The organism is Aphanothece stagnina RSMan2012 (genome assembly GCF_046764815.1).
Taxonomy (GTDB): Bacteria; Cyanobacteriota; Cyanobacteriia; order PCC-6307; family Cyanobiaceae; genus NIES-981.
The window spans coordinates 1-56,475 of record NZ_JBKOUC010000019.1; the positions used below are offsets into that span (position 1 = coordinate 1).

Genomic DNA, 56,475 nt, shown 5'->3' on the forward strand with positions numbered 1-56,475 from the left:
GGACGCCTACGCAATCCGCTTCTCGCGTCACCTTGGTTGACGTCAAGAAGTCGGCCCAATCTCTAACTGCGACAGGCCAGGCTACACGTGCGACAGGACCCCGTTCGTCCGGCCGCCTGAGTGCCGATTCCATCGGCTGGTATCTCAGCAACATCGGCCGTGTGCCACTGCTCACACCGGCCGAAGAGATCGAGCTCGCCCATCACGTTCAGGCCGGAAAACGCCTCCAGTCCGTACCAGTTGATGAGCTGACCCCGAAGCACAAGCGACAGTTACGCATGGCCCAGAGGGCACGCGACCGCATGATGGCCGCCAACCTCCGCCTGGTCGTGAGTGTGGCCAAGAAATATCAGAACCAGGGCCTGGAATTGCTGGACCTGGTGCAGGAAGGGGCGATCGGTCTGGAGCGCGCCGTCGACAAGTTCGATCCGGCGATGGGCTACAAGTTCTCCACCTATGCCTACTGGTGGATCCGCCAGGGGATGACCCGGGCCATCGACAACAGCGCCCGCACCATCCGGCTTCCGATCCACATCAGTGAAAAGCTCTCCAAGATGCGCCGCGTCACGCGGGAGCTCTCCCATCGGCTGGGCCGGCAGCCCAACCGGCTGGAGCTGTCCCATGCCATGGACATGCGCCCGGAGGAACTCGAGGAGCTGATGGCCCAGAGTGCTCCCTGTGCCTCGCTCGATGCCCATGCCCGGGGCGAGGAGGACCGCAGCACCCTGGGAGAGCTGATCGCCGATCCGGCCAGCAACGAGCATTTCGACTCCATGGACCGCCACATCCAGAAGGAACACCTCGGTGCCTGGCTGTCCCAGCTGAACGAGCGTGAGCAGACGATCATCCGGCTGCGTTTCGGGCTGGAAGGATCCGAGCCGCTGACCCTGGCCGAGATCGGTCGGCTGATCAACGTCTCCCGCGAGCGGGTGCGCCAGCTGGAAGCCAAGGCGATCATGAAGCTGCGCCTGATGAGCAACTACCAGCAGGCCGCCTGAGCGGAGGCGCCGGGTGACCGACTGGCAGCATCAGCTGGTCGCCGTGCTGGCGGTGGCCGGATGGCTGGCCGTCCTCAGCGCCGCTGCCGTGCTGGTGCGCCGTCGCTGGAACGGGGAGCTGGCCCAGGCGCAGCGGGAATGGAGTCGCAAACTGGTGCACATCGGCACAGGCCTGGTCATCCCGATGGCCTGGGGCCTGGGCATTGATCGCGGGGTGGCCCTGCCGGCTGCCGCCCTTGTCACGGTGCTGGCTGCCCTGAACCACCGCACCCGGCTGCTGCCGGCGGTGGAGGATGTGGGGCGCCACAGCTACGGCACCGTCGCCTACGGGGCGTCGATCACCCTGTTGCTGTGGTGGTTCTGGCCTGACCAGCCGGCCCCGGTGGCCGCCGGCGTGCTGGTGATGGCCCTGGGGGATGGGCTGGCGGGACTGCTGGGCCCCCTCTGGCCGTCGCCGAGCTGGAAGGTGCTGGGCCAGCGCCGCTCCGTGGCCGGCACGGCTGTGATGGGGCTCGCCAGTGTCACGGTGCTCGGCATCCTGAGCGCGACGGTGGGAGGTCCCGGTCCTGGCGCGGTGGTGGCCATGGCGGCGGCGGCGACCCTGCTGGAGCAGGTCGCGCTGGTGGGCGTGGACAACCTCACGGTCCCCCTCGGGGTGGCCTGGCTGTGGCAGAGGCTGGGTTAGGGCGCCGCGAGGGGTGCCGCTAGGCCTCGAGGAGATCCTCGCAGCGACGCTCCCAGTCCTGGGGCGTCCCCAGACCCGCGACCACCACCCGGTCGCCGGGTTCCTCCCGAAGCCGCAGCTGCCACTGGCGAATCAGCTCCGCCTTCTCCAGCCACGCCTCCATCACCGCGTTGTGGATGGCCACGCCATCCCACTGCCGCTGGCGGCCGATCGCCTGGGACCAACCCAGCAGATCATCCAGCTGGAAGGGCCGGAAACCGGCGAAGGCCGGGCCGCGCGCCTGTTCCAGATAGAACATCTGCAGAGGATCTGTCAGGCCGCAGAACTGAAGGAGGAAGGTCATGACTGCCCCCGAGGAACTGCAGAAACCCTATGCACAGCCGCACGAAATGCTGTTCACGAAGAACAGTCTGTTGCAGAAGTGGGCCCCGACCGGATAGTCAGCACTCTCGATATTCGAGTGCCAGAACATCAGCCTGGCGTCTCACCTGGAGGCGCGCCGCGAGGAGCGGCTGGCCGTTTCAGCCCACACCCACCGGCTGCGGACGGTTGGCGATGCTGCGGACGGCAGCCGCCAGCCGCTCCAGGACATCGGTGGTGGCGCTCAGATCGATGCAGGCGTCCGTGATGCTCTGGCCGTAGGTGAGGGTGGAGAGATCCGCCGCAATCTTCTGGTTCCCGGCCACCAGGTGGCTCTCCAGCATCACCCCCATCACGTGCCGGCTGCCAGCGGCCACCTGGGCGGCCACCTGGTCCGCCACCTCGGCCTGGCGGCGGTAGTCCTTGTTGGAGTTGCCGTGGCTGCAGTCGACCATCAGCCTGGAGGGCAGACCCAGGGCCTCGAGGGCCAGGGCGGCCTCCTCGATCGCCTCGGGGTGGTAGTTCGTGCCGCCCTTGCCGCCCCTGAGCACCAGATGGCCGTCGGGATTGCCCGTGGTCGTGATGATCGAGGCGTAGCCCTCCTGGTTGATGCCCAGAAAATGGTGGGGGCGGGCCGCGGCCTCGACGGCGTTGATGGCGGTGGCGATGCTGCCGTCCGTACCGTTCTTGAAGCCGATCGGCATCGAGAGCCCCGAGGCCATCTCGCGGTGGGTCTGGCTCTCGGTGGTGCGGGCGCCGATGGCGGTCCAGGTGATCAGATCGGCGATGTACTGGGGCACGATCGGATCCAGCAGTTCGGTGGCCGCCGGCAGTCCGAGCTCACCGACGTGGAGAAGCAGTTCCCGCGCGAGGCGCAGACCGGTGTTGATGTCGTAGCTGCCGTCGAGATGGGGGTCGTTGATCAGACCCTTCCAGCCCACCGTCGTGCGGGGCTTCTCGAAATACACCCGCATCACCACCTCCAGTTCACCCCGGTGGCGGTCGCGGGCCGCGGCGATCCGGTCGGCGTAATCCTTGGCGGCGGCCACGTCGTGGACCGAACAGGGCCCGACGATCACCAGAAGCCGGGAGTCTCGGCCGTGGAGGATGGCCTGGATGCGCTCCCGGGCCTGCTGCACGGTGTCCGCGGTGCGCTCCGTGATCGGCAGTTCCCGGTGCAGCAGGGCCGGAGACACCAGCGGGCGGGTTTCCACCACATGGAGATCACTGGTGGTGGCGTGCATGGCTGAAAGGGGCCAGAAGTTGGCGTTGTGCCGGGACTCTCCACCCTAGACAGCCGCCTTTTGCAGCTGTTCACACCAACAGTCGGGATCACGGCCAAGAACAATGGGTTCAGAGATGGACCCCGCTGGGCATGGCTGAAGACACCTTCCTGACCCGCTACCGCTCCGCCGCGGCAGAGCGCGAGGCCCTGGGGGTGCCGGCCCTGCCCCTGACAGCCGAGCAGACCCAGGCCCTGACCGAACTGCTGCAGGCTCCCCCCGCCGGCGAGGAAGCCTTCCTGCTGCACCTGCTCAGCGAGCGCATCCCCCCGGGGGTGGATGAGGCGGCCTACGTGAAGGCCGGCTGGCTCTCCGGCGTGGCCAAGACAACGGCGTCGAGCCCCCTGGTGAGCCCGGTGCAGGCCGTGGAGCTGCTGGCCACCATGATCGGCGGCTACAACGTGGGGGCCCTGATCGAGCTGCTCGGCAGCGACGACGACGTCATCGCCCGGGCCGCCGCCGAGGGACTCAGCCGCACCCTGCTGGTCTACGACGCCTACCACGACGTGCTGGACCTGGCCGAGACCAACCCCTGGGCGAAGCAGGTGGTGGACAGCTGGGCCGCTGCGGCGTGGTTCACCGCCAAGCCCGAACTGCCGGCCGCGATCACCGTGACGGTGTTCAAGGTGGAGGGCGAGACCAACACCGACGACCTCTCCCCCGCCACCCACGCCACCACCCGCCCGGACATCCCCCTGCACGCCACGGCGATGCTGGAGACCCGCATGCCCGGCGGCCTGGAGCTGATCGCCCAGCTGAAAACCAAGGGCCATCCCGTGGCCTACGTGGGCGACGTGGTGGGCACCGGCAGCTCGCGCAAGTCGGCCATCAACTCGGTGCTGTGGCACACCGGCACCGACATCCCCCATGTGCCGAACAAGCGCGGCGGCGGCGTGATCCTGGGGGGGAAGATCGCGCCGATCTTCTTCAACACCGCCGAGGACTCCGGCGCCCTGCCGATCGAGTGCGACGTCACCGCGCTGAACTCCGGCGATGTGATCACGATCCGGCCCTACGCCGGCACGATCGAGCGCGCCGCCGGTGAGCCCGGCGCCGGTGAGATCGTGGCCCGCTTCGAGCTCAAACCCAGCACGATCACCGATGAGGTGCGGGCCGGCGGCCGCATCCCCCTGCTGATCGGCCGCTCGCTCACCGACAAGGTGCGCGCCCAGCTGGGGCTGCCCCCCAGCGAGCTGTTCATCCGCCCGGCGGCCCCGGCCGACACCGGCAAGGGTTTCACCCTGGCCCAGAAGATGGTGGGCAAGGCCTGCGGCCTGCCGGGCCTGCGGCCGGGCACCAGCTGCGAGCCGCTGATGACCACCGTGGGCTCCCAGGACACCACCGGGCCGATGACCCGCGATGAGATGAAGGAGCTCGCCTGCCTGGGCTTCTCGGCGGATCTGGTGATGCAGAGCTTCTGCCACACCGCCGCCTACCCCAAGCCCGTGGATCTCAAGACCCACGCCGAGCTGCCCGACTTCATGGCCTCCCGCGGCGGCGTGGCCCTGCGGCCCGGCGACGGCATCATCCACAGCTGGCTCAACCGCATGCTCCTGCCCGACACCGTGGGCACCGGCGGCGACAGCCACACCCGCTTCCCCCTCGGCATCTCCTTCCCGGCCGGCTCGGGCCTGGTGGCCTTCGCCGCCGCGATCGGCGCCATGCCGCTCGACATGCCCGAATCGGTGCTGGTGAAATTCAGCGGCTCGCTGCAGCCGGGCGTGACCCTGCGCGACGTGGTCAACGCCATCCCCTACGTGGCCATCCAGCAGGGGCTGCTCACCGTGGCCAAGGAGGGCAAGAAGAACGTGTTCAACGGCCGGATCATGGAGATCGAGGGCCTGCCCGATCTCAAGCTGGAGCAGGCTTTCGAACTGACGGATGCGACCGCCGAACGCTCCTGTGCCGGCAGCACGATCAAGCTCTCGGTGGACACGGTGAGCGAATACCTGCGCAGCAACGTGGCGCTGCTCAAGAACATGATCGCCCGCGGCTACGGCGATGCCCGCACCCTGGCGCGCCGCATCAAGGCGATGGAGGCCTGGCTGGCCGATCCGCAGCTGATGGAGGCCGACCCCGACGCCGAGTACGCCGAGATCATCGAGATCGACCTCGATGCGATCACCGAGCCGATCCTGGCCTGCCCCAACGACCCCGACAACGTCAAGACCCTCAGTGACGTGGCGGGCGAGCGGATCGATGAGGTGTTCATCGGCTCCTGCATGACCAACATCGGCCACTACCGCGCCGCTGCCAACGTGCTGCAGGGCCAGGGTGAGAACGCCGCCCGGCTGTGGGTGTGCCCACCGACCCGCATGGACGAGGAGAAGCTCAAGGAGGAGGGCTACTACGCCATCTTCGAAGCTGCCGGATCGCGCATGGAGATGCCCGGCTGCTCGCTCTGCATGGGCAACCAGGCGCGGGTGGAGGACAACACCACGGTGTTCTCCACCAGCACCCGGAACTTCAACAACCGCCTCGGCAACGGCGCCCAGGTGTACCTGGGCAGCGCCGAACTGGCGGCGGTGTGCGCCCAGCTGGGCCGCATCCCCAGCAAGGAGGAGTACCTGGCGATCGCCGCCGAGAAGATTGACCCCTACGGAGCCGAGCTGTACCGCTACCTCAACTTCGATCAGATCGAGGGCTTCGAGGATTCCGGGCGGGTGGTGAGCGCCGAGGCGGAGGCTGAAGTGCTGGCCGGGGTCTGATGGGGACGGCCCGATGCTGGGTCGCCTGCGACTGACACCACGACCCGCAGGCACCACCGCGCTGCGCCTGCCGCGGCTGGAGCCCGTGCGCAGCACGTCCATCCGGCAGCTGCTGGAGCATCGCTGGCTGGTGGTGGTGCTGGCCCTGATCGTCACGGGGCTGGGGGCCGCCACCGCCGCGCTGGTCTTCCGCAGTGGCCTCGATGGGCTGGGACGCTGGCGCATCCACATGCTGGAGCTGGGCCCCCGCTGGCTGGTGCTGCCGGCCATCGGCGGCGGTGGCGGCCTGGTGGCGGGGTTGCTGGTGCAGTTGCTGGCCCCGGCCGCCCAGGGCTCGGGGATTCCGCAGGTGATGCAGTTCCTGCGGCGTCAGCCGATTCCGATGGGGTTCCAGGTGGCGGCCGTGAAGCTGGTGGCCGGGATCGTGGCGATCGGCAGTGGTTTTCCGCTCGGTCCCTCCGGCCCCTCGGTGCAGATGGGCAGCTCGGTGGGCTGGGAGATGGCCCGGCTGCTGCGTGCACCCAACGCCTTCCGCCGGCTGATCGTGGCCGCCGGGGGCGGCGCCGGCATTGCGGCGGTGTTCAGGGCGCCGATCGGCGGCTTCCTCTACGCGCTCGAAGAACTCCTGCAGGGCGCCCGACCGGTGGTGATGCTGCTGGTGCTGGTCACCACCTTCTGGGCCGACACCTGGGCCGACCTGCTCGGGCTGGCCCGGCTGGTCAATCTCGAACCGGAGTCGGGCGTCGGGGCTTCCGACAGCATCTTCCAGCTGCAGCGGCAGGTGATGGCCTTCGTGGTCGTGCGCCCGATCGACCTGCTGTGGCTCTTCCTGCTGGGAGCCCTGGTGGCCATGGCCGCCGAGCTCTACTGCCGCTACGTGATGGGGCTGCAGCGTCTGCGCCAGAGCTGGCGGATTCCCCTGGCCGGGGCGATGACCGCCACCGGCACCCTGCTGGGGCTGGTCGATGCCTGGCTGCCGCCGGACTTTCTCAACCGCGCCGGCATCCGGCAGGCGATCGCCGAAGGCGATGTGGACCTTGCCAAGGCGCTGGCGATCTTTCTGGTGGTGTTCCTCACCACCGGCATGGCAGCAGCGGCGGGCACGCCCGGCGGACTGTTCGCGCCGATGCTCACCCTCGGGGGAGCGCTGGGGCTGGCTGCGGCTGCCGCGCTGGAGCAGCTCGGTCTCGCCGCTCCCAGCACCGCGGTGTTCGCCGGCATGGGGGCCTTCATGGCCGCCTGCGCCCGCGCGCCGATCAGTGCCACCTTCCTGACCTTCGCGGTGACCAAGGAACTGCTGATCCTCAGGCCCGTGCTGGTGGCCTGCCTGGGCAGCCTGGTGATGGCCCGGCTGCTGCACCCCCAGTCGCTGTTCAAGCGGCTGATGCTGCAGACCCCATCCCCCGGAGGCCCCGCTGAGCCGGATGCCGGCAGCAGCCTGCGCCTCAACTCCGTCCCACTGCGGCCCCGGCCCCTGGAGACGGGGCCGGATCACAACCTGCAACGGACACCCGGCGGGGACGGGCAGACCGGCTCGACCTGAATAGGTTCGTGATGAACATTGCAGAGTGGTCATGGTGACGGCCCAACGTGCCGCGGCAGAAGCCGTTGGCTCAACCCCCCGCCATCAGGCCGGCTCCCTGCGCCGGACCCGCCTGCTGGGCATGGGGATGGCCTGGGCGCTGGCGGGCGGTCTGCTGCTCAGCAGCTGTCAGCAGGCCAAGCAGACGGTGCAGGACACGGTGAAGGAGGCCGCCACCACGACCGGGCAGGCCGCGCTGGCCCCGGCCGTGAACCCGGTGCTGGATCTGCTCAGGCAGGGGGATGCCCAGCTCAACGGCGGCAAGCTGCAGGCCGCCCTCACCACCCTGGGGGGCTTCCCGGCGCTGTGGCAGAAGGCCGCACCCGTCATCCAGCCGCTGGCGGGCGACAAGTGGCCGGCCATCGACCAGGCGGCCCAGCTGCTGATCAAGACCGTGGGCGGCAGCCCCAGCGGCGGGGAAGCCTCCTCGGCCGTCACCGGGCTGATAGGTCCGCTCTCAGCCCTCATGGGCCAGTAGCGCCAGGGCATCCGTCCGGGTGAGACCCTGGATGGGTCCGGACGCACCCCGTCGACCCTGCATCAGGAAACGCTGCTGTTCGAACCCGCCCAGCCGGAGGCCGGGGCCCTGCGCGCGGTGCTGGCCTTCCCCAGCACCTACAGCGTCGGCATCACCAGCCTGGGCTATCAGGTGGTGTGGGCCACCCTGGCCAGGCGGCCCGATGTGGACGTGCGGCGCCTGTTCACCGACCGGGGTGACCCCGTCCACCGCCGCTGCGACCTGTTCGGCCTGTCGCTGAGCTGGGAGCTGGATGGCCCGGTGCTGCTCGACCTGCTGGAGCAGCAGCGCATCCCGATCTGGGCCTGCGAGCGGGGCGATGACGACCCGATCGTGTTCGGCGGTGGACCGGTGCTCACCGCCAATCCGGAACCGCTGGCGCCGTTCTTCGATGCCGTGCTGCTCGGCGATGGCGAGCTGCTGCTGCCGGCCTTCATCGAGGCCCTGCAGGCCTGCCGCGATGCCCCCCGGGCTGACCGTCTGGTGCACCTGGCCGGGGTGAGCGGGGTCTATGTGCCCGCGCTCTACGAACCCCGCTACGGGGCGGATGGTGAGCTGCTCGAGGTCGTGCCCCGGCGCAGCGGCATTCCCGCCACAATCTCCAAACAGACCTGGCAGGGCAACACGCTCAGCCACTCCACGGTGGTCACCCCGGAGGCGGCCTGGCCGGACATCCACATGGTGGAGGTGGTGCGCAGCTGCCCGGAGCTGTGCCGCTTCTGCCTGGCCAGCTATCTGACGCTGCCCTTCCGCACCGCCAGCCTCGATGACGGCCTGATCCCGGCGGTGGAGAAGGGGCTGACCGTGACGCGGCGGCTGGGGCTGCTGGGGGCCTCGGTGACGCAGCATCCGCAGTTCGCCGACCTGCTGCAGTGGCTCGACCAGGACCGTTTCGCGGACACCCGGGTGAGCGTGAGCTCAGTGCGGGCCGCCACGGTGACGCCGGAGCTGGGCCGGATCCTGGCCAAACGCGGCAGCAAGTCGCTGACGATCGCGATCGAAAGCGGCAGCGAACGGATGCGCGAGGTGGTGAACAAGAAGCTGGCCACCGAGGAGATCTTCGCCGCCGCCCACTACGCAAAGGAGGGTGGCCTGAGCGGCCTGAAGCTCTACGGCATGGCCGGGCTGCCCACGGAGGAGGAGGCTGACGTCGAAGCGACCGCTTCCCTGCTGCTGGACCTCAAGAAGGCCACCCCCGGCCTGCGGCTCAGCCTGGGCGTGAGCACCTTCGTGCCCAAGGCCCACACCCCCTTCCAATGGCAGGGGGTGCGGCCCGAAGCCGAGAAACGCCTCAAGCTGCTGGCCAAACGGCTCAAGCCCAAGGGGGTCGAGCTGCGCCCCGAGAGCTACGGCTGGAGCGTGATCCAGGCGCTGCTCTCCCGCAGCGACCGACGCCTGGCGCCGGTGATCGCCGCGGCCCGGGGCAGCCACGAGAGCCTGGGGGGCTGGAAGCGGGCCTACCGGGCCGTGCTGGCCGGCGAGGTGGAACGACCGGCGGGGATGCCGCCGCCGCCACCCTGGGAGGAGGTGGTCCACAGCACCTGGAGTCCGGAGCGGGTGCTGCCATGGGAACATTTGCGCGGACCCTTGAGCAAGGAGGTGCTGCAGGGGCACGCGCGGCGGGCCCTCCAACCTGAACCCCACCGCTGAGACCGGGAAGCCGCAGCTCGGACCAACATGAGAGCAACGGCAGCCAATAACTTCAAATCAATTGCGGATCCTTCGATTGCCCGATCGACAAAACCGCGATAGAATTAATATTCTGAGCAGAGATCAGGCAAAGGATCATGGCTTCCTCCATTCTTGAACCCTGGGAGTCTTCCGGCCCAAATCGCCGGAGCAGGAGCGGAGAGGAAGAAATCCTTAAGCTCCAGGGATCAACTTCGCAGGAGGTTGTGGTCAGCAGCGATCCGCTCACCGGAATGAGCGTCACCACAGCAGGCGTTCCCCTCACGACGGCGAACACGCCGCCGAAGGGTCAAGTTTTCCAGACGTCCGTCGATCGCGTCACCGGAGTGCCCGGCACGAGCAAAGCGGCGGCAACCCGACGCCTGTACATCATCACCCTCGAGGATGGTGGCCCTCCTCTCAGTGAGCGGGCTCGCGAGGTCCTTGGGGACGTCCAACCCCAGGCCCTCTTCAAGAACCTCGGCATGCTCACCGCCCGCCTCACCAGCGCCCAGGCCGCGGCGCTTGAGCGCCGCGGCGGGGTCAAGCGCGTGGAAGCCGATCAGGTGGTGAGCCTCAGTCGCCCCGACGCCGCGGCACCACCTCCTGGCAAGGGACCCGGTGGTGGGGGTGACGCTCCAGCGGAGTCCACTTCACAGGTGCTGGACTGGGGGGTGAAATGGGTTTGGGGCAATCAGGACAGAACCTCAACCATTGGATCCTTCGCGAGCAAACGCGCGTTTGTCCTGGATACCGGAATCTCCCCCAACACCGGTGACCTCAACTTCGACAAAAATGATCCGATCAACAAAGATTTCACAGGGAGTCGCAAGAGTGGCTTCTACGACAGAAACGGCCATGGCACCCATGTCGCCGGAACGATTGCGGCCATCAACAACGACCGTGGTGTTGTCGGGGTGGCACCCGGCGCGAAGGTGTTTGCGATCAAGGTATTGAACGATCAGGGCAGTGGCACCTACAGCGGGATCATTGCAGGAATCGATTACATGATGACAGTTGCAGGGACTGGCGACGTTGCCAATCTCAGCCTGGGCGGGGGATATTTTGAATCCCTGAACGATGCGATTCAGCAAGCCGCCACCGAAAAAGGGATTCGCTTTTCCCTGGCAGCCGGCAATTCCTATGCCGATGTGGATTCCTTCAGCCCGGCAAGCGCTGGCAACCCGGCGGCAGGTATCTATACGATCAGTGCTCATGATCGCTACAGCAAAAACGCCTCTTTCACAAATTTTGACAACCTCGTTGGTGCCGGTGATGTTGACAACGTGGCCTATGCCGCTCCTGGCGTGAACATCACATCCCTCCGGATTGACGGCTCCACAGTGGCCTATAGCGGCACATCCATGGCGGCTCCCCACGTGGCCGGCCTGCTGCTGATCGGAGGGTTCAAGGTCAGTACAGACTTGGCCCAGACCTTCGGGGGGGAAAGGACCGATCCCTTGGCGATGACCAACCTCGCCTGACTCACTCTCACCTCCAGCAGAAAGAAGTTGCCCTTGTCCTGGTTTCTGCACCTCGCCAACAGTTTCACCTGGCACGAGGCTCAGTCGAACACCGCCGTGCGCCCCCGGTACACCATCACCTGGCGGCGCAGGTGCAGGCGCACCGCCCGGGAGAGGGCCAGCCGCTCGGTGTCGCGGCCCTTGCGGATCAGGTCCTCCACCTCGTCGCGGTGGCTCACGTGCACCGTGGCCTGCTCGATGATCGGGCCGGCATCGAGGTCCTCGGTCACGTAGTGGGCCGTGGCCCCGATCAGCTTCACCCCCCGCTCCCAGGCCCGGTGGTACGGCTGCGCCCCCTGAAACGCAGGCAGGAAGGAGTGGTGGATGTTGATCACCTGCGCCCCGCCCCCACCCTGGAACGCCGCCAGGAACTCGGCGCTCAGCACCTGCATGTACTTGGCCAGCACCACCAGCTCGATGCCGTGCTCCCGCAGCAGCTCGAGCTGCTGGGCCTCAGCCTCCGGCTTGGTGGCCGCCGTGAGCGGCACCTGCACGAAGCTGGCCCCGAACCCCTCCGCTAGGTCCTGCAGATCGGGGTGGTTCGACACCACCAGCGGTACCTGCATCGGAAGCTCCCCGGCCCGCACCCGCCAGAGCAGATCCACCAGGCAGTGGTCCTGGCGGCTCACGAAGATGGCCGCGCGGGGAAGGACATCGGAGAAGTGGAGCTGACCCTCCCCCCCCAGCCGCGCGGCCAGGGCGGTCGCGGCGGGCTCGATCGCCTCCCGCGGCAGCCCGAAGCCCTCCAGCGCCCACTCGATGCGGCTGAGGAAGAGGCCCGCCCCCAGGTCGGTGTGGTGATCGGCGTGGCGGATGTTGCCGCCGTTCGCCGCCACCCAGCCCGAGAGCTCGCTGACCAGGGCCGGGCGATCCGGGCAGATCACCTGGAGGATGGCGGTCGAGGACGGCATGGTCGCGGCCGGACGGGTGCGTCAGAGCATGTGCATGCGTAGCACCTGGGGTGTGGCCCGCCGGATCCGGGCCTGAATCGTGGGCAGACCCAGACGTTCATGGGCCGCCACCCGGTGGCAGCCGTTGAACCCCCACCACTGGCCGTCGACCTCGAGCACATCGATGGGTTCCCTCTGCCCTTCGGCCGCGATCGAGGCCATCAGCGCCGCCACCTTCGCCTCATCGAGGCTGCGCTCCAGGGGGCGGCGGATGGCGGCCAGGGGGAGGACAGCGAGACGCATGGCACTAACTCATAGTCACTCCGTTTTAGAGCGTTGGGCGTGGATGTGGCGAGGGGCAACAGTGATCCAGGAACGCCCTGCCGGGGCCGATACAGTCAGCTCCACGCCTCGACGACCTCACCGTGATGGCCCCCCTGACCGTGATGGCCCCTGCTTTGCCAGCGCCCTCCCTGATCTCCCGCCTGCGCAGCGCCATCGCCCTGCCGCTCCGCCGGCTGGCCATGCTGGCCCTGGTCGTCGTGCTCGGGGTCGGCCTCACGGCCTGTGACGCCAGCCAGGCCAAGCCGCCCACCCTGAGCACCGACGACATCGCCGCGATCGAGCGCCAGGCCGAGGGGTTCCTCGCCGCCCGTGACCGGCTGCCCGAGCTCGCCGCCCTGGTCAACAGCCGCGACTGGACCTTCACCCGCAACGTGATCCACGGGCCGATGCAGGAGGTGGGGCGCCAGATGCTGTACATCAACCAGCGCCTGCTGCCGGCCGACCAGGCCGAGGCCGACAAGCTCGCCACCCAGCTCAAGAGCGCCCTGGCCCAGCTCGATGAGGCGGCCCGCCTGCAGGACGGCGAGAAGCTGCGCAAGGCCTACATCCAGGTGGCCAGCGGCTTCGGGCGCTACGCCCAGATCCTGCCCCAGCAGGTGCAGGCCGACCTGAAGCAGGTCTGAGGCCTTTCAAGCTCAGCACCTCCCGGCAGAACCCTTGAGGCCCGCGGTGGCCCGCTCCCAGCCCGTGGTGGTGGTCGGGGCGGGCATCGTGGGCCTCTGCTGCGCCTGGCTGCTGCAGCGCCAGGGCCATCCGGTGGCGTTGGTGGATCCGGCCCTGGAGGGCCCTCCGAGCGAAGGGTCCGGCAGTGTGGCCGCTCTCGGGGTGTTGATGGCCCAGGTGTTCCACCGCGGCAGCGGCCGGGCCTGGCGCCTGCGGCAGCGCAGCCTGCAGCTCTGGCAGGACTGGCTGGGCGAGCTGCAGGCCCGCGGCCATCCGGTGAGCCGGCGGGAGGGGCTGCTCCTGCTGGCCACCGACCCCCAGGAACGGGAGCGGCAGGAACGGCTGGTGGCGGAACGCCAGGCCCGGGGCTTCCCGCTGGCGTTCTGGTCCCGCGAGCGCCTGGCAACGCTGCAGCCCGCCGTGCCCGCCGCCGCCCTGGGTGCTCTGCACTCGCCCCACGACGGCCAGCTCGACCCGAGGGCCGCCATGGCGGCCCTGCTGGCGGATGCCCGCGACCGCGGCCTGGTCACCCACGCCACCAAGGCCGCCGCGATCAGCCGTGGACCGGCCGGGCAGTGGATCGTTCACGGCGGCGCGGCCGAGCGCTTCAACGCCGCCTGGCTCGTGCTCAGCGCCGGTGTAGCCAGCGCCGGGCTGCTGGAGGCCCTCGGCCACAGGCTGCCGATGGAACCGGTGCTGGGGCAGGCCCTGGAACTTGAGCTGAGCGCCCCGCCCGGCTGGACCTGGCCCGGGGTGGTGGTGTGGCGCGGCCAGAACGTGGTGCCTCGGCCCGACCTGGCTGGAGGGCGGCGCCTGTGGCTGGGGGCCACCCTGGAGCCTGGCGACCGCGCCGACCCGAGCAGGCTGGCCGAGCTGCGCGGCTGGGCCGGAGCCGAGCTGAGCTGGCTGCAGGACGCCACGGTGCGAGGGCAGTGGCAGGGTGCCCGCTGCCATCCGGTCGGCCGACCGGCCCCCCTGCTGGAGGAGCTGGAACCGGGGTTGCTGCTGGCCAGCGGTCACTACCGCAACGGTGTCCTGCTGGCACCGGCCTCGGCGCAGTGGGTGCTGGAGCAGGTGGAGCACAGGGCGATCGAGCATTAAGAACCGGTTATCGCAACAGGCCGCGCGCTTGCGTACGGTCGAGGTGGTGACGTCGTTACCTCCCTCCACCGCCACCACTTTCATGACGCTGCTCTCCGGCCGACTGCGCCGCACGACCGCCGCCCTCACGCTCTCGGGCCTCACCCTCTCGCTCGCCGCCTGCGGTGGCGGCAGCAGCGGGGATGGCCCGACCGGCACCCTCAGCGGCGCTGGAGCCTCGTTCCCGGCAGCGATCTACCAGCGCTGGTTCAAGGACATGAGCGGGGACGGCATCAATGTGAACTACCAGTCGGTGGGATCCGGCGCCGGCGTGCGTCAGTTCATCGCCGGCACGGTGGACTTCGGTGCCTCGGACAAGCCGATGAAGGACGAGGAGATCGCCAAGGTGGCTCGCGGCGTCCTGCAGATCCCGATGACGGCCGGCGCGATCGCCGTGGCCTACAACAATCCGGGCTGTGAGCTGAAGCTCAGCCAGAAGCAGCTGGCCGATGTCTTCCTCGGCAAGATCACCAACTTCAAGGAGCTGGGCTGCGACGACAAGAAGATCACCATCGTGCACCGCTCCGATGGTTCCGGCACCACCTACAACTTCACCAAGCACCTGGCCGCGATCAGCCCCGAATGGAAATCCGGGCCGGGCGCCGACAAGGCCGTGAACTGGCCCACCGGCATCGGTGCCAAGGGCAATGAGGGTGTGGCGGCCCAGCTCGGCCAGGTGGATGGCGGTCTGGGCTACGTGGAGGTGGCCTATGTGAAGGACCCGCTGCAGGCCGCGGCCCTGGAGAACGCCTCCGGCGAGAGCGTCAAGCCCACGAATGAAAGCGAAAGCGAGGCGCTCGGCGCGATCGATCTCGGGCCGGACCTGATCGGTGGCGACCCCAATCCCGCCAAGGGCTACCCGATCGTCACCTTCACCTGGATCCTGGCCTACCAGAGCGGCAACGGCGAGAAGACCGAGCTGCTGCAGAAGGTCTTCAACACCATGCTCTCCGAACCCAACCAGGCCCTGGCGCCTGAACTCGGCTACGTGACCATGCCCGCGTCGGTGATCGAGAAATCCAAGGCGGCCGTGGCCCAGATCGCCCAGTAGCCCACGGGTCGGCCGGGCCAGCTCAGGTCATTTCGCGTCGGAGCAGGGCATCCCACAGCCGCGTCGGCATCAGCCGATGGGCGACCATCGAGACGGCTGCCTGGTGGCCACAGGCATAACGGGCCTCAGGGGTGGGTTCCTCGAGGGCCCTGCCAATCGTGCGCGCCACCAGCTCCGGTTCCGAGGCCCGGCGGTACACCCGCTCCCAGGCGGCGGCGACCCGCCGCATCATGGGGCCATACACCGCTGATCCCAGATTGGCCTCCATCGAGGGAGCCGTGACCTCGGCGAAGGCGGTGCGGATCAGGCCCGGCTGAATCACGACCACCTGGATCCCGAACGGCTGCAGCTCCAGGCGCAGGGCATCGCTGAGCCCCTCCAGGGCGAACTTGCTGGCGCCATACCAGCCCGCACCCGGCGTCACCACCTCACCGGCCATCGAGGAGACGTTCACGACACGGCCACGGCCACGCTCCCGCATGGAGGGAAGCACCAGCTGGGTCAGGCCCATCAGGCCGAACAGGTTGACCTCGAACATCGCCCGGGCATCGGCGAGGTCCACGGTTTCCATCGGCCCGATATGGCCGTAGCCGGCATTGTTGACCAACGCCTCGATCGGTCCCTCCCGGGCCAGAACCTGCTCCACCAGCGCCTGCCGCGAGGCGGCATCCGCCACATCGAGCGGCATGACGGCGGCCCCCGCAGCCGCCAGGGCCTCCATGGCCTCAACCCGCCGGGCGGCGGCCACAACCCGCCAACCCCCTGCGAGCAGCTGATGAACCGTGGCCGCGCCGATGCCGGAGGAGGCGCCGGTCACCAGAGCCAGACGGGAGCTGGGCGAAGCCATCGGCACGCGGAAAGGGACGGGCGGAGGGTCTCCCGCTGGCCGGACCCTACCGGGAGACCCCATGAAAACGCCCCAGCCGAAGCCGGGGCGATTGGAACGGAGTTCAGGGCCGTCACCGGCCGGGGTTCACTTGCTCTCGGTGAACTCGGCGTCGATCACATCGTCGCTGGCGGCTGAGCCCGCGGAGTCGGGGCCGGCGCCGTTGCCACCGGCCGCTGCGGCCTCGGCACCGGCGGCCTGCTGGTAGACCGCCGCACCGGCGGCATAGAGAGCCTGCTGGAGGGTTTCGAGCTCCGACTTCATCGTGGCGAAGTCCTCCTTCTCAACGGCCTCCTTGAGCTTCTTGCTGGACTCCTCGACCTTCGCCTTGTCCTCGGCGCCCACCTTGTCGCCGAGCTCGCCCAGCTGCTTCTCGGCCTGGTAGATCAGGGTCTCGGCCTGGTTCTTGAGGTCGATGCGCTCCCGCTTCTCCTTGTCGGAGGCGGCATTGCTCTCGGCCTCCTTGACCATCTTCTCCACCTCGTTCTCACTGAGGGTGGAGGCGCCGGTGATCGAGATGCTCTGCTCCTTGCCGCTGCCCTTGTCCTTGGCGGTCACGCTGAGGATGCCGTTGGCGTCGATGTCGAAGGTGACCTCGATCTGGGGCACGCCGCGGGGGGCCGGCGGGATGCCGTCGAGACGGAAGGTGCCCAGCGACTTGTTGTCACTGGCCATCTCACGCTCACCCTGCAGCACGTGGATCTCCACGTTCGTCTGACCATCCACCGCAGTGGAGTACACCTCGGATTTCTTGGTGGGGATGGTGGTGTTGCGGGGGATCATCTTGGTCATCACGCCGCCGAGGGTCTCCACGCCGAGGGAGAGCGGCGTGACGTCGAGCAGGAGGATGTCCTTCACCTCACCGGCGAGCACACCGCCCTGAATCGCGGCACCCACCGCCACCACCTCATCGGGGTTGACGGTCTGGTTCGGATCCTTGCCCGTGACCCGCTTGACCAGCTCGAGAACGGCCGGGATGCGGGTGGAACCACCCACCATCACCACCTCGTCCAGCTCGGCGGCCGACAGCTTGGCGTCCTTGAGGGCCTGCTCCACCGGCACGCGGCAGCGGTCGATCAGCTTGCTGGCCAGCTCCTCGAACTTGGCCCGGGTGAGGGTGAGATCGAGGTGCTTCGGTCCCTCGGGTGTGGCCGTGATGAACGGCAGGTTGATTTCGCTCTGGGTGGCACTGGAGAGCTCGATCTTGGCCTTCTCGGCCGCCTCGGTGAGGCGCTGCAGGGCCTGCTTGTCCTGGCGCAGGTCGATGCCCTCGTTGCCCTTGAAGCTGTCGGCCAGATAGTCGACGATCACCTTGTCGAAGTCATCCCCGCCCAGGTGGGTGTCGCCGGAGGTGGAGAGCACCTCGAACACACCGTCGCCCACCTCGAGCACCGACACGTCGAAGGTGCCGCCGCCCAGGTCGAAGACCAGGATCCGCTCGTTGCTCTTCTTGTCGAGACCGTAGGCCAGGGCCGCGGCGGTCGGCTCGTTGATGATCCGCAGCACCTCGAGGCCGGCGATCTTGCCGGCGTCCTTGGTGGCCTGGCGCTGGGAGTCGTTGAAGTAGGCAGGCACGGTGATCACCGCCTGGGTGACGGTCTCACCGAGGTACTTGCCGGCGTCCTCGGCCAGCTTGCGCAGCACCTGGGCGCTCACCTCCTCGGGGGCGAACTGCTTGTTCAGCACCGGGCACTTCACCTTGACGTTGGCGCCGGCCTTCTCCACGCCGTAGCTGACCTCCTTGGATTCCTCGTTCACCTCATCGACGCGGCGACCGATGAAGCGCTTCACCGAGTAGAAGGTGTTCTCGGGGTTCATGACCGCCTGGCGCTTGGCGATCTGACCCACCAGCTGGTCCTGGTTCTTGGTGTAGGCCACCACCGAGGGAGTCGTGCGGAACCCTTCGGCGTTGGCGATCACCGTGGGCTTGCCGCCCTCCATCACGGCAACGCAGCTGTTCGTGGTGCCGAGGTCAATGCCGACGACCTTTCCCATGGGTTCCCACCTCCTTGGTGGTGAAAGTTGAGTTCCTGCATCTTCATCAGTGAGGCCTTGCCGAGGCGAGGGGTGGTTCCCGAACAGGCGGTTACGGTTCGGATCCGCCGCTGCCCTGATCGCCCGTCATGGCCCTCTCCATCTCCGCTCACACCGCCCTGGTGGGGGTCCTGGGGGATCCGGTGCGGCACTCGCTCTCGCCGGCCATGCACAACGCCGCCCTGCAGGAACTCGGCCTGGACTGGGTCTATCTGGCGCTGCCGGCCCCGGCGGACCAGCTGCCGCAGGTGGTGCAGGCCCTGGAGGCGATGGACTGCCGCGGCCTGAACGTGACCCTCCCTCACAAACAGGCCGTCGCCCCGCTCTGCCGTGAGCTCAGCCCGCTGGCCGCCCGGGTGGGCGCCGTCAACACGCTGCAGCGGCGGGAACGCGAGGGCTGGCTGGGCACCAACACCGATGTGGAGGGCTTCCTGGCCCCCCTCCGCAGCGGGGGACGCGACTGGAGCGGCTGCCGGGCCGTGGTGCTGGGCTGCGGCGGGAGCGCCCGGGCCGTGGTGGCGGGGCTGGTGGAGCTGGGCTGCAGGGCGATCCTGGTGGCCGGGCGCAGCTCCGGATCGCTGCTCTCCTTCGCCGACGGCTGCCGCTCCTGGGCGCCGCAGCTGCAGGTGATCCCCTGGACCCAGCTGCCCGGGGTGCTCCGCGAGAGCGAGCTGGTGGTGAACACCACCCCCGTGGGGATGGCCTCACCCCGGGACCCGGGCGCTGCGCAGGCCTCGCCCCTGGACCCTGAAGCCCTTCGGGCCCTCAGCCCAGGCAGCACGGTCTACGACCTGATCTACACCCCCCGTCCCAGCGCCCTGCTGCGGGCCAGCGCGGCCCAGGGGTGCCGGGTGATCGACGGCCTGGAGATGCTCGTGCAGCAGGGCGCTGCCGCCCTGCGCCTCTGGACCGGGCAGCAGACGGTGCCGGTGGACGCCATGCGCCAGGCGGCGGAGCGCTGCCTGGCCGGCGAGGACGGGCGTGGGGCTGCCTAGCCTTCACGGACCCGTTCCCCATCAGCCATGCAAGGCGCCCCGATCTGGCAACGACTGCTGGCGGCCCTGGCCTACCTCCTGCCGTGGGCGGATGCGGTGAGCTTCGGACGGTCGCTCTTCCAGCTCTTCCCCATGCTGCAGTGGCTGACCCTGCCGGCCCTGCCCGTGGCGCTGGTGCAGCAGGCGGTGCCCTTCGGCGGGTTCCTGCTGTTCCTGGTGCTGTTCCTGGCGGTGGTGCGCAACGCCCGGGTGCCCTACCTGATCCGCTTCAGCGTGCTGCAGGCGATTCTGGTCGACATCGTGCTGGTGCTGCTGGCCCTGGCCTTCAACATCCTGCTGGCTCCCCTGGGGGCAGGCTTCGCCGTGCGAACCCTCAGCAACACGGTCTTCCTCGGGGCCCTGGTGCTGGTGCTGTTCGGGGTGGTGCAGAGCCTGCGGGGCGAGGAGGCCGATCTGCCGGCCATCTCCCAGGCCGTGCGGATGCAGCTGTACTGAGGGTCGACACTGCTGCGATAGGTTGGTCAATCCGTCGCTGATGGTCCCCCGGTCCATCGGCCAACGCCCTCCACCCGGCCCCCGAGGCCTTTTCCGACAGGCGACCCCATGACGCAGCCCTATTACGAGACGATGTACATCCTTCGTCCGGACATTCCGGAAGAAGAGGTGGAGACCCACGTCAACAAGTACCGCGACCTGGTCAGCGAGGCCGGCGGCGACGTGCTGGATTGTCAGATGCGCGGCAAGCGTCGCCTGGCCTACCCCATCGACAAGCACCGCGAAGGCATCTACGTCCAGCTGAACCACAACGGTGACGGCCAGCAGGTGGCCCCCCTGGAGCGGGCCATGCGCCTGTCCGAGGATGTGATCCGCTATCTCACCGTCAAGCAGGACGGCCCCATGCCCGCCCCCCGCGCCGTTCCGGGCGCCGTGAGCGAAGCTCCCGCCGGCGAGCCCGCTGGCGTCTGAGGGCTGAGGCACCAGGCTGCCGGCGCCCAGCCGCCCTGCTTGTCATCCGAGGGGGATCGGCCTAGGTTCCGCCAATGAGCATGGTTCCCCCAGCACAGGGCAGCTTCCCGCTGCACCCCGACAACCTGCCCCCGGCGATGCGGCCCACCGGGATGCCCGCACGGGCGGCCCACGGCACTGTCCCTGACAGTCCCCAGGCTCCGCTTCCAGATCCCGCGAGACGGGTTGCGGGAGCGGAGCCTGGTATCGAGAGGCTCGCCGCCCTGCGGCAGCAGCTGGCCCACACCCATGAGGAACTGGCCTCGCTCCGCTCGCTGATGGAGACCCTGCCCCAGTTGTTCGAGCAGAAGTTCCAGGAGCGCGTCGGGCCCATGCTCCAGCAGCGCCAGCGCCTGCTGGAGCAGAACAGCAGCCTGCGGGACAACCTTCATCAGCTCGCCCCTGCCGGAGCTTCCGCCGATGGGCTGAACGGCCGAGCCGCCCGGCCCAGGCTGGGTGCCGCCCTGCGCCATGCCTTCGGTCTGGAGGACAGCGGCGTCGCCTGAACAGCCTGGCAGCCTGGACCTGACCCTGAGACCTGAGGCGGAGACTCAGCCGCGGCGGCTGGCGGCCCAGAGCCGGGTGGGCAGGCCCCAGACATAGATGAACCCCTCGGCCGCCCGGTGGTCGAACCGGTCCTCGGCGCCATAGGTGGCCATGTCGGGCACGTAGAGGCTGTTGGAGCGGCTGCTTCGACCCACCACCGTGGCGTTGCCCTTGTGCAGCTTGACGCGCACCTCGCCGTTCACCACCGGCTGGGTCCGGTCGATGAAGCCATCGAGGGCATCCTTGAGGGGACCGAACCAGAGGCCCTGGTACACCAGATCGGCCCACTGCTGCTCGAGCTGGCGCTTCGTGCGCAGCACGTCGGCCGCCAGGGTGAGGCTCTCGAGCTCCTGATGGGCCCGGATCAGCATCAGCAGGCCCGGGGTCTCGTAGATCTCGCGGCTCTTGATGCCCACCACCCGGTTCTCGATCATGTCCAGCCGTCCGAACCCATGGCGGCCGGCCAGGCTGTTGGCCGTGCGGATCAGGGTCACCGGATCCAGGCGGACGCCGTCGATGGAGACAGGCCGGCCCTGCTCGAAGCCGATCACAACGGTCTGGGGTTCGGCGGGGGCCTCCGCCACCGAACGGGTCATGGCATAGATCTCCTCCGGGGGCTCCACGTCGGGATCCTCCAGCGGACCGGCCTCGATCGAGCGACCCAGCAGATTCAGATCAATCGAATAGGGGGAGGCCTTGCTGACCGGGGAGGGAATGCCGCAGCGCTCGCCGTAGGCGATGGTCTCCTCCCGGCTCATCCCCCATTCCCGGGCTGGAGTCAGCACCTTGAGCTCCGGTGCCAGGGCACCGATGGCCACGTCGAAACGCACCTGGTCATTGCCCTTGCCGGTGCAGCCATGGGCCACGGCGTCGGCGCCCACCTCCCGGGCGATCTCCACGAGCCTGCGGGCGATCAACGGGCGCGCCAGGGCGGTCGAGAGGGGATAGCGGCCCTCATAGAGGGCGTTGGCCCTGATGGCCGGGAAGGCGAACTCGGTGATGAAGGGTTCGATCAGATCGCCCACCAGCGACTGGGAGGCTCCGGAATCCAGCGCCTTCTGGCGGATCGGCTCGAGTTCATCGCCCTGGCCGAGGTCAGCCGCAAAGGTGATCACCTCCTCCACGCCCCACTCGTTCTTGAGGTAGGGGATGCAGACGCTTGTATCCACCCCGCCGGAATACGCCAGCACTGCCTTCTTGGCCCGGCCCATCAACGCGTCTCCATGCGCTCAGTCGACCGATTCTCCCCTGCGGCCCGCCACCGCCGGTGACCCCGTCGCTGCGGGCAGCGGCCAGCGCCCCAGCAGAGCAAGACCCACCAGCAGGGGGACGCCGAGCACCAGGGCAACGAGCCAGCGGGGGTCGGGCACCAGCGGCTGGGGCCAGCGCTGCCCGGCCGCTGCCAGCGCCATGCTCAGGGCCAGGGCCAGGACCCACAGCCGCAGCACGGCCCGCGGCTTGGCGAAGGGGGGCTGGGGAGGCATGCGGGGGCGGCAGTGTCGCAGCTATGGTGGCGGATTGGCGCCTGTGGGCCCGGCCTCCCGAACCCGCCCGCTCCCAACCCGTGACCCGCGTGGGTTGCGGCCCGTTGCGCCCAGCCTGAACTCCATCGCCAGCCTGAACGGACGTCGGATCGTATGAGCAATCTCTCCCCCTCCAGCCTCAGTCGTCTCGACAGCATCAATCCGTCGCTGACCCGCTACGGCCGCGCGGAGCCCGCTCCGGTGCTGCCCCTGCGGGACGAGCCGGACCTGCTCAGCTGGCTGGAGGCCAGCGGCCGGCTGGTGGCCGATGAGGAGACCGCCGCCACCGAAGTGAGCACGGTCGAAGAGGAGGAGCTCTCCGCCCTGATGGGAGAAAAGGAGGACTACAACCAGGCCGACGAGCAGCAGGAAGAGGACTGGGAGGACTGAGGCAAGGGAAACTGGGCCCACCCCACCGGCCCACCCCCCTGTTGACCCGCTTCCCCTTCCCCTGGCCCAGCAACAGCCGCCAAGCGGCGCTGTTGCTGGGCTTGCTGCTGCTGGCGGCCTGCCTGGCCAGCGATCGGTTCATCGCCAACTCGATGCTCAGCTGGCCGTTCCTGGTCGCCACCCTGGTGGCGACCGCGGTCACCGGCTGGGGCGTGCCGCGGCTGCGTTCGCTCAAGCTCGGCCAGGTGATCCGGGAGGATGGGCCCCAGGCCCACCTCAGCAAGGCCGGTACCCCCACGATGGGCGGCCTGCTGGTGGTTCCGGTCGGCGTGATCGTGGGAGGGCTGGTCAGTCCGGCCGATCCCCGGCTGGTGGCTGTCGCCGCCATCACCCTGGCCTACATGGCGATCGGTGCCATCGACGACTGGCGCAGCCTGAGGCGGCACACCAACACCGGTCTGACTCCCCGGGGCAAGCTGCTGCTGCAGGCGGGTGCCGCCGTGCTGTTCCTGCTCTGGACCCACCAGGCCCAGGTCCTGGGGGTGGAGGAAGCCGGCACCGTGGCCCTGCCCCTGGGCTGGCTGCTGCCCCTGGGCCTGCTGATCTGGCCCCTGGCCCTGTTCGTCTTCCTGGCGGAGAGCAACGCCACCAACCTCACCGATGGCCTCGACGGTCTGGCGGCCGGCTGCGGCGCCGTGGTGTTCACCGGGCTGGGCCTGCAACTGATGCTGCGCGGCAACGAAGGCGACCCGGCCCTGGCCGGCTTCTGCGCGGCCATGGCGGGCTGCTGGCTGGGGTTCCTGGCCCACAACCGCCATCCGGCTCGGCTGTTCATGGGCGACACCGGTTCCCTGGCGATGGGGGCCGCCCTCAGTGCCGTCGCCCTGCTCTCCAACAGTTTCTGGCCCCTGCTGCTGATGGGCGGGGTGTTCCTGGCGGAATCCCTGTCGGTGATCCTGCAGGTGTGGGTGTTCAAGGCGACCAAGGGGAGCGACGGCCAGGGCCGCCGCCTGTTCCGGATGGCCCCGCTGCACCATCACTTCGAACTGGGCGGCCTGGGTGAGGAGCAGGTGGTGATCCGCTTCTGGGGCGTGAGCCTGCTACTGGTGGTGGTGGGGCTGGTGCTGCTCCCCTGATCCACCCACCCCCTCGTCTGCCCGATGGCCTACTTCACCTGGAAGGAAACCGGCCTCACGGCCGACTGCGCCAGCCTGGAGGCCATGGCCGCACGCTTCGAGGAGGCGGCCGCCCTGATGCGCCGCATGGCCGTGGAGGGCTTTGAGCTGGAACTGAGCTCCGAGGGTCAGCGGATCACCCATCCCGATCCGGCCGTCTTCGAGGCCTACGGCTTCGTGAGCGAGGAATCGCCGGTGCGTCAGCTGACCCTGCTGAGCGGCACGGAACCCGGTTGAGGCCCACGGGCGCCAACCCGGGTCAGCGGGCTCAGCGGCGGCGCAGATAACCCACCACCCACACCACCACGAAGGCCAGGGACGAGAGCCCCAGATAGATCAGGGCACCGTTCTGCAGGGTGGCGATGTCCCAGCCGAACAGCAGACCATCGGCGGCATCCCCTGCCGTGCTCCATCCGATCAGGCTGCCCATGGCTCCCGCCGCCGCAGGAGCTTCTCTAGCAGGTGTCCAGGCCGGTGGGGGGTGCGGCAGGATCGACGGCTCTGCCTCCGCCTGCCGATGACCAGCTCGTTTCCCCGCACGGTGATGCTGCTGGGCAGTGGGGAGTTGGGGAAGGAGGTGGCCATTGCGGCCCAGCGCCTGGGTTGCCGTGTGATCGCGGTGGACCGTTACGGCGGTGCTCCGGCGATGCAGGTGGCGGACCGGTCCGAGGTGCTGCCCATGACCGATCCGGAGGCCCTCAAGGCCGTGGTGCGGGCCCATCAGCCGGACCTGGTGATCCCGGAGATCGAGGCCCTGGCCGTCGACGCCCTCGCTGATCTCGAGGCCAAGGGCATCACCGTGATTCCCACGGCCCGGGCCACGGCAGTGACCATGAACCGTGACCGGATCCGGGATCTGGCCGCCACGACGCTCGGCCTGCGCACGGCCCGCTTCGCCTACGCGGAGAGCGCTGAGGCCCTCGCCGAGGCCGCCGCACCGCTGGGCTGGCCGGTGGTGGTCAAACCCGTGATGAGTTCCTCGGGCAAAGGTCAGTCGGTGGTGCGCGGCCCGGAGGACATCCAGGCCGCCTGGGACGCCGCCCAGGCGGGGGCCCGCGGCACCGGCACCCGCGTGATCGTCGAGGAGTTCCTGCACTTCGACCTGGAGATCACGCTCCTGACCGTGAGGCAGTGGGAGGGGCCCACCCTGTTCTGCCCTCCGATCGGCCACATCCAGGAACGGGGGGACTACCAGTGCAGCTGGCAGCCGGCCGCCCTGGACGCTGCCGCCCTGGACCAGGCCCAGGCGATGGCGCGGGCCGTCACCGATGAGCTCGGCGGAGCCGGCCTGTTCGGTGTGGAGTTCTTCCTCTGCCGCCGACCCGAGGGGACGGCAGCCGCCGGCCAGGGCGGCGCGCTGGAGGTGGTGTTCTCGGAGCTGTCGCCCCGCCCCCATGACACCGGGCTGGTCACGCTGATGGGCCAGAACCTGAGTGAATTCGAACTGCACCTCAGGGCCGTGCTCGGCCTGCCGATTCCGGCGATCCGCAGCGTGGGTCCCGCCGCCAGCCGGGTGATCCTGGCCGAGCAGAGCCTCGAGCAGGTGCGCTTCGAGGGGGTGGCCGAGGCCCTGGGCACACCGGACACCCAGGTGCTGCTCTTCGGCAAGCCTGACGCCCGCCCGCACCGGCGCATGGGGGTGGCGCTGGCGCGCGGCGCCGATGAAGCCCAGGCGCGGGCCCGGGCCGACGCGGCAGCCCGCCAGATCCGCGTAGTGGCCGGCTGACCCTGGTGCCGGCCGGGAACGGCCCTTAAGGTGCGCCGGTCAGGAGCCCCCATGACCCAGGCCCAACCGGTTCCGCCCCGTCGCAGCTCCCTGGGCCGTGCCGAACGGACGGCCCTGCGCGCGGCCCAGGCCCGGTCGGTGTCCGTTCTGGGCGGCCGGCACCAGCACCAGCCCGCGGAGCAGGCCCAGCGCACCCAGCGCCACGAGCTGCCGGCGCGCAGCCGCTCACGCGGCCTGCCCTGGCTGCCCTTCGCCCTGGGCATCGCCTGCGGCTATGGCCTGGCGGGGCCCCTCCCCCACCTGGTGGGCCACACCCTGGCGGGGATCGTCCGGGCGCCGCAGGAACGGTTGGCCGCCATCGTGAATCCCTTCGCCATGGGCCAGCGGCGGGTCCTGGTGATGGGCACCGACCGGGTCAGTGACAACACCGACGTGATGTTCACCGTGCAGGTGAAGGATGGCGCCACCCAGCTGCTCCAGGTGCCCCGGGACACCTTCGTGGAATCTGAGCAGCTCGGGGTGCTGAAAGCGAATGCCCTGTATGCCTTCGGCGGCGTGGACGCGGTGAAGGATGAGGTGGGCCGGCTGCTGAACACCCCGGTCGATCGCTACGTGCGGGTGAACCTGAGGGCCGTGGAGCGCCTGGCCGATGCCCTCGGCGGCGTCGAGGTCGACGTGCCCAAGCGGATGTACTACGTCGACAACGCCCAGGGGCTCTACATCGACCTCTACCCCGGCCCCCAGGTTCTCAAGGGTGAGGCCCTGGAAGGTTTCCTGCGCTTCCGCCACGACGAGATGGGTGATCTGGGACGGATGGAGCGCCAGAAACTGGTGCTCGCCCAGGTCTTCCGCAAGCTGATCCAGCCCAGCATGCTGGGCGAACTGCCGGGCCTGCTGAAGATCGCCGGTGATGACGTGCAGACCGACCTCTCACCGATCGAGATGGGCCAGCTGCTCTCGTCCATGGCCAACACCACCCTGAGTTCCTCCCAGGTGCCCGGCCGGCTGTACTGGCATAACGAACTCAGCTACTGGATGCCCGAAAGCAATCCCCACTTCGCCGCTAGCGAGGTTGACGAGGCCGCCGTGTCCAGCGCTCCCTGACGCCTCAGGGAGCTGCCACCAGGGGCAGCTCAGAGCTGCCCCAGCCCTGGGGGGCCAGCAGCGGCGGAGCCTGGAGCGAGGGCCTGCTGCGATCGCCGGCCGCAAAGGCGGTCTGAACCCAGGCCAGCAGCAGAGCCCGCAGGGGGCCGCCGTTCCCCCCCGCCGGACCGCGCAGATTGAAGTGGTCCCCACCCTTGGCCACGACCAGTTGATGACCCTGGGCGCTCGCCACGGTCTGCACCTGCATGGCCTCGGGATCGGGGGTGACCACCCAGTCGCGGCTGCCGCTCACCAGCAGGGCGCGGGCATGCATGGTCTGGAGCGAGCCGTAATCGAACAGGAGCCGCAGGGGGGTGCTGACCGCCGCCACCGCAAGCACCCGCTGATCCGCCAGGCCGGCACGGTCCGCCGAACCAAGGAAACTGCACTGCAACACCCAGCTGAGGTTGCGCTCGGGATCGGTGCGATCCCCACAGCGCTCGATCAGCCTTCGGGAACTCGGGGCGGTGCCGGCCAGCTGCAGGGCTGTCGTGGCTCCCCAGGAATGGCCGATCACCACCACCGAGCGTGCCTTGAGGGCATCGATCACCGCGGAGACATCCAGGGGCCGCAGGCGGAGCTCTTCGGGAGCGGGCGGTGAGGTCTCGCCGGAGAGCATGGCCCGCTGCTGGACGGCGTCGCTGCCGGGATGGAGGGGCAGCGCCACCCGGAAGCCATGGCTGGCCAGATGGGCGGCCCAGCCTTCGAAGCTCTCGGGGCTGTCCCAGAGACCGTGGGAGATGACCACAAGGCGGCCCTCCCCCTCCCCCTCAGGCTCCAGCATCACCACCTCGAGCGGGAGCGGGCGATGGCGGGTGGGCACCTCCATCACCCGCCGCCTGACCGGGCGCGGCCCCGGGGAACTCAGTGAGGGGCTCACCGAAACCGGCGGACGGCTGTCGACCAGGGCGGTGGCCAGCCGCTGTTGGGCGGCGATGCGCTGGAGGTCCATGAGCGCCCGGGGCAGATCGACGGTGACCGACTGGCCCGGGATGGCCCGCAGGACGGTGTAGAGGGTGAGTTCCCCCGTACGGCTGGCCGCATTCAGGACGACGTTGAGGTCCTGGCCGGTGGGATCGGGAGGCAGGCCCTGGACATGACCAAGGGCGGAGACCGCCAGAATCACCTGCTCCAGCAGGGGTGTCCCGACGGCCTGGCTGACCACCTGGCGGGTCTGCACCGGCAAGGGTTTGTCGAAGATCTCGCGCAGGTGCCGCCCCACCACACCGCGGCTGGCACGGTTCAGTTCCGCCAGATCGCTGGAGCCCTGCCAGAGCGTTTCCGGATTCTCCAGCTCACTGAGCCGCACGGTGAAATCGAAATCCAGCAGGGGCACCTGCAGGATGACGTCTTCAATGGCCCGCGCCGGTTTGGCCCCCAACAGCACGGGGAGGCAGACCAGGGAGGCGAGACGACGGCGCACCATCCGATCAGCAGGCGCCGAAGAGAGCAGTCTCGACCCGCTGAAACCAGCGGTAGGTCTCGTCGCAGCGCAGACCGCTGAGGGCAAGGGAAACGGTCTGGCGCACCGGATTGCAATCCACGGTGAGCGCCATGGCCAGTTTCTCGTGATCCACATGATAACTGGCGCTACGGCCGTCCTCCGCATACAGCGTCTCAGGATCGCGATTGAAACCGAGTTCCCGGGTGAGGCAGGCAATGCCGGTGAGGGAAGACACCAGATCAGCCGAGGACTGGATGGCGGTGGTGTAAACCCAGGGTGCGGGCTCCGGTGCATCCAGGGAGTCGAGAATGAAGCTGTTGGCCAGCGTCGTCACCAGGGTGCGCATGGTGGACCTGATCAACCCATCGTCGCCGCCAGGCTAGGTCCCAAGCACTGCCCATGGTGTTCCCAGCAGACAGCACCACTACGGATGGGACCACAGGAGCGCTCAGGGGTCAGCGGCAGCGAGCGGCATCGGCAGGCCCAGCCTCAGACAGCCAGCGGCAGGGGGGGATGCTGAGCCAGCACCTGCCGCAGGTAACGGCCCGTGTGACTGGTGGGATGCTCAGCCACCTCCTCGGGGGTGCCGCACACCACGATCTCGCCGCCCTTGTCTCCTCCTTCGGGGCCGAGGTCGACGATCCAGTCGGCGCAGCGGATCACATCGAGGTTGTGCTCGATCACCAGGATCGAGTTGCCCTTGTCCACAAGCCGCTGCATCACCTCCATGAGCTTGTGCACGTCATAGAAACTCAGACCGGTGGTGGGCTCGTCGATCAGATAGAGGGTCTTGCCGGTGGCCCGCTTGGAGAGTTCGGTGGCCAGCTTCACCCGCTGGGCTTCCCCTCCTGAGAGGGTGGGCGCGGGCTGGCCCAGCTTCACGTAGCCCAGACCCACATCCACCAGCGTGCGCAACCGATCGGCCGCCTGGGGAATCGCACTGAAGACGTCAGCGGCCTGCTCCACCGTCATCTCCAGCACATCGGCAATGGTGTGGCCCTTGTAGGTGACCTGCAGGGTCTCGCGGTTGTAGCGGGCCCCCTTGCAGACATCGCACTGCACATAGACATCGGGCAGGAAATTCATCTCGATGACGTTCACGCCCTGGCCACTGCAGGCCTCGCAGCGGCCACCCTTGACGTTGAAGCTGAACTGGCCCACCTGGTAGCCGCGGGCCTTGGCCTCCACCGTGGCGGCGAACACCTGACGGATGGGATCGAAGGCACCGGTGTAGGTGGCAGGGTTCGAGCGCGGGGTGCGGCCGATCGGGCTCTGGTCGATGACGATCACCTTGTCGATCGCCTTGATGCCCTTGAGTTCGCCCAGGCCGGCCGGGAAGGGGACCTTCATCCCCAGTCTGTGCTCCAGGGCCGGGTGGAGCAGTTCGTTGACCAGGGTGCTCTTGCCGCTGCCGCTCACACCGGTGACACAGACCAGGCGCCCAAGCGGGAAGGAGACATCGAACCCGGCGAGGTTGTTGCGCTCACAGCCCACCAGGCTGATCGCCCGGGAACCACTGGAGCGCCGCTCCGGCGGCGTGGGGATGGCCCGCCGGCCGCTGAGGTAGGCGCCCGTCAGGGACTCGGGCTCATTCAGCAGCGACTGCAGGCCTCCCTCCGCGACGATGTGGCCGCCATGGACACCCGCCCCCGGACCGATGTCGACGATGTGGTCGGCGGCGCGGATCGTGTCCTCGTCGTGCTCCACCACGATCAGCGTGTTGCCCAGATCGCGGAGCTTCAGCAGGGTGGCGAGCAGACGGTCGTTGTCCCGCTGGTGCAGGCCGATGCTGGGCTCATCCAGCACGTACAGCACGCCGGTGAGGCCCGCCCCGATCTGGGTGGCAAGACGGATGCGCTGGGCCTCACCACCGGAGAGAGTCATGGCGGGGCGATCGAGGCTGAGGTAATCGAGCCCCACATCCAGCAGGAATTTCAGCCGCATGCGGATCTCCCGCAGCACCAGTTCGCCGATCTGGATCTGGCGAGGGGTCAGCAGGGGCTCTGCCCCTTCGCTCTCCCCCACCCCCATCAGCTCCTCGATCCGGCGCAGGCTCTCCGCCACGCTGCTGCCGGTCAGCTCATGGATGCGGAAGGGACCCACCCGCACCGCCAGGGCCTCGGGCTTGAGCCGCAGCCCCTGGCAGCTGGAACAGGGCACCAGCTCCAGAAACTTCTCGAGCTTCTGACGCACCGACTCCCCGCTGGCATCGCGCAGCTGCCGCTCCAGGATGGGCAGGATCCCCTCGAAGGGCCGCACGTAGGTCTGGGCCTTGCGGTAGCGGCTGTCGGCCTGGATGGCGATGGGTTCGCTCGAGCCGTTGAGCAGGACCTGCTGCTGCTCGGCCGTGAGCTCCTTCCAGGGCGTCTTGATCTCGAAGCCGAAGGCCTCCCCGACGGAGTACAGCAGGGAGAAGTAATAGGCGTTGTCCTTCTCCGCCCAGGGGGCCACGGCCGCGTAGACGGGCAGGGAGGGATCCGGAACCACCCGCTCGGTGGTGAAGCGGCGCAGATGGCCGATGCCGTGGCAGTCGGCACAGGCGCCGTAGGGGCTGTTGAAGGAGAACAGCCGCGGCGAGAGTTCCTCCATCACGGCCCCGTGGACCGGGCAGGCGAAGTTCTCGGAATAGAGCCGTTCCTGCTCGAGGCCCTCCGGCAGGGCCTCGCCGGTCTTGGGAACCACCTCCACCAGGGCCAGCCCATCCCCCCGTTTGAGGGCGGTCCGGAGCGAATCGGTCAGCCGCTCCTGGATCCCCTCCCGGGCGATCAGCCGGTCCACCACCACTTCGATGTTGTGGGCGTGGTTCTTGTCCAGCTCGATGTTGTCGGCCAGCTCGCGCACCTCGCCGTTGATCCGCACCCGGGCGAAGCCCTCGGCCACCAGGCCGCCCAGCAGCTTCACGTGGGTGCCCTTCTTGCCGCGCACCACCGGGGCCAGCAGCTGGTAGCGGGTACCCTCCGCCAGCTGCATGATCTGGTCGACCATCTCATCGATCGACTGGGGCCTGATCGAGCGGTCGCATTCCGGGCAGTGGGGCTCCCCGGCGCGGCCGAACAGCAGGCGCAGGTAGTCCTGGATCTCCGTGACGGTGCCCACCGTGGAGCGCGGGTTGTGACTGGTGGATTTCTGATCGATCGAGATGGCGGGCGAGAGCCCCTCGATCGCATCCACATCGGGCTTGTCGACCTGGCCGAGGAACTGACGCGCGTAGGCCGACAGACTCTCGACGTAGCGGCGCTGACCCTCGGCGAAGATCGTGTCGAAGGCCAGGGAGCTCTTGCCGCTGCCGCTGACCCCGGTGAACACCACCAGGCGGTTGCGCGGAATGGTGAGATCGATGTTCTTGAGGTTGTGCTGGCGGGCCCCGCGCACCCGGATCACATCCTCGAGCGAACCGCCGTTCAGGGTCTGGAGCGCGGCCCTGTCATGGGCCTTCTCATGGACCGTCCGGGCCAGGGATCCGGCGGCGCCCCCGGTGGCGGCAGGGCTCTTGGCGCGGGGCATCCAGCCGTCACGAGAACGGTGGATTCTAGGGGCGGGGGCTGGGGGCCAGGGACTCCGACCAGCCAGGACAGGCCCGGTCACACAGCTCGGAACTGAGCTGCCAGAGACGCTGCCGCTGGCCAGCCTCCAGGGCTGCCGGAGCCACGCGCACCGGCGTGGGCCAGCCGCGCATGCCCCCCCACTGGTCCGGACCGTAGTGGCCGGCGGGGGTGACCTCAGGTGCCGTCGCCGCAAACAGCTGGGGAAGGGCGCCCATGGCGGCGCTCTGGAAGAGGGGCGCCATCAAGCGGTAGGCAAGCGGCTCGAGCCAGGAGCCGCTGGCGGCCACCGAGGCTGGCTGCAGATTGGTGCGGGCCACCCCCGGATGGGCCGCCAGGGAGAGCACGCTGGCACCGTCCGCTTCGAGCCGCCGCTGCAGCTCGATCGCGAACATCACGTTGGCCAGCTTGCTCTGGCCATAGGCCTTCCAGCGGTCGTAGCGGCGTTCCCCCTGCAGATCGTCGAAGTCGATCCGGCCGAAGTACTGGGCGCCGGAAGTCACCGTGACGATCCGGGCGTCGGGGCGACCCCGCAGCACGGGCAGCAGGGCGAGGGTGAGCGCGAAGTGACCGAGATGGTTGATGCCGAACTGCCGCTCGAACCCCTGGCGCGTCAGGGAGCGGGGGAGCCCCATCACCCCGGCGTTGTTGATCAGCAGATCGAGGCGGCCGTAGCGCTCCGCCACCTGACGGGCCGCCGTGACCACCGTGGTCAGATCGGCAAGGTCGAGGTCGAGAAGATCCAGGGCGCCACCGCAGGCCGCGGCGGGCAGCAGCTCCTCGCGGGCCCGCTCGGCCCTGGGGCGGGAGCGGCAGGCCAGGATCACCGTGGCTCCCCTGGCCACCAGGGCCCGGGCCGTCTCGAGGCCGAGACCACTGCTGGCGCCGGTGACCAGGGCGAGACGACCCGACTGATCGGGGATGGCGGTGGCGGTCCAGGGCATGGCGACCCGACGGTCAGCGGCGCTTCAATGTAACGGTTTATAAATCTATGGGGCTGGATGCGCCTCGGGGCTGGTAGCTCCCCTGCCCAGCAGGCTGGCGGCGTAGCTGCGAGCCTCCTGGTGATCCCCCCCGGCCAGCTCCGCCAGCTCCACCTGGCGGGCGCGGGTGTCCCGCAGTTGGGACACCCGCGTGTGGGTGACCCCCTCCACGACCTGCTTGGCCACCCGGAAGTGGTGGTCGGCGGCGGCCGCCACGAGCGGCTGGTGGGTGATGCAGAACACCTGGCGCTGGCGGGCGAGCCGCTGCAGCAGCGCCGCCATGGCGCCGCTCACCCGGCCACTCACCCCGGCATCGATCTCATCGAACAGCAGGGTCACGTGGGAATCAGCCGCCGCCAGGCAGGTCTTGAAGGCCAGCAGGAAGCGGCTCATCTCCCCCCCGGAGGCCACCTCCGCCAGCGGCGCCAGGGCGTGGCCCGGATTGGCCGAGAACAGGAACTGCACCGCGTCCGCCCCCTCCTCCCCGGGACCGGACGGCTCGATCGCCACCGCGAAGCGCACGTTGGCGAGCCCCATGGGCCGCAGGGCCTCCATCAGCTGCCCCTCCAGCCAGGCGGCGGCTTCGTGGCGGCACTGGCTCAGCTGCGCATTGGCCTGATCGCGGCAGCGGCGGGCCTGGCACTCCCGCTGCTCCAGCACCTCCAGGGAGACCCCTGCGCCACCGCTGTGGAGCTCGTCCCGCAGCCGATCCCGCAGGTCGATGAGGCCAGCCAGATCCTGGCCATGGCGCCGCTGCAGCGCCCTGAGCTGCTGCAGCCGCTCCTGCAGGGCCGCGAGGCTCTCCGGATCGCTCTCCAGGCAGGCGCCATAGCGGTCCAGATCGCGGGCCAGATCCTGCACCAGCTGGTGCACCTCCACCGCCCGGCCGTGCAGCTCGGCCAGGGAACCATCGCACTGCTCCATCGCCTGCCATTCCGCTTCGCAGGCCGCCAGGTGGTCCAGCACCGAGGGAGCACCCTCAGCCCCCTCCACCAGCCGGCCCAGCAAGGTCATCACCCCCTCCTGGAGGCGGACACCGTGGGCCAGCCGATCCTGCTCCTGCTGCAGGTGCAGAGCCTCCTGGGGATCCTCCAGAGCGGCGGAGTCCAGATCGGCGAGCAGGGCCTCCCGGCTGGCGCGTTCGGCCTGAAGCTGCTGCCAAGCCGCCCGGGCCTGGTCCAGCGCCGCGGCGGCCGTCTTCCAGTCGCTCCAGGCCACGCCGACCTGGCCGAGGGCCTGCTGCAACGGCGCCCCCCCACAACGATCCAGCCAGCGGCGCTGCTGGCCGGCCCGGGCGAGTTGCTGGGTCTGACCCTGCACGGTGAGGTCCACCAGCAGAGGGCGCAGCGCCTGCACCTGGGAGCGGTTGATGGTCACCCCGTTGAGACGGTTGCGGCTGGAGAGGCGTCCGTCGCTCCATCGCCACTCACGGGCCAGCACCACCTCGCCCTCCTCGGCCGGCAGCTCCTCGGCCTCCAGCCAGCGGAGCAAGGGTGGGGAGAGGCTGAAGCAGGCCTCGATCACCCCCCGGCTCGCCCCCTGGCGCAGCAGGCGGGAGGCCCCGGCACCCTGGGCCCCGCCCAGCAGGGCATCGAGGGCATCGAGAAGGATGGACTTCCCGGCACCGGTCTCGCCGGTGAGCACCGTGAAGCCTGCGCTGAACGTGAGCTCCAGGCGCTCGATCAGGGCGATGTTCTCCAGGCGCAGGGCCGTGAGCACGCAGCCTCCGGTCATCGCGCCGACCGTAGCGGCTGCGTCTTTGCTTTAGAAGGGGACTCCGACCAACGGCAGAGCGCGGCCATGGTGAGCAGCCGTACCGAGTCAGCACCCCCCACGGCCCTGGAACTGGCCGCGGCGGCCATGCAGCAGGCCGTGCATGGCGATGGGACCCATGACGAAGCGGTTTATGACGAAGCGGTTCCGGACCAGGCGGTGCCGGACCAGCCCGAGCCGGAGCCTGCCTCCGGCCAGCAGGCCGACCTGCAGGCCAGCACCGATCTGAGCGACTTCATCGAGGCGGCCGGCCTGCTGGCGTACGACCCCGTCGCCATCAGCCGGATCTACGCCGGCCATCCCCAGCGGCTGATCCGCCGCCTGTGGCAGACCCTGGTGCCGATCGGCCTCTACCTGACGGGTGTGGGGTTCGACTGGCTGACCGGCCGCCTCAACCTGCGCTCCCGGGTCCAGGCCAGGGCACGGGAGGCCGCCGAGCTCGTCGCCTCGCTGGGACCGGCCTTCATCAAGGCGGGACAGGCGCTCTCCACCCGGCCCGACATCGTGCCTCCCCTGCTGCTCGAGGAACTGGCCCAGCTGCAGGATCAGCTGCCGGGTTTCGATCCAGGCCTGGCGATGGCCTGCATCGAGGAGGACCTCGGAGCACCGGTGAGCACGGTCTACGCCCAGCTCGAACGGAACCCGATCTCGGCCGCCTCGCTGGGCCAGGTGCATCGGGGCGTGCTGCATGGCGGGCAGCGGGTGGCGGTGAAGGTGCAGCGCCCGGGTCTGCGGGAGCAGATCACCCTGGATCTCTACATCGTGCGCAACATCGCGGCCTGGCTCAACCGCAACGTCGGGGTGATCCGCAGCGATCTGGTGGCCCTGATCGATGAGCTGGGCAAACGGGTGTTCGAGGAGATGGATTACTGCAACGAAGCGAGCAACGCCGAACGGTTCGCCGTTCTGCACGGCCACAACCCCCGCATCGCCGTTCCCCGCATCTACCGCGAAGCCACCAGCCGCCGGGTGCTGACGATGGAGTGGATGGAGGGGGTGAAGCTCACCAACCTCGAAGCCGTGCGGTCCATCGGGGTGGATCCGGACGACATGGTGGAGGTGGGCGTGAACTGCAGCCTGCAGCAGCTGCTGGAGCACGGTTTCTTCCACGCCGACCCCCATCCCGGCAACCTGCTGGCCCTGCCGGACGGGCGGCTGGCCTACCTCGATTTCGGCATGATGAGCGAGGTCAGCCGTGAGGCGCGAACCGGGCTGATCCAGGCCGTTGTCCACCTGGTCAACCGCAACTTCGATCAGCTGTCCAAGGACTTCGTCACCCTGGGATTCCTGGCGGAGGACGTGGACCTCAAGCCGATCGTGCCGGCCTTCGAGAGTGTGTTCGGCCAGGCCCTGGAAATGGGGGTGAGCCGGATGGACTTCAAGGCGGTCACCGACGATCTCTCGGGGGTGATGTACCGCTTCCCGTTCCGGGTTCCCCCCTACTACGCCCTGATCATCCGCTCCCTGGTGACCCTGGAGGGCATCGCCCTGAGCGTCGATCCGGACTTCAAGATTCTCGGTGCCGCCTATCCCTACTTCGCCCGGCGGCTGATGGAGGACCCGGATCCCAGCCTGCGCGAAAGCCTCAGGGAGATGCTGTTCGATGGGGAGATCTTCCGCTGGCAGCGGCTGGACAACCTCATCGCCAGTGCCTCGCGGGGAGCCAGCCTCGACCTCGATGGGCTGCTCGATCAGGTGCTGGATTTCCTCTTCTCTCCCCGGGGAGGCCTGCTGCGCCAGCAGCTGGTCGACGCCCTCGTGCAGCAGCTCGACGGTCTGGCCTGGCAGACCACCCTGCGGCTGGGCCAACGCCTGCCCACCAGACTCCAGCCCCCCGGCCTGCGCCGGCGGCGTCCGATCGAGACCGCCGACCCGCTGCTGGATCTCGAACCGGTGCGTGAGCTGATGGCCATCCTCCAGGCCCTGCCGGGCTTTGAGCCCAAGTTGCTGCTCAAGCGGTTGCCCCGGGTGCTGGGCGAGCCGGAGCTGCGTCGGATGGGGCGCGATCTGGCCCGCGGACTCGCCGAACGGGGGGTGGTACGCCTGCTGCGGGATGTGCTGGTCGACCCCGGGCTGCGCCGTTCTCCCCCCCTGGCCTCGGCCTGAAAAACTCCTAGGGTGAGGCGATGCCATCACGCATGAAACGCCTCAGGTTGCTGGCCGCCCTGCTGGGGCTGGGGATGAGCCTGGGATCGCCGGCCGCCTACGCCGCCGAGAACCTGGTCTTCGTGAGCGGAGCGTTCCGCCGGTCGATCACCGTCGCCGATGTCACCCACCTGGCCCAGACCGGCGAATCCCGCGGTCTGCTCACCGACGTGCTCCGCTTCAGCAGTCAGGACCCCGCACAGGTCTCCAAGCTGCTGAACCAGTCCCTGGCCCTCCCGGTGTCCCTGGTCAGCCGGCTGCTCAACACCCGCATCGGCGAGGCCCTGCTGCAGCGCCTGTCCCAGGTGGTCTACCCGCTCAAGGCCCCCAGCCAGGGCATTCCCGCGCTGCGCTCGGCCCTGGTGATGGGTCTGGTCAACGGCAACGGCTCCATTTCCGCCATTTCCTTCCTTGAGGCCTACCCGACCCAGGAGCTCGAAGTGAACATCCCGGCCCTGCTGGGCATCATGCGCAAGGCCGGTTCGATCGTGGAACTGGTGCGCTTCTTCTCCGAATCGCCGCTGGATGGCCTGCGTGGCAATGCCGCGGAGGCCAATCCGACCGCGCCGTCTGCCGAGCCGTAGATTCGGCCGAGACCTCCCCTGACGCCTTGGCCCTGCTCCAATCGCTGCGTCGGCTGGGCCTGGGGCCGACACCCACCCTGCAGGACTGGCCGGGGCTGATCGAGGCCTACCGGGCGTGGCTGCCGGTGAATGAGCGCACGCCGGTGATCACCCTCCGCGAGGGGGCCACCCCACTGATCCCCGCCCCGGCGATCGCCAGCCGGATCGGCAAGGGGGTGAAGGTGCACCTGAAATACGACGGCCTGAACCCCACCGGCTCCTTCAAGGACCGTGGCATGACCATGGCCATCTCCAAGGCCCGTGAAGCGGGCTCGGAGGCCGTGATCTGCGCCAGCACCGGCAACACCTCCGCCGCCGCCGCCGCCTATGCCCGGCGGGGAGGCATGCGGGCCTTCGTGCTGATTCCCGATGGGTACGTGGCCCAGGGAAAGCTGGCCCAGGCCCTGCTCTACGGCGCCGAGGTGATCGCGATCCAGGGCAATTTCGATCGGGCCCTCGCCATCGTCCAGGAGGTCGCCGACCAGTACCCGGTCACCCTGGTCAATTCCGTCAACCCCTACCGGCTGGAGGGTCAGAAGACGGCTGCCTTCGAGGTGGTGGATGCGCTGGGCGTGGCCCCGGACTGGCTCTGCATCCCGGTCGGCAATGCCGGCAACATCAGCGCCTACTGGATGGGGTTCAACGAGTACCGCCAGGCCGGCCACTGCCGCACCGTCCCCCGCATGATGGGCTTTCAGGCCGCTGGATCAGCTCCGCTGGTCCTGGGCCACACGGTGGAGCAGCCGGACACCATCGCCACGGCGATCCGGATCGGCAACCCGGTGAACCGCGACAAAGCCCTGAAGGTGAGGGCCGAGAGTGGCGGCGATTTCATGGCCGTGACCGACGCCGAGATCATCGAGGCCTACAAGCTGCTCGGCAGCGAGGAGGGCGTGTTCTGTGAACCGGCCAGCGCGGCCTCGGTCGCCGGGCTGCTGAAGCGGCGCGACGAGGTGCCGCCGGGTTCCACCGTGGTCTGCGTGCTCACCGGCAACGGCCTGAAGGATCCCACCACCGCCATCGAACACAACGATGCCCGCTTCCACACCGGCCTGGAGGCCGATACGGCCAAGGTCGCCGAGGTGATGGGCTTCTGAGCGCCTCCCCAGGCCTCCGCTCGGGGGGCTTTGTCATGGCCGGCTGAGGGGGCGGTGGGGGTGCCGGCGGGGGTGCCGGCGGGCAGCTGATGCTGCCGCAGGACGGCATCCGCTGCCGGAAGTGTCTGTCCAGGACCTGGGGAAGAAGGCACCGGATGCTGCGGAATGCAGCCGGAGAAGCAACGCCCCGGTCCGCCCTCCTCTTTCCCCAGCGGCGGGAATCTGGGGAGAACGGCGATTCCTCCCCAGCAGGCTGTGGCCGTTCCCCAGGCCTCGATCCGGCGCAGGCCTGCCCCAGAAGGGAAAGCGGGCCTTTTGCCCAGTTTCCCCAGGCCCTAAGGCTACGGGTTTGTTCTTTCTTTTCCAGTTGATTGATGGACTTGCAGAAGGTTCCGGGGATGGCGGATGACCGGCGTTGCGCAATTCACCGGGCTGTGGAAACGTGGTGCTCCCGTCCCACGGACACCGGGTTCAGCCCCGCGACACCATGAAGCTGGTCTGCTCTCAGACGGAACTCAGCGCGAGCCTGCAACTGGTCAGCCGCGCGGTGGCCGCCAGGCCCACCCACCCGGTGCTCGCCAACGTGCTGCTCACGGCTGACGCCGGCACCGGTCGCCTCAGCCTCACGGGGTTCGATCTGAGCCTCGGCATCCAGACCAGCATTTCCGCCGATGTGGAGACCAGCGGTGCCATCACCCTGCCCGCCCGCCTCTTCGGCGAAATCGTCTCCCGTCTCTCGGCCGACGGCCCGATCACGATCCACTGCCGCGAGGGCCATGAGCAGGTGGATCTGATCAGCCTCTCCGGTCAGTACGAGATGCGGGGGATGCCGGCCGAGGATTTCCCCGATCTGCCGCTGGTGCAGACCGGCCATCCCATCCGCCTCCAGGCCGAGGCCCTGGTCAAGGGATTGCGGGCCACCCTCTTCGCCAGCAGCGGTGACGAGGCCAAGCAGCTGCTCACCGGGGTCCATCTCCATCTCGATCCCGAGGGCCTGGAGTGCGCTGCCACCGATGGACACCGGCTCGCTGTGCTGCGCCTGGCCGAGGCGGGTCTGGCTCCGGATCAGGGCGGCGAGCCCTTTGCCGTCACCGTGCCGGCGCGATCCCTGCGGGAACTGGAGCGGTTGCTCTCCGGACGCCAGTCGGAGGAGCCGCTGAGCCTCTTCTGCGATCGGGGCCAGGTGGTCTTCCTGTGGGCCGACCAGGTGCTGACCAGCCGCAGCCTGGATGGCACCTACCCCAACTACCGCCAGCTGATCCCCGAGAGCTTCGGGCGCCGCATCGTCATCGATCGCCGCGGCCTGATCGCGGCCCTGGACCGGGTGGCGGTGCTGGCGGACCAGCACAACAACGTGGTGAAGATCACCGCCGATCCCGACGCCGGCAGGCTCCAGGTGCAGGCCGATGCCCAGGATGTGGGCCGCGGCTCCGAATCCCTGCCGGCCGACATGTCCGGGGAGTCCATCCAGATCGCCTTCAATGTCCGCTACCTGCTCGACGGTCTCAAGGCCATGGTCTCGGAGCAGGTCGTGCTCCAGTGCAATGCCCCGACCACGCCGGCCGTGCTGCAGTCCCTCGATGAGTCCGGTTTCACCTATCTGGTGATGCCCGTTCAGATCCGGGGCTGAACCGCCTTGTCCCTTCCCGAGCAACTCCTGCTCAGCGACCTGCTGCGGCGGCGTGTCCGCTGTGACAGGGGACTGGAACGGGGGGCGGGTCTGCGGGTCTGGATGCATCCGCCGGTGCATCGGGTGCTGGGCTGGGTCACCCGTCCTTCGGCGTTCGGCAATCGCCGCCTGGTGTGGCGGCTGGATCAGCTGCGGGCGCTGCTGGAGCTGGAGGCCCTGGTGAAGGGGGATCCCGCCGAGACCGACCAGGACACGATCGAGCGCCTGCCCACCCTGATCGAGGCCTCCCTGCTCGATGCCCGCCGCGAGCCGATCGGCACCCTGGCCGATGCCGCCATCGAGCTCCGCACCGGCCGGATCCGCCATTACCTCGTGAGTCGCAGCGACCCCCGGCTGCCCGGCAGCAGCCGCTGGCGGCTCAGTCCGGAGCGGATCGTGGATCAGCAGCCCGGCCTGGTGTTCACCGCCCTGCAGGGCCTCGATGATCTCCCCCTTGCCCGCGCCAGCGTCCGCCAGGAGTTCCTGCGTCGCTCGCGTCGCTGGCGTGACCAGGTGCAGGAGGAGACGAGCCGGCTGCGGGACCAGTTCCAGGAGGCGGGTGATCGCCTCGAGGGCCGTGTCGAGGGCTGGCTCGAAGAACCGCCCTGGGAGGCCGCGGCGGAGCCCCGGCGCGACTGGGGGCCTCCCCAGGACCCCCCGCCGGACGACGGCGAGGATCCCGAACCCTGGGACGACCACTGGGGGGTCGAGCCGAGTGAGCAGGAGTCCCCCCCGTCCTGGATGGCTCAGCCCCGCGCCCGCCGCCGCCGCCACCAGCCCGACCCGGATGGTGATCCCTGGATCTGACCCGCCGCCGGGCCCCGGGCTGCTGAACCCCTTCGGCCACACTGGAGCCATCCGACTCCCATGGCTGTGGTTGCTGCTTCCGACCCTGCGGCTCCCGATTACCCGGTGCCCGAAGCCCTCAGGAAGGAGAACCTGAGCCAGGACGACTATGAGGAGATCTGCCGCCGCCTGGGCCGGGCCCCCAACCGGGCCGAACTGGGCATGTTCGGGGTGATGTGGTCGGAGCACTGCTGCTACCGCAATTCACGCCCCCTGCTCAGCCAGTTCCCCACCAGCGGCCCGCGCATCCTGGTGGGTCCCGGCGAGAACGCCGGTGTGGTGGATCTCGGTGAGGGCCAGCGCCTGGCCTTCAAGATCGAGAGCCATAACCACCCCTCGGCGGTGGAGCCGTTCCAGGGGGCGGCCACGGGGGTGGGCGGCATCCTGCGCGACATCTTCACCATGGGTGCCCGGCCGATCGCCCTGCTCAACGCCCTGCGCTTCGGCCCCCTCGAGGACGAGCGCAACGTCGGCCTGATGGAGGGCGTGGTGGCGGGCATCGCCCACTACGGCAACTGTGTGGGCGTGCCCACCGTGGGCGGTGAGGTGGCCTTCGACCCCAGCTACTCCGGCAACCCGCTGGTGAACGCCATGGCCCTCGGCCTGATGGAGACCGAGGAGATCGTCTGCTCCGGCGCCGAGGGCGTGGGCTATCCCGTGGTGTACGTGGGCAGCACCACCGGCCGCGACGGCATGGGCGGCGCCAGCTTTGCGAGCGCCGAGCTCACCGAGGCCTCGCTCGATGACCGGCCCGCCGTGCAGGTGGGCGATCCCTTTCTGGAGAAGGGTCTGATCGAGGCCTGCCTCGAGGCCTTCCAGAGCGGCGATGTGGTGGCGGCCCAGGACATGGGCGCCGCCGGACTCACCTGCAGCTGCTCGGAGATGGCCGCCAAGGGTGGCCTGGGCATCGAGCTCGATCTCGATCGCGTGCCCGCCCGCGAGGCCGGCATGACCGCCTACGAGTTCCTGCTGAGCGAATCCCAGGAGCGGATGCTCTTCGTGGTCAAGCCAGGCCACGAGGAGCCGCTGATGGCGCGCTTCACCCGCTGGGGCCTGCAGGCGGCCGTGGTGGGCCGCGTGCTCGAGCAGAACGTGGTGCGCGTGCTCCAGAACGGCGAAGTGGCCGCCGAGGTGCCCGCCAGTGCCCTGGCCGACGACACCCCGATCAACCATCACGAGCTGCTCAGCGAGCCTCCGGCCGCGATCCAGGCCCACTGGCGCTGGAGTGAGGCCGATCTGCCCGCGGCGGGCCCCACGGGCATCACGCCGGTCGGGGGGGAGCGGGCCGGTCAGCCCACTAGCTGGAACCAGGCCCTGCTGCTGCTGCTCGATGACCCGACGATCGCCTCGAAGCGCTGGGTCTACCGCCAGTACGACCACCAGGTGCAGGCCAACACCGTGGTTCCTCCAGGCGGGGCGGATGCGGCGGTGGTGCGGCTGCGGCCCCAGCAGGGTGCGGGCGCCATGGCGCCCGCCCACCGGGGCGTGGCCGCGGTGGTGGACTGTCCCAACCGCTGGGTGGCTCTCGACCCCGAGCGCGGCGGAATGGCGGCAGTGGCGGAGGCGGCCCGCAACCTCAGCTGCGTGGGGGCCGAGCCCCTGGCCGTGACCGACAACCTCAACTTCCCCTCGCCTGACACCGCCATCGGCTATTGGCAGCTGGCGATGGCCTGCCGCGGCCTCTCTGCCGCCTGCAGCGCCCTGGGGACCCCGGTCACCGGTGGCAACGTCTCCCTCTACAACGAGACCCGCCTCCCCGACGGCACCATGCAGCCGATCCACCCCACTCCGGTGGTGGGAATGGTGGGGCTGGTGCACGACCTGGCTCGGATCTGCGGCCTGGCCTGGCATCAGCCCGGCGATGCCATCTGGCTGCTGGGGGTGCCGCTCGAGCCGCTCGTGGCCCCCGGGCCGCTGGATGAGCGGGTCAGTCTGGCGGGCGGGAGCTATCTGGCCTGCGTCCACGGCCTGGTCACCGGCCGCCCCCCCCGCCCCGACCTCGCCCTGGAGCAGGCCGTGCAGGCGTTTCTGCGTCAGGCGATCGCCGCCGGCCTGGTGACAGCCGCCCACGACCTCAGCGATGGAGGCCTCGCCGTGGCCCTGGCGGAATGCTGCATCGCCTCCGGCCTCGGCGCCGACCTCTGCCTGCCCACCTCGGTCGCCCGCCCCGACCGCCTTCTGTTTGCCGAAGGAGGCGCCCGCATCCTGGTGAGCGTGCCGGCCCAGCAGGCTGCAGGCTGGCAGGAGGCTCTGGCGGCCGTCGCGGGGTCCGTGCCCGCCACCGAGCTGGGCCAGGTCATCGCCAGCCCCAACCTCAGCGTCCGCAGTTCCGGAGCCGCCCTGCTGCAGCTTGGCCTCGACCAGCTGCGCGAGCCGTTCGAGCAGGCGATCCCTCGCCGCATGGGGGTGGATCTCCCCCCCACCGCCTGAGTGAAGCCCTGATGCAGAATGATTTCTTGATGTACTGGGTGTCGGGCTTGTGGCGGTGATGCATCCGGACCCCGCGCCCAGCCCTCCCGTTCCCGACCGCCCCGACAAGCCCGAGGAGGCCTGCGGGGTCTACGGCGTGCTGGCCGCCGGTCAGCAGGTGGCCAACCTCACCTACTTCGGCCTCTATGCCCTGCAGCACCGCGGGCAGGAGTCGGCTGGGATCGCCGTCTTCGATGCCCACCAGCAGGTGCGGCTGCACAAGGACATGGGTCTGGTCAGCCAGGTGTTCGACCAGCAGGTGCTGGAGCGCATGCCCGGCGATCTGGCGATCGGCCACAACCGCTACTCGACCACGGGCAGCAGCAAGGTGTGCAACGCCCAGCCGGTCGTGCTCAACACCCGCCTCGGCCCCTTTGCCCTGGCCCACAACGGCAACCTGGTCAATGCGGCCCAGCTGCGCGAGGAACTCCGGGCCATCGCCAGTGAGCTGACCTCCACCACGGATTCGGAACTGATCGCCTTCGCGCTCCAGCAGGCCGTGAATGACGGCCTCAGCTGGGACCAGGCCATCCGCCGGGCGGCGGCCCGCTGTCGGGGGGCATTCAGCCTGGTGATCGGCACCCCGGAGGGTCTGTTTGCCCTGCGGGATGGCCACGGCATCCGCCCGCTCGTGTTCGGCCATCTCGGTGAACCCCACCAGGGCCACTGGGTGGTGAGCAGCGAGACCTGTGGGCTGGACATCATCGGGGCCGCCTACAACGACGATGTGCAGCCCGGGGAGATCATCCATTTCCTCCAGGGCGATCCCTCGCCGCAGCGCAGCCGCTGGTGCGAGGAGCCCGCCAAGCTGTGCGTGTTCGAGATGATCTATTTCGCTCGGCCCGACAGCCGCTTTTTCGGCGAATCCCTCTACAGCTATCGCGTGCGGATCGGTGAAGTCCTGGCCCGCGAGACCCCCATCGACGCCGACATCGTGATCGGTGTGCCCGATTCAGGCATCCCGGCGGCCATCGGCTATTCCCAGGTCAGTGGCATCCCCTTCGCCGATGGTCTGATCAAGAACCGCTATGTCGGTCGCACCTTCATCCAGCCCACCCAGGCGATGCGGGAGGCCGGGATCCGCGTCAAGCTGAATCCCCTTCCCGATGTGCTGGCCGGCAAGCGGGTGGTGGTGATCGATGACTCGATCGTGCGTGGCACCACCAGCCGCAAGCTGGTCGCGGCCCTCCGCGATGCCGGTGCCACCGAGGTGCACATGCGGATCAGTTCACCCGCCGTGACCCATCCCTGCTTCTACGGCATCGACACCGACACCCAGGACCATCTGATTGCGGCGCGGCTCACCCTGGAGGAGATCACCAGCCACCTGGGTGTCGATTCGCTTGCCTACCTCAGCAAGGAAGGCATGGTGGAGGCTGCCCAGGCCGAGTCTTCCCACTTCTGCACGGCCTGTTTCGACGGCCAGTACCCGATCGAGATGGACGAGTCGGTGCGCTCCAGCAAGCTGATGCTCGAACCCGCCGGCATCGCCGCCACGGTTCACTGAGGGCCATCCTGCCCTGACAGAAAGTCGCCACAGGCGGCGGAAGGGCTCACCCCCAGGTCGGCTCAGGCAAGCAGGGGAATGAGCCGGCGCACCGCTTCGCCCGGGCGCAGGCTGAGCTCAAGGCCGGCGCCGTTCGGATCCTGGAGATCCAGGTTCCCCGGGACGAGTCGACCACTGCGGCTCTCCCCCACCAGCACCCCCACCACCGAGGCGGCGCCATCGCACAGGTCCACCAGCGTGTCGCCGCGGCGGCTGAAGCGCACCCCGATCTGGCCCAGATCGCCCCGTTGGCAGCGACGCAGACCGTCCAGGCTCAGCCGCTTGACCACCCCGCCGCTGCTGGCCAGCAGCACCGAGCCGCCCGCTTCGACGCAGGCCGCTCCGACGACCCGCTCCTCCGGCAGCAGCCGCATCAGCACCGGTCCCTGGGCGGTGCGACCCATCAGGGGCACCTGGCTGTCCTGCAGCGGCAACCGCAGCATCCGACCCGTGCTGCTCCCCACCACCAGATCTTCCCCCTCGCGGCAGAGGACCACCCGCTGCAGGACCACCCCTTCCTTGAGTTTGAGGACCGTGGCCGCCCGGCCTGACAGTTCCTGGAATTCCTCCAGCGGCAGCCGCTTGAAGCGACCGTCGCTGCTGAGCAGGCCGAGGCTCAGGCCTCCGCTCTCGCCGCCCTCCGGCAGGGGCATCACCTGCACCACGGTGGCGCCATCCAGGCTGTCGGGCAGGAAGCGCTCCAGCAGACCGGGCTGCTGACCGGCGAATTCCCAGCGCAGCAGCGCCACGCGGCCGTCGGCGGTGAAGGCCAGCACCTGGGGCTGGCGGGCCACCGGCACCATCACCTGGCCCGGTGCGGGATGGTCGCCCAGATCGACGGGTTCATCGAGGTGCAGCCGGCCCAGCACCTGGGGGCTCACCACCTTCACCGCCCCGTCGGCCTGGATCACCAGCCGGCTGTCCGTCGCGAGGGCCTCGTAGGCCTGCTGACGCTGCAGCTCGGCATTCGGGCGGATGGCGGCCGCCCGCTGGGCCACCAGGTCATCGCCGCCCTCCACCAGGCGGGTGCGGCGCGGGGTGGCAAACCGTTTCCTGAGCGCCTTGAATTCCGCCACCATCGCCTCCAGCAGGCTGCCGCGGTCCTCGAGCAGGTGGCGCAGCCGGGTGCGCTCCTGACGGAGTTCCTCGGATTCCTTGCGCAGGCTTTCCTGCTCCAGACCGGTGAGGCGGCGCAGGGGCATGGCCAGAACGGCATCGGCCTGACGTTCGCTCAGATCGAGATGGACCTGCAGGCTTGCCCTGGCGCTGGCGGCATCGGCGGCCGCGGTGATCATGGCGATCACCTGGGGCAGGGCATCGAGGGCCTTGATCAGGCCCTCCACCACCTCCAGCCGGTCTTCACAGCGCTGGAGCGCATGGCGGGTTCTCCGGACCAGGGTCAGCTCCCGGTAGGCCAGGAACTCCTCCAACATGCGGCGGAGGCTCAGCTGGACAGGCTGCCCGTTGACCAGGGCCAGCAGGATGGCGCCGAAGTTGCTCTGCAGGGCGGTGCGGCGCTGGAGCTCCCCCAGCACGGTCTCAGCGCTGGCGTCGCGGCGGAGCTCCACCACCACCCGCATGCCGTCGCGATCGCTCTCGTCACGGATGTCGGCGATGCCGCCGATCTTGCCGTCGTTCACCTGCTCGGCCAGCTTCTCGATCCAGCCGGCCTTGCTGAGCTGGTAGGGGAGTTCGGTGATCACCACGGCACTGCGGCGGTGCCGGCCCTTGCCGGGCTGCACTTCCTCGATGTGGGCCACGCCCCGCATCGGGATGCTCCCCCGGCCCACCAGGTAGGTGTCGCGCACACCGCTGCCCAGCAGCACCTCCCCGCCGGTGGGGAAATCCGGGCCTGGCACCAGGGCCAGAAGCTTCTCATCGGTCAGGTCGGGCTTGCGGATGAGGGCGATCAGGGCATCCACCACTTCCCCCAGGTTGTGGGGCGGGATGTTCGTGGCCATGCCCACAGCTATGCCTGTGCAGCCGTTCAGCAGCAGGAAGGGCAGCTGGGCCGGCAGCACCGTGGGCTCCTGCTGGGAGCCGTCGAAGTTGGGGGCGAAATCAACCGTGTCGTTGGCGATCTCATCGAGCATCGCCTCGTTGGCGATCGGGGCGAGACGGGTTTCGGTGTACCGCATCGCCGCCGGCGGATCGTCGTCGACCGAGCCGAAGTTGCCGTGGCCGTCGAGGAGCGGGTGGCGGCTGGCGAAGGTCTGCACCAGCCGCACCAGGGCGTCGTAGACCGCCTGGTCGCCGTGGGGGTGGTACTTGCCGAGCACGTCGCCCACCACCCGGGCGCACTTGCGGTAGGGCCGATCCGGGGTCAGCCCCAGCTCGTGCATCGCGTAGAGGATGCGCCGCTGCACCGGTTTGAGTCCGTCCCGTGCGTCGGGCAGGGCCCGGCCCACGATCACGCTCATGGCGTACTCGAGGTAGGAGCGCTGCATCTCCTGATGCAGGGCGATGGGCTCGATCCGCCCCTCGCCGTTCGGAGTGCCGTTCCGTTCGTTGCCGCGCTCCTCGGCCATCCGGTGCTGGGGTGAGGGGGCGAGAGGTGGGGCTCAGCCTACCGATGCCGTTCCAGCTGAGCGGGGTTACTCCTCCGGTTCGGCGCCCAGGTCACCCTCCGGACTGGCGTTGGCCATGGCACGGTCCACGTAGGGCTTGAGTTCGGCCTGCTGCAGCAGGATCTGGGTCGTGCTGCGCAGCCGCGGTCCCCAGAGCTGTTCCTTCTGGTAGCTCTCCAGGACGTAGTTCGGCTCGGCGTTCAGGGCTTTGCCGGCCCGTTCGAGCGCCTCCTGGCGGCCTTCGGCGCCGCTGTTGAACAGGCCTGCGGCCAGGGCCAGATTCGGTTCTGCGGCATCGGGCTTGATGCCCAGCACTTTCCTCCACCGGTCGATCGCGTCGCGGGTCCGGCCCTGTTCGTAGAGGACCAGCGCCTGGTTGTTGATCGCTTCCCAGAAGTCCTTGCGCAGCTGGCTCGCCCGCTCGAAGGCCTTGAGGGCCTGGGCGGGTCGGTCGGTCAGGATGTGGGCATTGCCCAGATCGAAGTAGGCGCTGGCGCTGCGGCCGTCCAGGCGCAGGCCCTGCTCCAGCAGTCCGATGGCCTCCGCCGGTCGGCCATCGCGCAGCGCGAGCGACCCCTCGGCGAACCAGATGCCGGCATTGCGGGGATCGAGTTCCTTGGCCCGGGCGAGAGAGGCGGCCGCCTCCTTGAGCTGGTTGCTGCGCAGCTGGGCTTCCGCCAGCAGCAGCCAGCCCCGCGGGTCGTTCGGCAGCAGCCGCACCGTGAGGGCGGCCAGACGGGCCGCATCCTCCGCCTGGCCGAGTCGCAACAGGCGGGCGGCGGCCTGGGCGATGCCCAGGCCGGCGGCCTCCAGTTCTTGTTGCTGCGGAACGTAGGTGTAGGGGACCAGGGCGTGGGCCGGTGGCGTCTGGCTGAGACTCAGGCCCAGGGCAACAAGCGGAATGGCGCGCAGCCAGCGCGGGGCCATTGAAACGGGTCGGTTGTGGCCAGCCTAGGGAGTGGGCCGGGGGGCAGCCCGGCCCAGCACCGCCCGGATGTTGCGTCGCCACATCCACGGTCTGATCCGCCGCAGCGCCGAGGCCCGCAGGCGCTCGTCCCAGAGTGCGTCGCTCCAGGAGAGCGCCTCCTCCGCCGGCAGCCCCAGCCACCACGGCCGGGGTTGCACGTCGGGATCCTTCGAGCTTTCGAGCGGCTGCTGATTCCAGGGGCAGACCTCCTGACAGATGTCGCATCCCGCGACCCAGCCGCCCAGGGCCGCGGCGATCGGTGCCGGCAGGTCGGGATCGCGGTTCTCGATCGTGTGGAAGGCGATGCAGAGCCGGCTGTCCACCACGAAGGGTTCGCGGATCGCACCGGTGGGGCAGGCGGGCAGGCAGCGGCTGCAGCTGCCGCAGAGGGGGGTCGCCGGCGCATCGGCGGGCAGATCCAGGCTGGTGAGCAGGTGCCCCAGCAGCAGCCACGACCCCCTCCGCCGATCGATCAGGTTGCCGTGCTTGCCGATCCAGCCCAGGCCGGCCTCCTCCGCCCAGGCCTTGTCCATGAGCGGGGCGCTGTCCACGCAGGCTCTCCAGCGGACCCCCGGCACCGTCGCCTCGAGCCAGCGGCCCAGCCGCCGCAGGCGGCCCTCGATCACGCGGTGGTAGTCCCGTCCCCAGCCGTAGCGCGCCACGGCCGGTGTGCCCGGCAGCCGTTCCGCGGCGACGTAATAGTTGAGTCCCACGGCCAGCAGGCTTCGCACGCCGGGCAGCAGGGTCTCGATCCGCTGGCGCCGGGGGTCGGCCATCCAGGCCATACCGGCCTGGTGTCCAGCGGCCAGCCAGCGTTCCAGGGCTGCGCTGCGCAGCTGCCAGCGCTCCCCTGCCGGCACGGCGGCGATGCCCACCGGATCGAACCCAAGCGCCCCGGCCTCCCGTTTCAGCGCCTCGGCCAGCTCGGCTGCCCGGGCCGTTCCGGCCGCGCGGTGCGTCACTCGTACAGTTGCCGCGAATCTTCAGTCTGCAGCGAGCAACCTGTGAGTAGTACAGCCACCTCCGGCCGCCTGGCCCATCTGCTGCGCTGGATCGGCCTCACCCTGGTGGCCCTGACCGGTCTCCAGGTCGCTGCCCTGCTGGCCGCCTGGAACTGGTCGCTCGAGCCCTTCCGCCAGCTGTTCGTCGACCGTCTGGTCGGGGAAACGCCCATGGCCCTGGTGGGGCTGCTGCTGATGCTGATCGCCAGCCGCTTCGAGGCTCCCGCCGGGCGCACCGCGCTCCGCTGGGTCGTGGGTCTGATCGGCATCGTGCTCGCCATCACGATGGTCGTGGCGGTTCCCATCTCGATCGAGGCCGAGACGGCCCTCGCCCAGCAGATGCAGCAGTCCGAAGCCACCATCGCCCAGCAGACCTCCCAGCTGGAGATGCAGAAAAAGCAGCTGCAGGACCCCGGTTTCGTCGACAAGCTGATCGCCGAGGCCGAGAAGGAGGGGCGCATCCCCGCGGGTGCTTCCGCTGAGATGAAGAAGCAGAAAGCCCAGGAGTTCATCGACACCCAGCTCAAGCCCCAGCTCGAGCAGGCCGAGCAGCAGCTGGGCCAGGCCCGCCTGGCCAGGGATGTGGCCCTGCAGCAGCGCCGCTTCAGCGGTACCGCCCGGGCCGGTGTGCTCGCCATCGGCTTTGCCCTGGTGGCCCTGGCGGCCCTGGTCTGAGCGATGGGAAACGTCCGGGGGGCGTGGCTGGCTAAGTTGCCATCTGGTAGCTGACGACCGGATCGCCGGGTCTTCCCTTGGTTCAATCCAGTCCCAGACCTGATCAGCCCCTGGGCGACCGCCTCCAGCAGGATCTCAAGAACGATCTGATCGCCGGCCTGCTGGTGGTCATTCCGCTGGCCACCACGATCTGGCTCGCCACCACGGTGAGCCGGTTCGTGCTCGCCTTTCTCACCTCCATCCCCAAGCAGTTCAACCCCTTCAACACCCTCAATCCGGTGTTGCAGGAACTGATCAATCTGGGCGTCGGCCTGCTGGTTCCCCTGCTGGGGATCCTGTTGATCGGCCTGATGGCCCGCAACATCGTCGGTCGCTGGCTGCTGGAATTCGGGGAGGGGACGCTGCTGAGGATCCCCCTGGCGGGATCGGTCTACAAGACCCTCAAGCAACTGCTCGAGACCTTCCTGCAGGGCAACTCCTCCCGCTTCCGCCGGGTGGTCCTGGTGGAATACCCCCGCGAGGGGCTCTATGCCCTCGGATTCGTCACCGGCGTGCTGGGCACAGCCCTGCAGGCCGGATTCAACGAGCCCATGCTGAGCGTGTTCATTCCCACCGCCCCGAATCCCACCACCGGCTGGTACACGGTGGTGCCGGAGCGTTCCGTCCGGGATCTCGACCTGTCGGTGGAGGATGCCTTCCGCACCATCATCTCCGCCGGCATCGTCAATCCCGACGAACGCGAAACCCCCAACCGCAGTTTCTCCAGCCTGCTGGCCCAGCTGCGAGCTCCCCAGATGTCCTGATGCAGAGCCGCACCCTCTCCCGTGAACTGGCCCTGCTAATGCTTGGCCAGACCAGCGACCGCGCCGATTCTCCAACCTCCTCGTCCGACCCCCCCCTGGATGTGCTGCTGCAGCAGGCCCTGGCCAGCCTCAGCCAGCACGTGCGCGAGGCCCTCGATCGCTCGGCCGAGGATCTGCAGACCGCCCAGCAGCAGCTGCTCGACAGTGAGCTCCAGGAGCAGGGAGTCGAGCAGCTGCCCCGGGTCCGGCAGCATCTCCAGGACGGCCTGGCGGCGGCCGAGCAGGCCCTCAACCGTCTTTCCGCGAGCCTGGAGCTGCCCCGGCTGTTGCTGCTCGCCGACCAGGAGGAGGTGCGCCGCGGGGCCATCGACCGTGCCGCAGCCGTGATCCGCCAGCGCCCGGCCATCGACCGGCGACTCGACGCCGTGATGGAGGGCTGGCGCCTGGGCCGCCTTCCCCGCATCGATCGGGACATCCTTCGCCTGGCTGCGGTGGATCTAAGCGAGTTCGGCACCCCGGCGGCCGTGGCCTGCAGTGAGGCGGTGGAGCTCGCCAACCGCTACAGCGACGAGCAGGGCCGGCGCATGATCAACGGCGTCCTGCGCCGGTATACCGCGGCGGCGGCGGCAGGGGCCTGATGGTGTTCGACTGGTTCCGCAGGAAGGCGGCCCCCGCCGCTGGCCAGGATGTCCCCCCCTCCGAAGCTGAGGTGGTGCCCGGGCCGGCGCCTGAGTTGGCGACCGAGTCGGCGCTCTCCCCTGGCACGGAGAACGATCCCGCTGCCGCCCCCCGGGATCAAGGCGCCCTCCCGGAGCCTGCCTCCTCCCCCTCCCCGGATGGCGCCTCCCGGGATGACCCCTCCCCGGATGGCGATGCCCCACCGGCAGCCGTCCCCCCGCCTGCCTCCGGCGGCGTCGATCAGGACACCCTCGCCTGGGCCCGCGAGGCCTATGCCCGGCTCAAGGCCCAGCAGGAGGCGGCCCGCAGCCAGACCGAGGCCCCGCAGGTCGAGGCCCAGGCCTCCGAGGTTCCAGAACCCGCACGCCGGCCTGCCCCCGAGCCCACCGCCGTTCCCGAGCCGAGCAACGCGGAGTTGGCCCCGCGGCCGTCCCTGCTTGAGCTTGCCGCCGCCCAGCGGGCCGAGCGGCAGCAGGCCCTCACCGCCCCCACGGAGGAGCCGCCTCCTGAAGCTGCCGAACCCGCTGCTGGCCCAGCCCCCGCTCCGGCCGCCTCGGCGGCCCCTCCAGCCGATGCGGCAGAACCCCAGCTCGGGGCCTTCGACGACACCTTCACCTGGTCGGTCGAGGTGCTCGCCGCCCAGGGGAGGGCCGCCGATGAGGTCTCCCTCGAGGAGATCGACTGGTTGGGCCGTCTGCGCCAGGGTCTCGAGAAAACCCGGCGGGGTTTCGTCAGCCAGCTGCTCGAGACCCTCGGGGATGATCCCCTCACGCCCGAACTGCTCGAGGATCTCGAGACCACCCTGCTCCGCGCCGACGTGGGCGTCTCCGCCACCGACCAGGTGCTCGAGGCCCTGCGCCAGCGCCTCAACCAGGAGGTGGTCGATCCGGCCGAGGGGATCCGCTTCCTCAAGGAGCAGCTGCGCGGCATCCTCGAGCGGCCGATTCAGGAGAGTGACCGTCCCCTGCTGGTTCCCGAGCGCGATCGCCTCAATGTCTGGCTGATGGTGGGTGTCAACGGTGTCGGCAAGACGACCACCCTCGGCAAGCTGGCGAACCTGGCGGTGCGCAGTGGTTACAGCTGTCTGATCGCCGCGGCGGACACCTTCCGGGCCGCCGCCGTGGAGCAGGTGCGCGTCTGGGGCGATCGCAGCCACGTGCCGGTGATCGCCAACCCCAGTGCCAATGCCGATCCGGCCGCCGTCGTCTACGACGCCATCGGCGCCGCCAGGGCCCAGGGCACCGAACTGGTCCTGGTGGACACGGCGGGCCGCCTTCAGACCAAGCACAACCTGATGGAGGAACTGGCCAAGGTGCGGCGCATCGTCGACAAGCTCGCCCCCGAGGCGGCGGTGGAATCCCTGCTCGTCCTCGATGCCAGCCAGGGACAGAACGGCCTGCGCCAGGCCATGGCCTTCGCCAGTGCGGCCGGGCTCACCGGCGTGGTGCTGACCAAGCTCGATGGCAGTGCCCGGGGGGGGGTGGCCCTGGCGGTGGCCTCCGAGGCCGGGTTGCCGATCCGCTTCATCGGGGCCGGGGAGGGAATCCGCGATCTGAGGCCGTTCAACAGCTTCGAGTTCGTGGAGGCGCTGCTCTCCGGCTGATCGCGGCTACCCTACGTTCCCCTGCGGCTGCTCGGTGAGTCAGACGCCGCCAGCCCGCACTGATTCGGAGCCTCCCGCCAACTCTGTGTCCGCGTCCGGTTCGCTGCGCCAGCTGCTGGACAGCCTCAGCCGTGAACAGCGCCGCAACCAGGAGCTGCTCGCTTCGCTCGGATTCGCCCTCCGCAGCGTCACCAACCTCAGCCGCCTGCTGGAACTGGTGCCCGTGGTGGCCTCCCGCCTGGTCGAGGCCGATGGGGCCCTGCTGGTCGTGTTCCGCGACGACGGCACGCTCTGGCGGGACCAGCTCCAGGCCACTCCGGCCGACCGATGCGTGGAGCTGCTCCGCCAGCTGGCTGCGCTGGGGGATGGGGAGTTCAGGACGCTGACCGGCGACGAGGCGGTGGCGGCCCTGCTGGACCAGCGGGTGGCGCGGCTGCTGGGAGGTGGCCGGCTGTTTGCCACCTCCGTGGTCTCCCGCAGCCGTCAGAGGGGCCGCCTCTATGTGTTCAGCGACCGCTCCGGATTCAGCTGGAGTGAGGTGCACCGGCGCCATGTGCAACTGGTGGCCGATCTGGTGGGAGTCGCCCTCGAGAACGAGGCCCTGCTGCAGGACATGCGGCGCCATGAGCGGGTGGACCGCCAGCTCAGCATCGGCGCCGAGATCCAGGCCCAGTTGCTGCCGGATCACTGTCCCGTGATCGATGGGATCGAGCTGGCAGCCCGCTGCCGACCGGCCTTCCAGGTGGGTGGTGACTACTACGACTTCATCCCGACGCGCCCCCAGCTCAGCGGTCGCCACCGCGAGCGTGGCCGCTGGGCGCTGGTCATGGGGGACGTGATGGGCAAGGGGGTGCCGGCGGGTCTGCTGATGAGCCTCCTGCGTGGCATGTTGCGGGCGGAGGTGCTCAGCGGCCATCCCCCCGACCGCATCCTCCACGATCTCAACCAGCTGGCCCAGGAAGACCTGGCCCACTCCCACCGCTTCGTCACCCTCTTCTATTCGGATTACGACCCGCGCACCCGCCTGCTGCGCTACGGCAATGCCGCCCACAACCCGTCCCTCCTCTGGCGGCGTTCCACGGACCGGATCGATCGTCTGGATGCCTCCGGGATGCTCATCGGCCTGGAGAGCGAGGCCGAGTACGGCGTGCAGCAGATCGTGCTCGAACCGGGTGATGTGGTCCTGTACTACACCGATGGGGTGACCGAAGCCGCCGGCTTCAGTGGCGATCGCTATGACGAAGAGCGGCTGCTGCAGAGTTTCCGGGCGGCCTGCAGGGCCGGCCTGGGGGCCCAGGAGATTCTCGATCAGCTCTTCGAGCGGCTGGATCGCTTCGTGGGTTCCGAGCGGCACCTCGATGACGATGCCTCGATGGTGGTGCTCAAGGTGCGGGAGGAGGTGGTGCTGCCCCGGCTGCCCGGTTTGCCTGCTCCCAGGCCCCGGATTCCGAGGCCTCGAAGCTGAGTGGCAAGCTGAACGGCAGCCCCGCTTCCGCCGCAATGGCCGCCGCTTCCTCCCCCTCTCCCCAGCCTGGTGTCACCGGGGGTGAGGCCGGCGGCTGGAGCAACCGCTTCGAGCAGGGCCTGCACCCGGCGATCGAGCGGTTCAACGCCTCGATCGGCTTTGACATCCTTCTGCTCCAGCAGGATCTCGACGGGTCCATCGCCCATGCCCGCATGCTCGGCCGCTGCGGCGTGATCAGCCAGGACGAATCCGCGCGGCTGATCGAGGGGCTCGAGACGGTGCGGCAGGAGGCCGCCGCCGGTCAGTTCCGCCCTGGTCTCGAGGCCGAGGACGTGCACTTCGCCGTGGAACGTCGGCTGATTGAACTCCTGGGACCCCTCGGCAAGAAGCTCCACACCGGTCGCTCCCGCAATGACCAGGTGGGCACCGATCTGCGCCTGTGGCTGCGCCAGCAGATCGATCAGATCGATGCGGCCCTGCTGCGGCTGGAGCGGGCCCTGCTGGAGCAGGCCGAGCGCCACGCCGACACCCTGATTCCCGGTTACACCCATCTGCAGCGGGCCCAGCCGGTCTGCCTGGCCCATCACCTGCTCGCCTACATCGAGATGGCGGAACGGGATCGCGCCCGGTTGGCGGATGTGCGTGGTCGGGTCAACATCTGCCCCCTCGGTGCCGCCGCCCTGGCCGGCACCCCCGTTCCCATCGACCGCCGTCAGACGGCCGCGGAGCTGGGCTTCGAGGCGCTCTACGCCAACAGTCTCGACGCCGTCAGTGATCGGGACTTCGCTGTGGAATTCATGGCAGCGGCTTCGCTGGTGCTTGTCCACCTGAGCCGCCTCAGCGAGGAGGTGATCCTGTGGGCGAGCGAGGAGTTCGGCTTCGTCGCTCTCACCGATCGCTGCGCCACGGGCAGCAGCCTGATGCCCCAGAAGAAGAATCCCGATGTGCCCGAACTGGTGCGGGGCAAGAGCGGCCGGGTGTTCGGCCACCTGATGGGGTTGCTCACCATGATCAAGGGGCTTCCGCTGGCCTACAACAAGGACTTTCAGGAAGACAAGGAAGCCCTCTTCGACGGGGTGGCCACGGTGCACGGCTGCCTTGAGGCCATGGCCATCCTGTTCGAGGAAGGCCTCCAGTTCCGCCCGGAGCGCCTGGAGGCGGCCGTGGCCTCGGATTTCTCCAATGCCACCGATGTGGCCGACTACCTCGTGGCCCGCGGTGTGCCCTTCCGGGAGGCCTACCAGCTGGTGGGTGGCCTGGTGAAACGCTGTCTGCAGGAGGGGGTTCTGCTGCGGGATCTCCCGCTGGATCGCTGGCAGGAGCTGCACCCTGCCTTCGACGCCGACATCCATGCGGCGATCCAGCCGCGCCAGGTGGTGGCGGCCCGGCGCAGCGAGGGTGGTACGGGGTTCGACCAGGTGGCCGCCCAGCTGCAGCGCGTGCGCACAAGGCTTGACGCCTGAGGGCGGAGAGCGCGGGTCGGCCTAGGCTGGGAGGGTTAGAGGCCTGAGTGCCTACCCCGGGTTCGTGAGCATTTTTGTTGGCAATCTGCCCTTCCGCGCTGAGCAGGAGGACGTGGCGGAATTGTTTGCACCGTTTGGTGAAGTGGTCAACTGTTCTCTACCCCTCGAGCGCGATACGGGTCGCAAAAGGGGCTTCGCCTTCGTTGAGATGGCCGATGCCGAGATGGAATCCCGGGCCATCGATGCCCTGCAGGGCGCCGAGCTGATGGGGCGGCCCCTG

Annotated in this window: 49 protein-coding genes and 2 pseudogenes (1 of these 51 only partly in view); 34 read left to right on the top strand and 17 right to left on the bottom strand. The window is 69.2% G+C overall.

Going from position 1 to position 56,475, the window contains the following annotated elements; all coding sequences use genetic code 11:
• Window positions 1-32: 32 nt before the first annotated feature.
• The 3 genes and pseudogenes from ACLNEE_RS12550 to ACLNEE_RS12560 form a co-directional block, all read left to right on the top strand.
• Window positions 33-209, top strand: a pseudogene (locus ACLNEE_RS12550) (sigma-70 factor domain-containing protein); the annotation flags it as partial.
• Window positions 210-278: 69 nt separating this feature from the next.
• Entirely contained in the window at window positions 279-998 is a 720-nt protein-coding gene (locus ACLNEE_RS12555; protein ID WP_412007200.1) for a sigma-70 family RNA polymerase sigma factor, read from the top strand.
• A 13-nt stretch (window positions 999-1,011) separates the two neighbouring features.
• A complete protein-coding gene (locus tag ACLNEE_RS12560; RefSeq protein WP_411422992.1) occupies window positions 1,012-1,683 on the top strand; it encodes a phosphatidate cytidylyltransferase in 672 nt (223 codons plus the stop codon).
• Window positions 1,684-1,702: 19 nt separating this feature from the next.
• Here the strand turns inward: ACLNEE_RS12560 and ACLNEE_RS12565 are convergent, their stop codons facing one another.
• Both ACLNEE_RS12565 and ACLNEE_RS12570 read right to left on the bottom strand, forming a co-directional pair.
• Window positions 1,703-2,026, bottom strand: a complete 324-nt coding sequence (locus ACLNEE_RS12565) for a hypothetical protein (RefSeq protein WP_411422991.1) — start codon at window positions 2,024-2,026, stop codon at window positions 1,703-1,705.
• Between the two features lie 178 nt (window positions 2,027-2,204).
• The gene (locus ACLNEE_RS12570; RefSeq protein ID WP_411422990.1) at window positions 2,205-3,287 is read right to left on the bottom strand and encodes a 3-deoxy-7-phosphoheptulonate synthase; all 1,083 of its coding nucleotides are present in this window, start codon (window positions 3,285-3,287) and stop codon (window positions 2,205-2,207) included.
• A 131-nt stretch (window positions 3,288-3,418) separates the two neighbouring features.
• Here ACLNEE_RS12570 and acnB point away from each other — a divergent pair, with 131 nt between their 5' ends.
• The 5 genes from acnB (at window position 3,419) to ACLNEE_RS12595 (ending at window position 11,285) form a co-directional block, all read left to right on the top strand.
• Window positions 3,419-6,034: a bifunctional aconitate hydratase 2/2-methylisocitrate dehydratase gene (gene acnB, locus ACLNEE_RS12575; RefSeq protein WP_411422989.1), complete on the top strand. Its 2,616-nt coding sequence runs from the start codon at window positions 3,419-3,421 to the stop codon at window positions 6,032-6,034.
• A 13-nt stretch (window positions 6,035-6,047) separates the two neighbouring features.
• The gene (locus ACLNEE_RS12580) at window positions 6,048-7,577 is read left to right on the top strand and encodes a chloride channel protein (RefSeq protein WP_411422988.1); all 1,530 of its coding nucleotides are present in this window, start codon (window positions 6,048-6,050) and stop codon (window positions 7,575-7,577) included.
• A 31-nt stretch (window positions 7,578-7,608) separates the two neighbouring features.
• Window positions 7,609-8,094 carry a hypothetical protein gene (locus tag ACLNEE_RS12585; protein ID WP_412007190.1) on the top strand — a complete coding sequence of 162 codons (486 nt, stop codon included), beginning with the start codon at window positions 7,609-7,611 and terminating at the stop codon, window positions 8,092-8,094.
• A gap of 57 nt (window positions 8,095-8,151) precedes the next feature.
• Window positions 8,152-9,783, top strand: a complete 1,632-nt coding sequence (locus ACLNEE_RS12590) for a B12-binding domain-containing radical SAM protein (RefSeq protein WP_411423004.1) — start codon at window positions 8,152-8,154, stop codon at window positions 9,781-9,783.
• Window positions 9,784-9,920: 137 nt separating this feature from the next.
• Complete coding sequence (locus ACLNEE_RS12595) at window positions 9,921-11,285, top strand: S8 family serine peptidase (RefSeq protein WP_411422986.1); 1,365 nt, start codon at window positions 9,921-9,923, stop codon at window positions 11,283-11,285.
• A gap of 80 nt (window positions 11,286-11,365) precedes the next feature.
• On the opposite strand, the gene purU is transcribed toward ACLNEE_RS12595, so the two are convergent.
• Window positions 11,366-12,235, bottom strand: coding sequence for a formyltetrahydrofolate deformylase (gene purU, locus ACLNEE_RS12600; RefSeq protein WP_411422985.1), 870 nt, complete (start codon window positions 12,233-12,235; stop codon window positions 11,366-11,368).
• A 21-nt stretch (window positions 12,236-12,256) separates the two neighbouring features.
• A complete protein-coding gene (locus ACLNEE_RS12605) occupies window positions 12,257-12,517 on the bottom strand; it encodes a sulfiredoxin (protein WP_411422984.1) in 261 nt (86 codons plus the stop codon).
• Between the two features lie 125 nt (window positions 12,518-12,642).
• Between ACLNEE_RS12605 and psbQ the strand changes: the two genes are divergently transcribed.
• The 3 genes from psbQ (at window position 12,643) to pstS (ending at window position 15,413) form a co-directional block, all read left to right on the top strand.
• A complete protein-coding gene (psbQ, locus tag ACLNEE_RS12610) occupies window positions 12,643-13,182 on the top strand; it encodes a photosystem II protein PsbQ (RefSeq protein ID WP_411422983.1) in 540 nt (179 codons plus the stop codon).
• 46 nt (window positions 13,183-13,228) lie between these two features.
• Window positions 13,229-14,323, top strand: coding sequence for an NAD(P)/FAD-dependent oxidoreductase (locus ACLNEE_RS12615; RefSeq protein ID WP_411422982.1), 1,095 nt, complete (start codon window positions 13,229-13,231; stop codon window positions 14,321-14,323).
• Between the two features lie 82 nt (window positions 14,324-14,405).
• On the top strand, window positions 14,406-15,413 hold the full coding sequence (gene pstS / locus ACLNEE_RS12620) for a phosphate ABC transporter substrate-binding protein PstS (RefSeq protein ID WP_412007191.1): 1,008 nt from the start codon (window positions 14,406-14,408) through the stop codon (window positions 15,411-15,413).
• A gap of 22 nt (window positions 15,414-15,435) precedes the next feature.
• Here pstS and ACLNEE_RS12625 read toward each other — a convergent pair whose 3' ends face one another.
• Together ACLNEE_RS12625 and dnaK are read right to left on the bottom strand one after the other, a co-directional pair.
• Entirely contained in the window at window positions 15,436-16,260 is an 825-nt protein-coding gene (locus tag ACLNEE_RS12625) for an oxidoreductase (RefSeq protein ID WP_411422980.1), read from the bottom strand.
• 126 nt (window positions 16,261-16,386) lie between these two features.
• On the bottom strand, window positions 16,387-18,294 hold the full coding sequence (gene dnaK / locus ACLNEE_RS12630) for a molecular chaperone DnaK (RefSeq protein ID WP_411422979.1): 1,908 nt from the start codon (window positions 18,292-18,294) through the stop codon (window positions 16,387-16,389).
• Between the two features lie 128 nt (window positions 18,295-18,422).
• Between dnaK and ACLNEE_RS12635 the strand changes: the two genes are divergently transcribed.
• From ACLNEE_RS12635 to ACLNEE_RS12650, 4 genes and pseudogenes are all read left to right on the top strand, one after another.
• Complete coding sequence (locus ACLNEE_RS12635) at window positions 18,423-19,328, top strand: shikimate dehydrogenase (RefSeq protein ID WP_411422978.1); 906 nt, start codon at window positions 18,423-18,425, stop codon at window positions 19,326-19,328.
• A 21-nt stretch (window positions 19,329-19,349) separates the two neighbouring features.
• Window positions 19,350-19,823, top strand: a pseudogene (locus ACLNEE_RS12640) (Tic20 family protein); the annotation flags it as partial.
• A gap of 108 nt (window positions 19,824-19,931) precedes the next feature.
• Entirely contained in the window at window positions 19,932-20,294 is a 363-nt protein-coding gene (gene rpsF / locus ACLNEE_RS12645) for a 30S ribosomal protein S6 (protein WP_411422977.1), read from the top strand.
• Window positions 20,295-20,374: 80 nt separating this feature from the next.
• Window positions 20,375-20,839: a hypothetical protein gene (locus ACLNEE_RS12650; protein ID WP_411422976.1), complete on the top strand. Its 465-nt coding sequence runs from the start codon at window positions 20,375-20,377 to the stop codon at window positions 20,837-20,839.
• Between the two features lie 45 nt (window positions 20,840-20,884).
• Here ACLNEE_RS12650 and ACLNEE_RS12655 read toward each other — a convergent pair whose 3' ends face one another.
• Together ACLNEE_RS12655 and ACLNEE_RS12660 are read right to left on the bottom strand one after the other, a co-directional pair.
• Window positions 20,885-22,090 carry an argininosuccinate synthase gene (locus tag ACLNEE_RS12655; RefSeq protein WP_411422975.1) on the bottom strand — a complete coding sequence of 402 codons (1,206 nt, stop codon included), beginning with the start codon at window positions 22,088-22,090 and terminating at the stop codon, window positions 20,885-20,887.
• A gap of 18 nt (window positions 22,091-22,108) precedes the next feature.
• Window positions 22,109-22,363 carry a hypothetical protein gene (locus ACLNEE_RS12660; RefSeq protein ID WP_411422974.1) on the bottom strand — a complete coding sequence of 85 codons (255 nt, stop codon included), beginning with the start codon at window positions 22,361-22,363 and terminating at the stop codon, window positions 22,109-22,111.
• Window positions 22,364-22,516: 153 nt separating this feature from the next.
• Between ACLNEE_RS12660 and ACLNEE_RS12665 the strand changes: the two genes are divergently transcribed.
• Genes ACLNEE_RS12665 through ACLNEE_RS12675 form a run of 3 tightly spaced genes read left to right on the top strand, consistent with a single transcriptional unit; the run spans window position 22,517 to window position 24,204 of the window.
• The gene (locus tag ACLNEE_RS12665; protein WP_411422973.1) at window positions 22,517-22,792 is read left to right on the top strand and encodes a DUF3134 family protein; all 276 of its coding nucleotides are present in this window, start codon (window positions 22,517-22,519) and stop codon (window positions 22,790-22,792) included.
• Window positions 22,793-22,833: 41 nt separating this feature from the next.
• Window positions 22,834-23,928 (top strand): phospho-N-acetylmuramoyl-pentapeptide-transferase, encoded by a 1,095-nt coding sequence (mraY, locus tag ACLNEE_RS12670; protein ID WP_411422972.1) that lies wholly within the window; start codon window positions 22,834-22,836, stop codon window positions 23,926-23,928.
• 24 nt (window positions 23,929-23,952) lie between these two features.
• The gene (locus tag ACLNEE_RS12675) at window positions 23,953-24,204 is read left to right on the top strand and encodes a hypothetical protein (RefSeq protein ID WP_411422971.1); all 252 of its coding nucleotides are present in this window, start codon (window positions 23,953-23,955) and stop codon (window positions 24,202-24,204) included.
• A gap of 31 nt (window positions 24,205-24,235) precedes the next feature.
• Here the strand turns inward: ACLNEE_RS12675 and ACLNEE_RS12680 are convergent, their stop codons facing one another.
• Window positions 24,236-24,397, bottom strand: a complete 162-nt coding sequence (locus ACLNEE_RS12680) for a hypothetical protein (RefSeq protein WP_411422970.1) — start codon at window positions 24,395-24,397, stop codon at window positions 24,236-24,238.
• Between the two features lie 87 nt (window positions 24,398-24,484).
• Between ACLNEE_RS12680 and purT the strand changes: the two genes are divergently transcribed.
• On the top strand, window positions 24,485-25,693 hold the full coding sequence (purT, locus tag ACLNEE_RS12685; protein ID WP_411422969.1) for a formate-dependent phosphoribosylglycinamide formyltransferase: 1,209 nt from the start codon (window positions 24,485-24,487) through the stop codon (window positions 25,691-25,693).
• Between the two features lie 51 nt (window positions 25,694-25,744).
• The gene (locus ACLNEE_RS12690) at window positions 25,745-26,797 is read left to right on the top strand and encodes an LCP family protein (protein WP_411422968.1); all 1,053 of its coding nucleotides are present in this window, start codon (window positions 25,745-25,747) and stop codon (window positions 26,795-26,797) included.
• Window positions 26,798-26,801: 4 nt separating this feature from the next.
• Here the strand turns inward: ACLNEE_RS12690 and ACLNEE_RS12695 are convergent, their stop codons facing one another.
• The 5 genes from ACLNEE_RS12695 to recN all read right to left on the bottom strand — a co-directional run bounded on the left by ACLNEE_RS12695 (window position 26,802) and on the right by recN (window position 34,539).
• Window positions 26,802-28,262, bottom strand: coding sequence for an alpha/beta fold hydrolase (locus tag ACLNEE_RS12695; RefSeq protein WP_411422967.1), 1,461 nt, complete (start codon window positions 28,260-28,262; stop codon window positions 26,802-26,804).
• A 4-nt stretch (window positions 28,263-28,266) separates the two neighbouring features.
• Window positions 28,267-28,626, bottom strand: coding sequence for a hypothetical protein (locus tag ACLNEE_RS12700; RefSeq protein WP_412007192.1), 360 nt, complete (start codon window positions 28,624-28,626; stop codon window positions 28,267-28,269).
• A gap of 143 nt (window positions 28,627-28,769) precedes the next feature.
• Complete coding sequence (gene uvrA / locus ACLNEE_RS12705) at window positions 28,770-31,784, bottom strand: excinuclease ABC subunit UvrA (RefSeq protein ID WP_412007193.1); 3,015 nt, start codon at window positions 31,782-31,784, stop codon at window positions 28,770-28,772.
• Window positions 31,785-31,809: 25 nt separating this feature from the next.
• Window positions 31,810-32,766 carry an oxidoreductase gene (locus ACLNEE_RS12710; RefSeq protein ID WP_411424284.1) on the bottom strand — a complete coding sequence of 319 codons (957 nt, stop codon included), beginning with the start codon at window positions 32,764-32,766 and terminating at the stop codon, window positions 31,810-31,812.
• Window positions 32,767-32,811: 45 nt separating this feature from the next.
• Window positions 32,812-34,539, bottom strand: a complete 1,728-nt coding sequence (recN, locus tag ACLNEE_RS12715; RefSeq protein ID WP_411424283.1) for a DNA repair protein RecN — start codon at window positions 34,537-34,539, stop codon at window positions 32,812-32,814.
• Window positions 34,540-34,605: 66 nt separating this feature from the next.
• Here recN and ACLNEE_RS12720 point away from each other — a divergent pair, with 66 nt between their 5' ends.
• From ACLNEE_RS12720 to purF, 7 genes are all read left to right on the top strand, one after another.
• Entirely contained in the window at window positions 34,606-36,684 is a 2,079-nt protein-coding gene (locus tag ACLNEE_RS12720) for an ABC1 kinase family protein (protein WP_411424282.1), read from the top strand.
• Window positions 36,685-36,716: 32 nt separating this feature from the next.
• Window positions 36,717-37,307, top strand: coding sequence for an alpha/beta hydrolase (locus ACLNEE_RS12725; protein WP_411424281.1), 591 nt, complete (start codon window positions 36,717-36,719; stop codon window positions 37,305-37,307).
• A gap of 26 nt (window positions 37,308-37,333) precedes the next feature.
• Window positions 37,334-38,443, top strand: coding sequence for a threonine synthase (gene thrC, locus ACLNEE_RS12730; RefSeq protein ID WP_411424280.1), 1,110 nt, complete (start codon window positions 37,334-37,336; stop codon window positions 38,441-38,443).
• A gap of 487 nt (window positions 38,444-38,930) precedes the next feature.
• Entirely contained in the window at window positions 38,931-40,073 is a 1,143-nt protein-coding gene (gene dnaN / locus ACLNEE_RS12735; protein ID WP_411424285.1) for a DNA polymerase III subunit beta, read from the top strand.
• A 6-nt stretch (window positions 40,074-40,079) separates the two neighbouring features.
• Window positions 40,080-40,919 (top strand): hypothetical protein, encoded by an 840-nt coding sequence (locus ACLNEE_RS12740; RefSeq protein ID WP_411424279.1) that lies wholly within the window; start codon window positions 40,080-40,082, stop codon window positions 40,917-40,919.
• A 60-nt stretch (window positions 40,920-40,979) separates the two neighbouring features.
• Complete coding sequence (gene purL / locus ACLNEE_RS12745) at window positions 40,980-43,388, top strand: phosphoribosylformylglycinamidine synthase subunit PurL (protein WP_411424278.1); 2,409 nt, start codon at window positions 40,980-40,982, stop codon at window positions 43,386-43,388.
• Window positions 43,389-43,446: 58 nt separating this feature from the next.
• Window positions 43,447-44,934, top strand: coding sequence for an amidophosphoribosyltransferase (gene purF / locus ACLNEE_RS12750; protein ID WP_412007194.1), 1,488 nt, complete (start codon window positions 43,447-43,449; stop codon window positions 44,932-44,934).
• A gap of 62 nt (window positions 44,935-44,996) precedes the next feature.
• Here the strand turns inward: purF and ACLNEE_RS12755 are convergent, their stop codons facing one another.
• The 3 genes from ACLNEE_RS12755 to queG form a co-directional block, all read right to left on the bottom strand.
• Window positions 44,997-47,501 carry a DNA gyrase/topoisomerase IV subunit A gene (locus ACLNEE_RS12755; RefSeq protein ID WP_411424426.1) on the bottom strand — a complete coding sequence of 835 codons (2,505 nt, stop codon included), beginning with the start codon at window positions 47,499-47,501 and terminating at the stop codon, window positions 44,997-44,999.
• Window positions 47,502-47,567: 66 nt separating this feature from the next.
• Window positions 47,568-48,467 carry a tetratricopeptide repeat protein gene (locus tag ACLNEE_RS12760; RefSeq protein ID WP_411424427.1) on the bottom strand — a complete coding sequence of 300 codons (900 nt, stop codon included), beginning with the start codon at window positions 48,465-48,467 and terminating at the stop codon, window positions 47,568-47,570.
• A 24-nt stretch (window positions 48,468-48,491) separates the two neighbouring features.
• Window positions 48,492-49,469, bottom strand: a complete 978-nt coding sequence (gene queG / locus ACLNEE_RS12765) for a tRNA epoxyqueuosine(34) reductase QueG (RefSeq protein ID WP_411424428.1) — start codon at window positions 49,467-49,469, stop codon at window positions 48,492-48,494.
• Window positions 49,470-49,511: 42 nt separating this feature from the next.
• On the opposite strand from queG, the gene ACLNEE_RS12770 reads away from it, so the two are divergent.
• From ACLNEE_RS12770 to ACLNEE_RS12800, 7 genes are all read left to right on the top strand, one after another.
• On the top strand, window positions 49,512-50,183 hold the full coding sequence (locus ACLNEE_RS12770) for an HpsJ family protein (protein WP_411424429.1): 672 nt from the start codon (window positions 49,512-49,514) through the stop codon (window positions 50,181-50,183).
• 110 nt (window positions 50,184-50,293) lie between these two features.
• On the top strand, window positions 50,294-50,986 hold the full coding sequence (locus tag ACLNEE_RS12775; protein ID WP_411424433.1) for a DUF502 domain-containing protein: 693 nt from the start codon (window positions 50,294-50,296) through the stop codon (window positions 50,984-50,986).
• The gene (nusB, locus tag ACLNEE_RS12780; RefSeq protein ID WP_411424430.1) at window positions 50,986-51,624 is read left to right on the top strand and encodes a transcription antitermination factor NusB; all 639 of its coding nucleotides are present in this window, start codon (window positions 50,986-50,988) and stop codon (window positions 51,622-51,624) included. The genes ACLNEE_RS12775 and nusB overlap by 1 nt, the downstream gene beginning before the upstream one ends.
• Entirely contained in the window at window positions 51,624-53,267 is a 1,644-nt protein-coding gene (gene ftsY, locus ACLNEE_RS12785) for a signal recognition particle-docking protein FtsY (protein WP_411424431.1), read from the top strand. The genes nusB and ftsY overlap by 1 nt, the downstream gene beginning before the upstream one ends.
• A gap of 85 nt (window positions 53,268-53,352) precedes the next feature.
• Entirely contained in the window at window positions 53,353-54,732 is a 1,380-nt protein-coding gene (locus ACLNEE_RS12790) for a PP2C family protein-serine/threonine phosphatase (RefSeq protein ID WP_411424432.1), read from the top strand.
• A 35-nt stretch (window positions 54,733-54,767) separates the two neighbouring features.
• On the top strand, window positions 54,768-56,195 hold the full coding sequence (argH, locus tag ACLNEE_RS12795) for an argininosuccinate lyase (protein ID WP_411424158.1): 1,428 nt from the start codon (window positions 54,768-54,770) through the stop codon (window positions 56,193-56,195).
• 64 nt (window positions 56,196-56,259) lie between these two features.
• Window positions 56,260-56,475: the start of an RNA recognition motif domain-containing protein gene (locus ACLNEE_RS12800; protein WP_411424157.1), read on the top strand. The gene runs 303 nt beyond the window's last position; the window shows 216 of its 519 coding nt (coding positions 1-216); it begins with the start codon at window positions 56,260-56,262; its stop codon lies beyond the right edge, outside the window.

Excerpts from the sequence above, each read along its gene's own strand:
- ACLNEE_RS12555 (WP_412007200.1), top strand. The coding sequence starts at position 279 with ATGGCCCAGAGGGCACGCGACCGCATGATGGCCGCCAACCTCCGCCTG.
- ACLNEE_RS12565 (WP_411422991.1), bottom strand. The coding sequence starts at position 2,026 with ATGACCTTCCTCCTTCAGTTCTGCGGCCTGACAGATCCTCTGCAGATG.
- ACLNEE_RS12570 (WP_411422990.1), bottom strand. The coding sequence starts at position 3,287 with ATGCACGCCACCACCAGTGATCTCCATGTGGTGGAAACCCGCCCGCTG.
- acnB (WP_411422989.1), top strand. The coding sequence starts at position 3,419 with ATGGCTGAAGACACCTTCCTGACCCGCTACCGCTCCGCCGCGGCAGAG.
- ACLNEE_RS12580 (WP_411422988.1), top strand. The coding sequence starts at position 6,048 with ATGCTGGGTCGCCTGCGACTGACACCACGACCCGCAGGCACCACCGCG.
- ACLNEE_RS12585 (WP_412007190.1), top strand. The coding sequence starts at position 7,609 with ATGGTGACGGCCCAACGTGCCGCGGCAGAAGCCGTTGGCTCAACCCCC.
- ACLNEE_RS12595 (WP_411422986.1), top strand. The coding sequence starts at position 9,921 with ATGGCTTCCTCCATTCTTGAACCCTGGGAGTCTTCCGGCCCAAATCGC.
- purU (WP_411422985.1), bottom strand. The coding sequence starts at position 12,235 with ATGCCGTCCTCGACCGCCATCCTCCAGGTGATCTGCCCGGATCGCCCG.
- ACLNEE_RS12605 (WP_411422984.1), bottom strand. The coding sequence starts at position 12,517 with ATGCGTCTCGCTGTCCTCCCCCTGGCCGCCATCCGCCGCCCCCTGGAG.
- psbQ (WP_411422983.1), top strand. The coding sequence starts at position 12,643 with ATGGCCCCCCTGACCGTGATGGCCCCTGCTTTGCCAGCGCCCTCCCTG.
- pstS (WP_412007191.1), top strand. The coding sequence starts at position 14,406 with ATGACGCTGCTCTCCGGCCGACTGCGCCGCACGACCGCCGCCCTCACG.
- ACLNEE_RS12625 (WP_411422980.1), bottom strand. The coding sequence starts at position 16,260 with ATGGCTTCGCCCAGCTCCCGTCTGGCTCTGGTGACCGGCGCCTCCTCC.
- dnaK (WP_411422979.1), bottom strand. The coding sequence starts at position 18,294 with ATGGGAAAGGTCGTCGGCATTGACCTCGGCACCACGAACAGCTGCGTT.
- ACLNEE_RS12635 (WP_411422978.1), top strand. The coding sequence starts at position 18,423 with ATGGCCCTCTCCATCTCCGCTCACACCGCCCTGGTGGGGGTCCTGGGG.
- rpsF (WP_411422977.1), top strand. The coding sequence starts at position 19,932 with ATGACGCAGCCCTATTACGAGACGATGTACATCCTTCGTCCGGACATT.
- ACLNEE_RS12650 (WP_411422976.1), top strand. The coding sequence starts at position 20,375 with ATGGTTCCCCCAGCACAGGGCAGCTTCCCGCTGCACCCCGACAACCTG.
- ACLNEE_RS12655 (WP_411422975.1), bottom strand. The coding sequence starts at position 22,090 with ATGGGCCGGGCCAAGAAGGCAGTGCTGGCGTATTCCGGCGGGGTGGAT.
- ACLNEE_RS12660 (WP_411422974.1), bottom strand. The coding sequence starts at position 22,363 with ATGCCTCCCCAGCCCCCCTTCGCCAAGCCGCGGGCCGTGCTGCGGCTG.
- ACLNEE_RS12665 (WP_411422973.1), top strand. The coding sequence starts at position 22,517 with ATGAGCAATCTCTCCCCCTCCAGCCTCAGTCGTCTCGACAGCATCAAT.
- ACLNEE_RS12675 (WP_411422971.1), top strand. The coding sequence starts at position 23,953 with ATGGCCTACTTCACCTGGAAGGAAACCGGCCTCACGGCCGACTGCGCC.
- ACLNEE_RS12680 (WP_411422970.1), bottom strand. The coding sequence starts at position 24,397 with ATGGGCAGCCTGATCGGATGGAGCACGGCAGGGGATGCCGCCGATGGT.
- purT (WP_411422969.1), top strand. The coding sequence starts at position 24,485 with ATGACCAGCTCGTTTCCCCGCACGGTGATGCTGCTGGGCAGTGGGGAG.
- ACLNEE_RS12690 (WP_411422968.1), top strand. The coding sequence starts at position 25,745 with ATGACCCAGGCCCAACCGGTTCCGCCCCGTCGCAGCTCCCTGGGCCGT.
- ACLNEE_RS12695 (WP_411422967.1), bottom strand. The coding sequence starts at position 28,262 with ATGGTGCGCCGTCGTCTCGCCTCCCTGGTCTGCCTCCCCGTGCTGTTG.
- ACLNEE_RS12700 (WP_412007192.1), bottom strand. The coding sequence starts at position 28,626 with ATGCGCACCCTGGTGACGACGCTGGCCAACAGCTTCATTCTCGACTCC.
- uvrA (WP_412007193.1), bottom strand. The coding sequence starts at position 31,784 with ATGCCCCGCGCCAAGAGCCCTGCCGCCACCGGGGGCGCCGCCGGATCC.
- ACLNEE_RS12710 (WP_411424284.1), bottom strand. The coding sequence starts at position 32,766 with ATGCCCTGGACCGCCACCGCCATCCCCGATCAGTCGGGTCGTCTCGCC.
- recN (WP_411424283.1), bottom strand. The coding sequence starts at position 34,539 with ATGACCGGAGGCTGCGTGCTCACGGCCCTGCGCCTGGAGAACATCGCC.
- ACLNEE_RS12720 (WP_411424282.1), top strand. The coding sequence starts at position 34,606 with ATGGTGAGCAGCCGTACCGAGTCAGCACCCCCCACGGCCCTGGAACTG.
- ACLNEE_RS12725 (WP_411424281.1), top strand. The coding sequence starts at position 36,717 with ATGAAACGCCTCAGGTTGCTGGCCGCCCTGCTGGGGCTGGGGATGAGC.
- dnaN (WP_411424285.1), top strand. The coding sequence starts at position 38,931 with ATGAAGCTGGTCTGCTCTCAGACGGAACTCAGCGCGAGCCTGCAACTG.
- purL (WP_411424278.1), top strand. The coding sequence starts at position 40,980 with ATGGCTGTGGTTGCTGCTTCCGACCCTGCGGCTCCCGATTACCCGGTG.
- purF (WP_412007194.1), top strand. The coding sequence starts at position 43,447 with ATGCATCCGGACCCCGCGCCCAGCCCTCCCGTTCCCGACCGCCCCGAC.
- ACLNEE_RS12755 (WP_411424426.1), bottom strand. The coding sequence starts at position 47,501 with ATGGCCGAGGAGCGCGGCAACGAACGGAACGGCACTCCGAACGGCGAG.
- ACLNEE_RS12760 (WP_411424427.1), bottom strand. The coding sequence starts at position 48,467 with ATGGCCCCGCGCTGGCTGCGCGCCATTCCGCTTGTTGCCCTGGGCCTG.
- nusB (WP_411424430.1), top strand. The coding sequence starts at position 50,986 with ATGCAGAGCCGCACCCTCTCCCGTGAACTGGCCCTGCTAATGCTTGGC.
- ftsY (WP_411424431.1), top strand. The coding sequence starts at position 51,624 with ATGGTGTTCGACTGGTTCCGCAGGAAGGCGGCCCCCGCCGCTGGCCAG.
- argH (WP_411424158.1), top strand. The coding sequence starts at position 54,768 with ATGGCCGCCGCTTCCTCCCCCTCTCCCCAGCCTGGTGTCACCGGGGGT.